This window comes from Corynebacterium sp. HMSC27B11 (genome assembly GCF_001815985.1).
Classification (GTDB): Bacteria; Actinomycetota; Actinomycetes; order Mycobacteriales; family Mycobacteriaceae; genus Corynebacterium.
Window position 1 is genome coordinate 43,253 of the sequence record NZ_KV823574.1, and the last position, 54,564, is coordinate 97,816.

Sequence of the window (54,564 nt, forward strand, 5' to 3'; positions counted from 1 at the left end):
CCCCGTACCTGCCGTTCTCCGCTCAGAAGGTCTTCGAGACTCTCGGTGGCGAGGGCATCTGGGCGGCCCAGCCGGAGATTGTTGAGGTCAAGGACGAATCCCCGCGCACCCCGGTCGGTGTGGGCCTGCCGGAAGAGGGGAGCACCTACCCGGTCATCATGGGTAACTACACCGAGCAGCAGGCCACCTGGCAGCGCATCGAGCTGACCCCGGGCACCCCGCTGAGCAAGCCGAAGCCGCTGTTCCAGAAGCTGGACCCAGAGCTGGCGGAGACCGGCCCGGAGTGGGCGCCGGTCGTCAAGGACTAGCTGACCGGTAGCGTGGGGGATATGTCTAAAAAGAAACGCCCCACGCCTGTCCTGCCGGAGAGCATTGGAGCTCTCTTCGACTCCCACACCCACCTGGCCTCCACCATCGCCAAGGGGGCACGGGAGGGGCAGGATCGCCGTGCTGCTACCGCGGAGCTCGTCGCCCGCGCCGGCCAGGCCGGGGTGGAGCGGATCTGCACCGTCGGTGATGGACTGGCCGAGACCGAGCTGGCGCTGGCGGCGGCCCAAGAGTTCGACAATGTCTGGGCCGCGTGCGCGATCCACCCGACCCGCGCCGACGAGCTGGATGAGGCAGCCAAAACCAGCCTCATCGAGATGGCCGCCAACGAGCGTTGTGTGGCGATCGGGGAGACCGGCCTGGACGCGTATTGGATCAAGCACGACGACACCACGCCCTCGCTCGAGGTACAGGAAGCCGCGCTGCGCTGGCACATCGACCTTGCGGTCAGCGCGCGCAAGCCGCTGATGATCCACAACCGCGAGGCGGACGAGGATCTGATGCGCATCCTCGCGGATGCCCCGCAGCCCACCGACGTGATCCTGCACTGCTTCTCCTCTCCGCTGGACGTGGCCCGCGAGGCCATCGACCGCGGCTACGTTCTCTCCTTCGCGGGCAATGCGACCTTCAAGCGCAATGAGGAGCTCCGGGAGGCTGCGCGCCTGGCTCCGGCCGAGCAGATCCTCGTGGAGACGGACGCTCCCTATATGACTCCCGAGCCCTTCCGTGGGGCGCGCAACGAGCCCGGGTTCGTGGGATACACAGCCCGGGTGCTCGCGGAGGCGCGCGGCCAGTCGCCGGCCGAGTTCGCGGAACTGGCGTGGTCGAATGCCAACCGCGTCTTCGGCCTCCCTGGTTAAGGACGAGCCAAGCCCCGTTATCTTCCTACGCGGCCCAGGGAACCGCAGGCGCGCCCGGCGCCTACGGTCCTGGTGCGCAAGCGTGCTGCCGTTGCGCGTGTGACGGTCTGTTATTGCTGTTACAGTGCGCATTCCCCGACCTGGGGTGATTTTGCCCACGTCTCTGGATTCTTCTGGCTTTAACTTCATCGTTATCGTATTGTGATAAAAGTTCAGCCCCGCTGGGGTGAAGCGATCACAAGAAAATCGAGAGGTTTCGAGTGTCTCCTAAGAAGAAGTCCAGCCTGCACCGCATCAACAACACCAACTCCACGCCACTGCGCCTAGCCACCGGCGGCATGCTGGCGACCCTGGTTGTTGGCGGTGGCGTCGCCGCGGCGGCGCACAAGAACATCACGCTGGACGTCAACGGCGAAATCATCGAGGCCAGCTCCGTCACCGGCAACGTCGGCGACATCCTGGAGAAGAACGGCGTCGAGGTCAACCCCAAGGACCTCGTCAGCCCGGCACCGTCCGAGTCCGTCTCCAACAACGACACCATCAAGGTGCGCTCTGCCAAGCAGGTCGCTCTGATCATCGACGGTAAGCGCGAGAACGTCGACACCACCTCCGTCACCGTCGAGGAGATGCTGCGCCAGGTCGGCAAGTATGACGAGATCGCCACCGGTTCCCTCTCCGCCGGCATGAACACCAAGATCCCGGCTGAGGGCATGGATCTGGACGTCACCACGTCCAAGTACTTCACCCTCAACGACGGCGGCAAGCAGGGCCGCATGAAGCTGCCGGCCCGCACCGTCGCCGACATCTTCGAGCTGCGCGGCACCCCGCTGGGCAAGGACGACATCGTCACCCCGTCCGCAGACACTCCGCTGCGCGAGGGCATGCACATCGACGTCGTCCGCGTCTCCAAGAAGGATCACACCTTCGAGCGCGCCGTGAGCGCACCGGAGCGCGAGATCGAGGATGCCAACCTGCCAGAGGGCGAGCGCAAGGTCGTCAAGGAGGGCAAGGACGGCAAGGAGCGCGTCAAGCTGCTGGTCACCCGCCACAACGGCAAGGTCACCGACCGCAAGGTTCTGGAGCGCGAGGAGCTCGAGGCCCCGGTTGAGGCCGTAGTCAAGGTGGGCACCAAGCCGAAGAAGCCGGCTGGACCGGATGCCCCGGCTGTCGCGAATGGCTCCGTGTGGGACGAGCTCGCACAGTGTGAGGCCGGCGGCGACTGGAGCATCAACACCGGCAACGGCTTCTCCGGTGGCCTGCAGTTCACCCCGTCCACCTGGGCTGGCTTCGGTGGCACCGAGTACGCTCCGGCCGCCCACATGGCATCCCGCGAGCAGCAGATCGCTGTGGCCGAGAAGGTCCAGGCCGCTCAGGGCTGGGGCGCATGGCCTGCCTGCACTGCGAAGATGGGCCTGCGCTAAAGCCCGGCCCTTTCCAGGCCCTTACGGCCACACTGGCTTCACAGCCACCCGGCGTGGGCCACGCGCAGAGGAGACACAGCGCGTGGCCCACGCCTTTCCCGTATGACCGGCAGCGTTGGCGCGGCATTTTCGCCCGCTACGCTGCCGGTCGTTTATATTCGAAGGCGTGAATGATGACGTGCGTGCCCAGGACGCCCCGGCGCTAGACGGGGGAGTATCGCTGCTCGGGCCGGTGGAGATCCGCCAGCTCGCCGAGGAGCTGGGGGTCAGCCCCACCAAGAAGCTCGGCCAGAACTTCGTCCACGACCCCAACACGGTCCGCAAGATCGTGTCCGCCGCCGAGGTGGGCCCCGGCGACCACGTGATCGAGGTTGGCCCCGGGCTGGGGTCCCTGACGTTGGCGCTGCTGGGCGCGGTGGGGGAGGTCACCGCCGTCGAGATTGACCCGCTGCTGGCGGGACGTCTGCCGCGCACCGTCGCCGAGCAGGCCGCTCCGGTCGCCGACAAGCTCCACCTCATCCTCCGCGACGCCCTCCAGGTCACCGCCAGCGACTGGACCGAGCAGGGGCTGGCGGAACCCACCGCGCTGGTGGCGAACCTGCCCTATAACGTCTCCGTCCCGGTGCTGCTGCACCTGCTGGAGCAGTTCCCCACGATCAGCAGGGTGCTCGTGATGGTGCAGCTGGAGGTCGCGGACCGGCTGGCTGCCAAGCCGGGCAGCAAGATTTACGGGGTGCCCAGCGTGAAGGCCCGCTACTACGGCGATACCTTCCGCGCTGCGACGATCGGCAAGAACGTCTTCTGGCCCGCCCCGAAGGTGGACTCCGGGTTGGTGCGCATCGACCGCTGGGGTGTGGGGGACAAGCCGGCCGCCCCGTGGGCCGAGGCTGTCGCGGCCTCGGGATTCGCAGAGGAAGCCGTGCGCCGAGAGACTTTCGCCGTGGCCGACGCGGCCTTCCTGCAGCGGCGCAAGACCCTGCGCGCCGCCCTCTCCGGACACTTCGGCGGCGGCCAGCAGGCCGAGGAAGTTCTGCGTGCAGCGGGCATCGACCCGAAGCAGCGCGGGGAGAAACTCGGCGCCGAGGAATTCGTGGCGCTTGCCCTCGCCAGCCTCGTAAGCAAGGAGGGGCAGTGAGCACTCAGCGAACCGGTGACGAGCAGCAAGGCACGCCCCGCATCAGCGTGGCCGCCACCGCGCACGGCAAGATCAACCTTCACCTGGCAGTCGGCGACGTCCGGCCGGACGGCTACCACGAGCTGGAAACCATCTTCCAGTCCGTGAGCCTTAAGGAGACCGTGACCCTCACCGCGGTTCCGCGCGGAGAGGAACCCGAGCTCACGGTCGCGGGACCGGATGCCCACCTCGTGCCGCGCGACCCCAGCAACCTCGCCTGGCGGGCCGTCGAGCTCATCCGCGACCTGTGGTGCGAGCGCGCAGGCCTGCTGGAAGACCCCGCGGCCGACCCGGCGACCCGCGCGCCGTCGGTGAGCATCCACATCGATAAGAATGTGCCCGTGGCCGGCGGGATGGCCGGTGGCTCCGCGGACGCCGCAGCCGCCCTCGTCGCCGCCGTGGAGTTTTACTTCGGCCGCCAGCCCCTGCCATATCCCACCCCGCGCAAGGCCGTGGCGCCCAGCCAGGCGGAGCTGCTGCAGCTCGCCGGCACCCTGGGCGCCGACGTGCCCTTCTGCGTGCTCGGCGGCACCGCGCTCGGGACCGCCCGCGGGGACGAGCTGATCAGCATCATGTCCCAGGGGCCCTACCACTGGGCGATTGCCACCGATAAGCGCGGGCTGTCCACCCCGGAGGTCTTCGCGCAGCTGGACCGTCAGCGGGAGGCCGCGCGCACCGGCAACCGGCCGGACGTCCGCGCCCAAGGCACCGAGGAGTTGATGCGCGCGCTGGTGACCGGCGACCCGCACCAGCTCGCTCCGCTGCTGGTCAACGACCTGCAGGCGCCCGCGATCAGCCTACTGCCGAGCCTGCGGCAAACGCTGGCGGTGGCCAAGGAGGCCGGCGCGCTCGCTGCCATCGTCTCCGGCTCCGGGCCATCCATCGCCATGCTGTGCGAAGACGAGGCCAGCGCCGTGGAGGTCGCCACCGCCGTATCCGTGGCGGGCAAGGCCAGCGCCACGGTCGTGACTAGTTCGCCCGCGCCGGGGGCGCGCGTGGTCCGCAGCTAGCCTGGAAAACACAAGAAAAACAGCACAACAGAAATTAAAGGAGAGCGAAAACCCACCGTGGTGAACCTCATCAACCTGGAAAACGTCGAGAAGTCCTATGGCCTGAAAACCCTGCTGGACAAGGTCAGCCTCGGAGTCAACGAGGGCGACCGCATCGGCGTCGTGGGCCTCAACGGTGGCGGCAAGTCCACCCTCCTGAAGGTGATTTCCAAGCAAGTGCCTGCCGACGCGGGGCGGGTGTCCCATAACAACGATCTCCGCCTGGCGATGGTCACCCAGGACGTCCTCCGGGAATGCCTCACCGACCCGGAGAAGAAGGAACTCACGGTCGGGCAGGCTGTCCTCGACCCGCTGGGCATGGAGACCTACGAGTGGGCCTCCCAGCCGAAGGTACGCCGCGTGCTGCATGGCCTGGGCATCGTGGAGCTCGGGCTCGACACCCCGGTTTCCCAGCTCTCCGGTGGCGAGCGCCGCCGCACCGGCTTGGCCGCCGCACTCGTCCAGGACCTCGACCTGCTCATCCTCGACGAGCCTACTAACCACCTCGACGTCGAGGGCGTGCAGTGGCTGGCCGAGCATATTCTGTCCCGCAACACCGCGCTGCTCGTCGTTACCCACGACCGTTGGTTCCTCGACACCGTTGCCACCTACACCTGGGAGGTCCACGACGGGAAGGTGGACGTCTACGAGGGCGGCTACAACGACTGGACATTCGCCCGCGCCGAGCGCACCCGCCAGGCCAACGCCGCCGAGCAGCGCCGCCAGAACCTCGCCCGCCGTGAGCTCGCCTGGCTGCGCCGCGGGGCACCCGCCCGCACCTCCAAGCCGCGCTACCGCATCGAGGCCGCCGAGGCCATCATCGCGGACGTCCCGCCGCTGCGCGATAGCGTGGAGCTGATGAGCTTCGCCGTCCGCCGCCAGGGCAAAAAGGTCATCGACCTGGAGGACGCCAGCATCAGCACGCCGGACGGCCGGCGCCTCATCGAACACCTCACCTGGCGTCTGGGACCCGGCGAGCGCATCGGTCTGGTGGGCGTCAACGGCTCCGGCAAGACCACCCTGCTGCGCACCCTGGCAGGCGACTACCCGCTGGACTCAGGCAAGCGCATCGAGGGCAAGACCGTGCGCATCGGTTGGCTCCGCCAGGAGCTCGACGACCTGGACCCGGAGCGCCGACTGCTGGACACCGTCACGGACGTGGCCAGCTACGTGACGATCGGGGACAAGGAGATCTCCGCCTCCCAGCTGGCCGAGCGGCTGGGCTTCAGCCCGAAGCGGCAGCGCACCCCGGTCAAGGACCTCTCGGGTGGCGAGCGCCGCCGCCTGCAGCTGACCCGCGTGCTCATGAGCGAACCCAACGTGCTGCTGCTCGACGAGCCCACCAACGACCTGGACATCGACACCCTCCAGGAACTGGAGACGCTGCTGGACAACTGGGCCGGCACCCTCGTGGTCATCTCCCACGACCGCTACCTCATCGAAAGGCTCTGCGACTCCACCTGGGCGCTCTTCGGCGACGGGGAGCTGACAAACCTCCCCGGCGGGATCGAGCAGTACCTCACGCTGCGCGCCGAGCAGGCCAAGGCTTTAGGCACGGATGAAAACTCCATGAACCTGGGAGTCCAGGGCGGCGACGTCGAGAAGACAGAAAAGAAGGAAACCAGCGGCCTGAGCGCGCAGGAGGACCGCGAGCTGCGCAAGCAGATGAATGCCGCGGAGCGGAAGATGGCGAAGCTGGCCGAGAAGATCGCGGGGCTCGAGGAGGAGATGGCCGCGGCCGCCGAGGCCATGGACCACGAGAAACTCGCCGAGCTCAACGAGACGCTGCAAGCGGCCAAGGATGAGCACGAGGAGCTCGAGATGGAGTGGCTGGAGGCCGCGGAGCGCCGCGAAAACGCCTAGCCGGGTGCGGAAAATAAAAACCTGGCGAGGGTCGCGGCTGCATGGCTAGCATGGGAGCATGATTCTCATTAACGTTCGATTCAAGCCCCTGGACGAGCACGTCGAGAACTTCCGCGAGCACGTCGCGGAGTTCACCGAGGCCACCCGCAAGGAGCCGGGTTGCCTGTGGTTCGACTGGTTCCGCAACACGGACGACCCGAGCGAGTACATCCTCATCGAGGCCTTCGAGGACGACGCTGCGGAGGCACACGTGAACTCCGAGCACTTTAAGAAGGCCACGGAGCTCTTCCCGACGATCCTCAAGGAGACCCCGCAGATCATCAACACGCTGATCCCGGGGAAGACCGAGTGGGACCGCATGGCGGAGTTCCAGGTCGACTAACAATTTCTGTGGCGGCGCGCCGGGCACCCCGGCCCGTCGCCACAGGTATATCTAGCGAAGAAACGATCAATAAAGGGTGGGTATCGTGACGCAGTTTATTTCCACAGTGGTTGAAGGCCGGACGGGAATCATCGAACTCGACCGTCCGAAGGCGCTGAACTCCCTCAATCAGGAGATGATCACGGGGATCCGCGAGGCGGTGGACGGTTGGTTGGACGACGCCGCCGTCGAGCAGATCCTCATCCGTTCCAGCAGCGAGCGGGCGTTCTGTGCCGGGGGCGACGTCCGGTCCGTGGCTGAAGACGACGCCGCCGGTTTCCACCAGTCCGGTGACGAGTTCTTCGAGGAGGAGTACGGGCTGAATCGTCGCCTGGCCACCTACCCGAAGCCTATCGTCGCTGTCTGGCAGGGCGTGGTGATGGGCGGTGGCTTCGGGATCTCTGCTCACGGCTCCCACCGCGTCGCCGGGCCCAAGGTGCTGGCTGCGATGCCGGAGGCGGCCATCGCTTTCGTTCCGGACGTCGGCATGACCCACCGCCTGAACAACCTCACGCCCCCGGAGGGGTACGCGGAGCAGCTCCCGGAGGCCGGGGCGCTGGCCGTGTTCCTCGGAACCACCGGGTGGCGGATGAATAGCGCCGACCTGCTGGCCACTGGGCTGGCAACGCACTTCGCGCCCGATCCGCAGGCCTTTGGCGATGCGGTGGGGGCGAAGGGGCTGGCCCGCGCGCTGCGGGAGGATGCTCAGGAACCGGCCACGGCGCTCGCCGACAGCGTGGCGGGTGAGCCATCTACGCTCATCGCGAATGCGCAGCTGATCAGCGAAATCTTCGGTGGGGAGTCCTGGCTGGAGATCGAACAGGCGCTCGCTGCAGCCAGCGCCCCGGACGAGGCGGGGGAGAAGTTCCTCGCAGATGTTCGCGCGGCGGTGAAGAACGCCAACCCGACCAGCCTGGTGGCGATCACCGAGATCATGCGGCACGCTCGCCACACGGATCTGGCCACCGCGCTGCGCAACGAGTTTGCGGTGGGAGCTGCCCTGCGGCGCGAGCCCAATTTCCCGGAGGGTATCCGGGCAGTGCTGGTGGATAAGGATCAGTCTCCCCACTTCGAGCCCGCGGCTGCCGCCGACGTGGACCCAGCCGTGTGGCGGGAGATGCTGGAGTCTTAACCCGGCTTAGTTGGCGCCGAAACCACGCTCCAGGCGGTCGAAGCCGGTGTCGAGGATGTCCTCGAGCACCTCTTCACCGGCGTAGCCAGGGTTATTGGCGATCTCGGTGGCCGCGTTGACCATCGCCGTCACCGAGTTGATCAGCAGGTGGATCTCCACGAGGCTGAGCGCGCCATCGCAGTAGCGGTGTACCGCGTGGGTGAGGCTGCCGAAGATCTCGAGCAGCACGCCCGTGCCCTCGCGGTCCATCTGCACCGTCATGTGCTCACCGAGGGAGGACGCGAGGTTGATCGCGGGCAGCGGGTTCTCGCCCGAGGTCATGATCTCGTGGGTGATCTGGCGCAGCAGCTGCACCGGGGTCAGCCCCGGTTGGGTCCGGTCGATCCACTCAGCGATCTGGCGGACGTAGGTCTCGATGAAGTACAGGAACGCCGCGTCGCGGTTGGGGAAGTAGTTATGGAAGGTGCGGGAGGAGACCCGGGCGCGCCGGGTGATCGCCCGGATGCTGGCGCCGTCGGACCCCTCCTCAAGCATGAGCTCGGCCGCCGCGCGGGCGAGCGCATCACGGGTATCGGCCTTCTTCCGGTCCCGCAGGGTACGTAGCTTCTTCGCAGCTCCCTCGATGACCAACGGGTGCTGGTCCTCCGAGCCTCCGCCGAGGGGAGTGCGTGAGTTGTTCTGGGTTTTGCTCAACTCGAACCACCTAAATGACTATCTCTTTGCCCTCACGTGCGGGGCAAACTTAATGGGGATTATTCCCAATTTGGCACAAAACTACGTGAAATTCTGTTCATCAATTATAGCTGAATATGTAGCTGTGCTATGGAATAGGCAAATATTCATCGGCTGCCCCTCTGTGATGGGGGGGTCGAGGGGTGGCGGGGCGGTGAGTGCGACGGTCGGCTATCCGGTCGGCAGGCGTCGCAAAAAGGGTGTTCAAAATCACGGCCCGCAGGCTCCTGCGGCTGCGCGTTGTCAGCGTGTTCCCAGTATTCTATTAACTATGAACAACGCCATCGCCTTTCAGGGCCCGCACAATCCCCACCCGAAGAAGCTGAAGAAGAAGGCTTATGAAAAGGAGCTCAAGCGCCTGCAGGCTGAGCTCGTCGAGATGCAGCAGTGGGTCGTCGAGACCGGCGCCCGCGTCGTCATCGTCATGGAAGGCCGTGACGCCGCCGGTAAGGGCTCGGCTATCAAGCGCATTACCCAGTACCTCAACCCGCGCTCCTGCCGCGTCGAGGCGTTGCCGGCGCCGACCGAACGCGAGAAGGGCCAGTGGTACTTCCAGCGCTACGTCGAAAAGCTGCCCACCGCTGGCGAGATCGTGATCTTCGACCGCTCCTGGTACAACCGCGCCGGTGTGGAGCGCGTCATGGGCTTCTGCACCACCGATGAGTACCGCCGTTTCCTGCACCAGGCCCCGATCTTCGAGCGCCTGCTCGTGGAGGACGGCATCATCCTGCGCAAGTACTGGTTCTCCGTCTCCGACGAGGAGCAGTACGCACGCTTCACCTCCCGCCTCGAGGACCCGCTGCGCCGCTGGAAGCTCTCCCCGATGGACCTGCAGTCCATCACCCGCTGGGAGGACTACTCCCGCGCCAAGGACGCCATGTTCGTCCACACGGATATCCCATCGGCCCCGTGGTACACGGTGGAGAGCGAGGACAAGAAGCGCTCCCGTGTGAACGTCATTGCTCACCTGCTGGATTCCATCCCTTACCACCACATTGAGCGCGAGCTGCCGGAGATCCCGGAGCGTCCGGTCTCCGAATCCAACTACCAGCGCCCGCCGCGCGAAGAGTTCCGCTACGTGCCGGATTACGCCGCCAAGCTCGAGGTCGATGAGGAGCCCAAGGGCAAGGACTCCAAGAAGTCCTAAAACCCGCCGATGGGGTAGTGGGGGCGAAGTGCGAGTAGCCTAGGGCGTCATGCTGCATGCCGTTTCCTTCGCGCTGGTTGATTCGCTCAACGCGCTGCTCATCGGAGTCATCGTTGCCCTCGGCGTGATGCTGCCGCCCGCCGCGCCCTACCGGCGTATCGCCACGCTCGTGGTGGGCGGGGACTGGCTCGGCGTGCTTGTTCTTTCCGTGGTGACCATGCTGGCCTTCGACGGGCTCGGCGACGCGGTGACCCGTGCGCTGGACTCCCCGGTCTTCGCGCTGGTCCTCATCGCTATCGGTGTGCTCACCCTCGTGCTCACGCTGCGGAGCAAGCCGGGGGCCGAGCAATCCCAGCTGCTCAACCGGATGGTGGGACCGCTGACAACCCCGTCCGCCGCGACCTTCGGCCTGGGCTTCCTGCTCGGTGTGATCCAATCCGCGACCTCGGCGCCCTTCTTTACCGGCCTGGCCTACCTTTCGGCCGGGGATTATTCCGCGGTCTTGCGCTACGTGGGGCTGATTTTCTACGCCAGCTTGGCGCTCAGCCTGCCCGCTGTGAGCGCCGTGTTCGTGGGCCTCGTGCGTGCTTACCCGAACGGTGCATTCGGCTCGGCGATGGCAGCCATGCGGGAGCGCAAAGCCGCGATGGCCAAGGCCGCCGGCTACCTGGTCGCGGCTGTTCTCATCCTCTTCGGTGCCTCGCTGCTGCTCTAGATTTTTCTTTGAGGACGTCAACGGCCCCGCTGCTTTCCTGCAGCGGGGCCGTTCGTGGTTCCGGCTGGGCAGCAGTCTTGCTGAGGCGCCCATGCCTAACCAGGGGTGGCTAGTCTGCGACCAGCGTCTCCAGGGTCAGGTCCGGGAATTCCTTCTCGATGAAGGCCAGCTTCCACTTATCGCCGAACAGGGCAATGAGCTCGCCGTCGCCGCGGGTGAAGATCTCCACGCCGCGCTGGCGTCCCAGCTGTGGGGCAGAGGCCTCGTCGGTGCGGCGGGCCACCGAATACGGCACCGGCTCGGTGACGGTCTCCACGTTGTACTCCGCGGCCATGCGCCCCTGCATCACTTCGAACTGCATCGGACCGACCGCGGCCATCACCGGGGCGGCGTCGCCGCGCAGGTCGTTGCGCAAGATCTGAACAACGCCCTCGGACTCCAGCTGCTCCAGAGCCTTGCGGAACTGCTTGTACTTGCCCAGGGACTTCGCGCGCAGCGTTTGGAAGTGCTCCGGGGCGAACTGCGGCATCGGCGGGAACTGCACCTTCTTGCCGGTGTAGATCGTATCGCCCGGTGCCAGCGCACCTGCGTTGACCAGGCCGATGATGTCGCCCGGATAGGCGGTCTCCACCGTCTCGCGGGTCCGGCCGAACATCGTCAGCGCGTGCTTGGAAGAGAAGCTGCGGCCCGACTGGGCGTGGGTGACCTGCATACCGCGCTCAAACTCGCCGGAGATGATCCTCATGAACGCCAGGCGGTCGCGGTGGTGGGCGTCCATGCCGGCCTGCACCTTGAACACCACGCCGGAGAAGTCATCCCCGGTATCGCGGAACTCCTGCACCGCGGCGGAGGCGCCGGACTGGGCGGCCAGCGCCTTCTCGTCGGATGCTCGGCCGGCGGGGGAGGGGGCCAGCGCGCACAGGGTGTCCAGGATCTGGTGCACGCCGAAGTTCAGCATCGCGGAGGCGAAGATCACCGGGGAAGTCACGCACTGCAGGAAGAGCTCCTGATCATGCAGTGCTCCGTCGGCGGCCAGCAGCTCGGCCTCCTCGACGGCCGTCTCCCACACATCCCCTTCGCGGTCGGCGGCTTCATCCGGGGTGTAGTGCTCCTCCGGGGCGATCGTGGAACCACCGGCGGTGCGGGTGAAGTGGATGTACTCCTCCGCGTTGCCGTCCTCGTCGATGCGGGCGAGTCCCCGGAAGTCCCCGGCCTCACCGACAGGCCAGAACAGTGGAGTGGGCTGCAGATCGATCTCGCTGACGATCTCCTCCACCAGGTCCAAGGCGTCTCGACCCACCCGGTCCCACTTGTTAATCACCGTGACGATGGGCAGCCCACGGGCCTTACACACCCGGAACAGCTTCAACGTCTGCGGCTCCAGGCCCTTACCGCCGTCGACGAGCATCACCGCGGCGTCCACGGCGGAGAGCACGCGGTAGGTGTCCTCCGAGAAGTCCGCGTGGCCCGGAGTATCCACCAGGTTGATGACGTAGGGCTCGCCCTCGTGCCCCTCCGGTGCGTAGTCGAACTGCAGTGCCGAGGAACCGATCGAGATGCCGCGGTCCTTCTCCATCTCCATCCAGTCGGAGACGGTGGACTTGCGTCCAGCCTTGCCGTGCACCGCGCCGGCCTCCTGGATGACGTGGGCGTGCAGCGCCAGCGCCTCGGTGAGGGTGGACTTACCGGCGTCCGGGTGGGCGATGACGGCGAAGGTACGGCGTCGGGTGGCTTCAGCAGCAGCGTGGGCGTTCATGAGTACCCAGGGTAGCGCCCCACAAGCCCCAGCCCGAATCCCTCCAGCCGCTGGGCAGGGGGCGGGGCCGGTCGGCTAAACTTTCACACCATGTCCAGCACTGACCCCCAATACGTCACGATCGATACGGTCGTGCCCGCTGTGCTTGGGATCGTGCTGATGATCCTGATCTGGGCAACCCTGCGGTCCATGCTGGTGCTCTCCTCGGAGGACAGGATGCTGGGGGTGCGCATCCCCCGAATCAAGCGCCTCAATCCCGTTGTCTTGGCCGCGAAGTCTGACTTCAAGAAGGCCAACACGCGAGTGCTGCTGCTGTTTACCATCGCGGTGCTGGTGGCGCTGGGGCAGGAGACCCACCGCCTGGTGCTGTGGGGCTGCGCGGTGCTGCCCGTGGTTCAGATCTGCGCAGGATTGTGGTTCTGGGCCAAGGGTCGCCGCGCTATCCGGCAGGAGCGCCGGCTGTCTCGGTGGTGGGAGATCGGCGACGAGAACGCGGACTTCACGGACACGGCGTCGGCCTCCGAATCCGCCCGCAAGCAATACGCCCACTATCAGCAGCAACCCGGCACCGTGCCCCGCTCCTTCGACCAGCTGGTGTACCCGAAGTCCGCGGGCTGGTTGTTTATCCTCGCTTACGGCGTGGTCGTCGCCACCGGAGTGGTGCTCTGGTGGAACACCGACGTGCACAGTGGGCGGGAACTCTGGCAGGTCTACCGCACCCCGTTCTGCGCGGCGCTGCTGGCGCTGGTGGCCTTCGTTGCCTCCTACTGGCTGAGCTTCTACAACCCCTCGGCACCAGGTCAGCGACGTGGTCCGGAGCTCATTGCGTGCATGGCGAGGCTGCAGCGGGGGATCGCACTGCTGACGCTCATCGCCCTCATCGTGGTGAACGTGGGCGTGATCACACCGGCGGCCCCTGGGCTCGCGGACTACGCGGGAAAGCTGGGCTCCCTGCGGGCCGCGGGCTGGGTGTGCGCCGCCATTGTTTTCGCCGTAGATATCCTCTGGCCTGCGCTAACGCTGCTGAAGCTGCGCCAGAAGGCGGCGGAAAAGCCACGCTCCTAACGCGCCGAAGGGCGGGGCTGCCCAGTCCGGACTGAGGGCGGTAGCGAGAGAAAAAAGGGGCAACACTAGGGGTGGAATCCCACTTTCAACCCCAAGACAATTAGGGTTTAGGGTGGTTAATCTTTACCCCTTTAATTTTTGGAGGTCTCATGTCCGCTTCTGCGTCCATCGACAAGCAGCAAGCTGATTGGAACGAGCGCGTCGCCCTGGCGGAAAAGATGATCCCGCTGCTCGGGCAGCTCCGCCGCGAAAAGAACGTCGTGACGTCCATCTTCGGTCGCCAGCTCATCAACGTTGCGGAGACCGACATTCTGAAGCAGCACCGCTTCGCACGTCGCATCACCAACAACGACCTGCCGATCGCGCACACCATGCCGATCCTCGAGCGCATCGCAGAGCTCGACCTGAACACCGTCGCGGCAGACCTCGGCGCCCTGGCCACCGCATTCGAGGACAAGGGGGGCGACTTCGAGGACACCGCCGCCATCGACGAGTTCCTCAAGGAGCAGTTCGCCGACGTCATCGGCACCCGCGGCGACACCCCGACCACCGACGTCGTCCTCTACGGCTTCGGCCGCATCGGCCGCCTCCTGGCCCGCATCCTGCTCGCCCAGAGCTCCGAGAAGGCCGGCCCGCGCCTGCGCGCCATCGTCGTCCGCAAGAACTCCGAGGACGACCTGCAGAAGCGTGCCTCCCTGCTGCGCCGCGACTCCGTCCACGGCAGCTTCGACGGCACCATCTGGGTCGACGAGGAGAACAACGTCATCTGGGCCAACGGCACCCCGATCCAGGTCATCTACGCCAACAAGCCGTCCGAGATCGACTACACCCAGTACGGCATCGATAACGCCATCGTCGTCGACAACACTGGCGTGTGGCGCGACCGCGAGGGTCTGGGCCAGCACCTGCAGGCCAAGGGCGTTGCACGCGCGCTGCTCACCGCGCCGGGCAAGGGGGACATCAAGAACCTCGTCTTCGGCATCAACCACACCGACGTCGACCTGGACTCCGAGGACGACCGCATCCTCTCCGCCGCGTCCTGCACCACCAACGGCATCACCCCGGTGCTGAAGGTCGTCAACGACAAGTGGGGTGTGGACCACGGCCACGTCGAGACCGTCCACGCCTTCACCAACGACCAGAACCTCATCGACAACTTCCACAAGGGCGAGCGCCGCGGCCGTGCCGCCACTCTGAACATGGTGCTCACCGAAACCGGCGCCGCCAAGGCCGTCTCCAAGGCCCTGCCGGAGTTCGAGGGCAAGCTGACCGGTAACGCCATCCGCGTCCCGACCCCGGACGTCTCCATGGCAGTGCTGAACCTCAGCATGTCCCGCGAAGTCACCAAGGACGAGGTCAACAACTACCTGCGCGACGTCTCCCTCGTCTCCGAGCTGCGTCCGCAGGTGGACTACATCGACTCCCCGGAGGTCGTCTCCACCGACTTCGTCGGCTCCACCCACGCCGGTGTCGTCGACGGCCGCGCGACGATCGCTGCCGGCAAGAACCTCGTGCTCTATGTCTGGTACGACAACGAGTTCGGCTACTCCTGCCAGGTGGTTCGCATCATCGAGCAGCTGGCCGGCGCGCAGCACGTCGTCGTGCCTGCCCGCACCGCGCTGGACGCCCTGAACTAAGGCAGCTCCTGGGGCCGGGTAGCGCGGCCCCACAAGCGAGCCAAAGGGCCCGCGACCATAAGTGGTCGCGGGCCCTTTTGTGTTGCCTGCTAGCGGCTGCGCCCGTGGATCTCGTTCTGGGCGATGGCCACCCCACGGCTCACGATGAGGCGTACCGCGTCTGCCGCATCCCCCAGGGATAGCGGCAGCCACTCGAGCTCCTGCTTGCTGAAGGGCTTCAGCACGAAGCTCGCCGGGTCCATGCGCCCCGGCGGGCGACCGATGCCCATCCGGATGCGTACGTAGTCCCGGGTGCCCAGCGCCTGGGTGGTGGACTTCAACCCGTTGTGGCCGTTCTCCCCGCCACCGACCTTGATGCGCACCGCTGCCGGGTCGAGATCCAACTCGTCGTGGATCACGATCACGTGATCGGCCGGGATCTTGAAGAACTTCGCCAAAGCCCCGATCGCCCCGCCGGAGAGGTTCATATAGCTGCGGGCCCGGGCGATGATCACCGACTGGCCATCGATCTTCGTCTGGCAGATCAGCGAGTTGGTGCGCTTGTGGGCGCTCAGCGTGCCCGGCATGGGCGTGAGGTCGTCCAGGAGTTCATCGACGGCCAGGTAGCCGATGTTGTGCCTGGTGGTCTCGTACTGGGCGCCCGGGTTACCGAGCCCAACGACGAGCCACGGGGCATCCGCGCTGCCAGCAGCCTTCGGGGACTTCTTGGGGGAGGAGTTCTTCAGCTTTCCACACACAGTTGGAATCCTTCCATAGAAAGACCCGCCGCGCTGGGGCAGAGGTATGGTTCATACCTCGTGCCCGGCGCAGCGGGTGAGCGTTGCGACCCCCGGCCATGAACTCGCGTTCAGCGGCCGGCGTGCAGGGGAGGGGATTAGTCCTCGGACTCTGCCGGTGCCTCGGCCTCTTCGCCCTCAGCGGCCTCTTCGCCCTCGGCAGCAGCCTCGTCGTCCTCAGGCAGCTCTTCCTCCTCCGGCTCGACGATGTTGATGACGAGCTCCTCGGCGTCGGAAACCAGGACAGCGTTGGACGGCATCTTGACGTCCTTCGCCAGGATCTGCTCGCCGATCTCCAGGCCGTTGATGTCCAGGACGATCTCTTCCGGAATGTCGAGGACGTCGACCTCGAGCAGCAGGACGTCGACGTCCTGAACAACCATTGCGCCCGGTGCCGGGAGGCCCTCGTGGATGACCGGAACCTCGACCTCGACGCGCTCGCCGCGCTTGACGTTCAGCAGGTCAGCGTGGTCGATGTCCAGGGTCAGGACGTTCTGGTCGATGGCCTTGACCATCACCAGGTTGTCCTCGCCGTCGATGTTCAGCTCGAACACGGCGTTGACACCCTCGTTACGGACCAGTGCGTGCAGGTCCAGGGTGTCGACGTGGACGTGGACCGGGTCCAGCTCGTTGCCGTAGACAACCAGTGGGATCCGGCCGTCGCGACGCAGGCGACGGGATGCGCCCTTACCGAACTCGGTGCGCAGAACGCCTTCGATACGAGTCAATTCAGCCATGAGTGCTCCTTAGAGTTAAGAAGTTGAAGTGTAAATATTGCGGTTGCCGCTGCTTTTCTCTTCGCCCGGGATCGTTAACCGGAAAAGAAAAAAAGCCGCGGTTTCTCGCGGCGGGTGTCCACCCCGCCCACGTGAAGCCCCTCGAATACAAGGAAGCCGCATGGCCGGGTAGTTCATCGCGCCGATAACGGCCAGCTTGTTTAAGAGCCAGCCCTCGCCGAGATCAACCGACATCTTACAAGGTGGCAGCCCACGTGGGCAAACCCCTTTTTCGGGCGCAGCGCTGCAGTGTGGCGCCTGATGCGGGTGGGGCGGTGGCGTGACGTGGGGACGGGCGGGGTGGGAAGATTGGCGACGGGGACGTCGCAGGCGTGAATTAGACGAACTCGATGGTGAAGGACGAATACTGCCCGCGGTTCTTCTCAGTGCAGGAGCCGTCTCCCTTCTGGCCTTCCGCGGTGGCTCCGAGCATGCAGCGATAACCGGTGCTCACCTCGCCGGGGCCGTGGTTGCTATACCCGCCATCCGCATATTCCTGCAGGGTGGCGCGCATCGTCTTGCAGTCGTTGTCGCCACGAGTCAACCGAGCAACCAGCTTCTTGCCATCCTTGGCCTTCACCGGTGCGCACGTCCCGCCGAGTGGTACCTCGCTGTCATCGACGTAGATCTCTTTATCCGTCACACGTATGCGGTGGGGCTTGGTGCTCCTGAAATCCGGACCAGTCTTGGACTCGCACTCCAGGTCCTTTCGGCCTGCCGTGCAGGTGACCTCGCCAAGGGTAACCCGCTGTCCGGGCTTCAACTCCTTCGGAGGCTGCATGCTTCCACCGCCCGGGCTGGTGAGCGAAGCGCGAGACGTCCACGCAGGACCCGTGGGGCCAGTGGCGAGCCCAAACTCGTTTTGCGGTTGTGGTCCCAAGCCGCTGGCGGGTTCCGAGTACAGCCCCGGCAGGCGCTCCTGCATGTTCGAACACAGCAGCTGGTAGCCCTCCGCGCCGCGCTCCTTGCGGCTGTTATCTACGCAGACGGTGCCCAGGCTCTTGACTAAGAACATGCGCACGCCTTTGTCCCCGTTGTCGAATGTGGAGGCCGGAACGTCCGTCACTCCGCGTCCGCCCGGCTCCGCGTTGCTGTCTTCGTCGCCTTCGCTGCTGCCTTTCGAGCTCTTCCCCTCTGAGCCCTTGCCTCCCGTCGGCTTCGGGGCCTTGCCCGGCTTGGTCGTGGTGACCGTGACCGTCGGCGGGCCGGAGGCGTCGTCATCGGACTGGAGGCTGGAGCAACTGCTCAGGGCGAGCAGACCGGCGACCAGGACGGCGGGGATGGCGGAGCGGCGCATAGAAACCTCCACTGCATGCCGGGAGGGGCAGGGGCCGCCCGGCATAAGGAACGTGATCGAAGCTAAAGATTAGCTGAGAGGTCGCTCGGGGTCCTGCTAAACCCGCCCTGCAACAGCAAAACACCCCCGGTTCCGCCCACAGGCGGGCGGCAACGGGGGTGTAGGGCGCAGGCAGGCGCGGGGGACTACTCGAAGAGAGTGGTCACGGAGCCGTTCTCGAAGATCTCGTGGATCGTCTTCGCCACCAGCGGGGCCACGGAGAGAACCGTGAGGTTATCCCAGCCCTCGGTGCTCTGCGGCAGGGTGTCGGTGGTGATGATCTCACGGGCGCCGCACTCGCTGAGGCGCTCGCGGGCCGGGCCGGAGAACACGCCGTGGGTGGTCGCGATGATGACGTCGCCCGCGCCGGCGTTCTTCAGTACCTGGACAGCGCCGGCGATGGTGCCGCCGGTGTCGATCATGTCGTCCAGCAGCACACAGGTGCGGCCCTCGACGTCACCGACCACGCGGTTGGAGGTGACCTTATTGGCTACGTCGATGTCGCGGGTCTTGTGGATGAAGGCCAGCGGGGCGCCGCCCAGCTGGTTGGCCCACTTCTCGGACTCCTTCACGCGGCCAGCATCCGGGGAGACGACCACGATGTTGTCCAGGTTGTAGTTCTCCTGGATGTGCTTGGTCAGGATCGGCAGCGCGTGCATGTGGTCGACCGGACCATCGAAGAAGCCCTGGATCTGGTCGGTGTGCAGATCCACAGAGACCAGGCGGTCCGCGCCAGCGGCCTTGAACAGGTCAGCGACCAGGCGAGCAGAGATTGGCTCGCGGCCGCGGTGCTTCTTGTCCTGGCGGGCGTAAGGGTAGAACGGGAGGATCGCCGTGATCCGCTTCGCCGAGCCACGCTTCAGGGCGTCGATCATCAGCAGCTGCTCCATCAGCCAGTCATTCAGCGGCTGCGGGTGGGACTGCAGGACGAAAGCGTCGGAGCCACGGACGGACTCCTCGAAGCGCACGAAGATCTCGCCGTTGGCGAAGTTGCGCGCCGTGGTCGGAGTCAGCTCGACACCAAGCTCGCGGGCTACTGCCTCACCCAGCTCCGGGTGCGCACGACCCGAAAACAGCATGAGGTTCTTTTGGTTGTCGATCCAGTGAGTGGTGGACACAGATCAGCCTTCCCGAGGATTTGTTTTCTTGTGTTCGCTGGTACGTTGCCGCCCGTCGACCCTTGCGCAGGATCTTTGAGGACGCCACCCGCTCGCCGCAGTGACCAGCTTTACATGAACTGATGATAATTGCCCTGGGTTTAAAGAACCAACGAGGGCTAGGTCTACTGCCCCTGCTCCGGGGTCTCACCTTCGGGCTGCGGGGTAGCAGCGTCGCTAGCGGCGCGTTGCGCGGCCTCCGCCGCCGGGGTGCCGGGGCGGCGCTTGACCACCCAGCCCTCAATGTTTCGCTGCTGACCACCGGAGACGGCCAGAGCGCCGGCGGGGACGTCCTCCTTGATGACCGTGCCAGCCCCGGAATAGGCGCCATCGCCGACGGTGACCGGCGCGATGAACATCGTGTCCGAGCCGGTGCGCACGTGCGAGCCGATCGTGGTGTGGTGCTTATTCACCCCGTCGTAGTTGACGAAGACGCTGGATGCCCCGATGTTGCTGTACTCGCCGATGGTGGCATCACCCACATAGGTCAGGTGCGGCACCTTCGAGCCACGCCCGATGGTCGCGTTCTTGGTTTCGACGAAGCCACCCAGCTTGCCCTCCTCACCGAGTTCCGTGCCCGGGCGCAGGTAGGTGAACGGGCCAACGGTGGCGCGGGCGCCGATGGAGGAGCTCAGGGCGTGAGTGCGCACCACGGATGCGCCCTCGCCAACGGTGGTGTCCTGCAGGGTCGTATCCGGGCCCAGGGTGGCGTTATCCGCAATCCGGGTGTGACCCAGCAGCTGGGTACCCGGCAGGATCGTGACGTCCTGGCCAACCTGGACGTCCACGTCGATGCGGGTGCTGTGCGGGTCCACGATCGTCGCCCCGCCGCGCATCGTGCGCTCCAGCACGCGGCGGTTGAGCTCCTCGCCGGCGCGGGCCAGCTGGACTCGGTCGTTCACGCCCGCGAGCTCCGCGGGATCGTTGGCGGTGTGCGCGCGCACCGGGTGGCCGTCGGCCCGTGCGATGGAGAGAACATCGGTGAGGTAGAGCTCGCCCTGCGCGTTATTCGTGTTCAGGCGGCTCAGCGCATCGCGCAGGATCTCGGCGTCGAAGGCGAAGACACCGGAGTTGACCTCGGTGATCGCGCGCTGTTCCTCGGTGGCGTCCTTTTCCTCGACGATCTGCATGACGTCGCCGTAGTCGGAACGCACGATGCGGCCGTAACCGGTGGGGTTAGCCTGCTCGACGGAGAGCACCGTCACGGCGGTCGGCACCTCGGTGTGGGAACGGTAGAGCGCGGTGAGCGTCTCTCCCGTCAGCAGCGGGACGTCGGCGTTAGTGACGATGACGGTGCCGTGGAAGTCCGCCAGTTCGTTCATCGCGCACTGCACGGCGTGCCCGGTGCCGTTCTGCTCCTCCTGGACGGCCAGGTGGATCTGACGGCCCAGGTCTTTGGCCACCTGCTCGCAGGCCGGGCCGACCTGTTCCCGGCCGTGCCCGATCACGGCCACCATGTTGCTTGGCTGCGCTCCCGCCGCGGCGTGAAGGCTGTGGGCCAGCAGCGTACGTCCGCCGATGGCGTGCAGGGTCTTCGGCGTAGCCGACTTCATGCGCGTGCCGGCGCCCGCAGCGAGGATGACGACGGCCAGATCCGAGCCCGCAGAAGTCCCACCAGCTCCCGTGGTCTGGGTCTCCGTTGGCTGGTCGGTGGCTTGGTTCCTGTTCGGAGTGCGCGACACGGCGGCAGCCCCTCCTTGAAAATCGGGTGTGGACGGTCTTGGTCGTACACCAGCATAACTGCCGTGCCGGACAAAGCTTTGCGGGCCACGGGCTGTGTCGCGTCCCGAGTAGGCGGGGTCTAACCCTGGCGGGCGGAAACCTCAGGCAGCTTCGCCGCGAGCAGGGAGCCCAGCGCGCCGACCGCGGCCAAAGCGCCGAGTGCCCAGAGGGTTCCCATGAGGCTCAACAGCGCGGTCAGCGCACCGATGAGCAGCAGGATGATGCCCATCAGCGTGTTGGAGACCGAGACATAGCGGGTGCGCTGATCGCCCTCAGCCATGTCCACCACATAGGTCGACCGGGAGACCCGGATCGCCGCGTGCGCCACCGAGATACCGAAGAAGGCCACGGGCAGCCACCAATACAGGGCGTCCTCCCAGACCAGGGCCAGGCCGATGGTGATCAGCAGCAGAACGACGGCGAAAAGCGCGCCGCCCGACAGGGTGTTCTTCGAAGATTTATCCGACAAGGCGCCGGACACCCGGCCGGCGGCCAGCGAGGCCAGGCCTGCGGCCACGACGAACAGGCCCAGGCCGGTCACGCTCGAGCCCGCCCGTCCTTGCAGAGTGACAAGAAAGGTGGGGGAGAGGGCGGAGGCCAGCATGAGGGAGCGGACCAACACAAAGTTTCGGAAGGGCTTGTCGTCGCGCACCAGGCCCCATACGTCGTCCCAGATGGCGCGATTCATCTCGGTAACGGAGTGCGGCGGCTCAGCGAGATCCCCCTCGTCCACTGGCGGCTCCTGGATCTTTCTGAAGAGCAGGAAACTCACCACCCACGCGCCCGCTCCGGCCGCAAAAAGCACGCCGAAAGTGCCGGGGCTCAGATTGTCGCGCAGGGCGGCGATGATCAGGCCCACCACGATGGTCACCGCACCTGCGAGCGTCGTCGCGAAACCAGTGACCCGGCCGCGGTAACCCTTCGGCATCGTGCGGCCCTGGATGTCCTTACTCGTCAGCGAGACCAGCGAACGGGCGGCGGCGAGCAGCGCGAGGCCGAAGAGGATCAGCAGGCCAGCTGCCGTGCCGGAGGTGAACAGGGCAGCGCACATCGCGATGATGCAGCCCAGCGCCTGGCCCAGCGTGCCCAGCAGCAGGATCGGCAGTCGGCGGGAGCGGGCCTGGATCCACGGGCGAAGCCCCGCCTGCGGCAACATCGACCCGGACTCGCGGATCGGCACCAGCAGCGGCGCGATCCAGGCGGGCGCGGCCAGCATCTGCAGCAACCACGGCAGCGTCGTCTTCGCGCTCATGATCTGGTCGCCGATGTTTTGGAAACCAAAGGCCGTGGAGAAGCGCAGCCCGTTCTGTTCCACATTCGGAAGATCGGACTTCGGTGGCTTGCCGATGAGTTTGTGGGACAGGCGCGTCGAAAAAAGCCCCTGCTCGGAGTGAGTAGGGGCTTGAGCTTGTTGGTCTTCGCTCGTCATGCTCCCCCACCAGGACTCGAACCTAGAATGACGGTACCAAAAACCGCAGTGTTGCCAATTACACCATGGGGGAATGCGCTAGCCGTCGATGATCCCGCAGGACGACGCTAACGGCTTAACACCCTACCCCATGCCGCGCGACGGGTGGCAAACCGCCGAAGCGCCAGGGCACAGGGGCTCCGCAGGCCACGGGGTAGGGGTGTCTGCCCCCACGGCTACACTGGGGCGCTATGAGTACCACGGTCCGCCCATCGGCAAGCCAAAATACGTCCGCACCAGGGAATAGGGGGAATGCAGCCCCCGCGCTGTCGGGTGTGCTTCGGGCCGCCGCGCGCGACTCGAAGCTCAAGGGCCTGGTCACCCACATCGGTGCTGCGCAGTTGGCGATCCAAGGCCCGGACGCGGTGTGGCCCTTCGCCGTCGGTACGATCGCCCAGCACGCCCCAGTGCTGGTGATCACCGCGACCGCCCGGCAGGCCGAGGACCTCACCGAGCAGCTCAAGGCCATGCTGGGCGACGAGGTGGAGCTCATGCCCGCCTGGGAGACCCTGCCGCACGAGCGCATCTCCCCGAACGTGGAGACCGTCTCCCAGCGCATGAAGGTGCTCCGCCGCCTGCACCGGCAGACCGCAGGCTCGCTGGGGGAGTCCGAGACCCGGATCCGGGTGGTTGTCGCGCCAGTGCGCACGCTGGTGCAGCCCATCCAGGACAGCCTCGGCGCCGTGACCCCCGTCCACCTCGCCGTCGACCAGGAGGTGGACTTCGAACAGATCCAGCACGAGCTGGTGGAGCGCGGCTACTCCGCGGTGGACGTGGTCGCCAAGCGCGGTCACTTCGCGGTGCGCGGCGGCATTCTCGACGTCTTCCCGGCCACGGGGGAGCTGCCCGTACGCGTGGAATTCTGGGGCGATGAGGTCTCCGACATCCGGCCCTTCAGTGTCGGCGATCAGCGCACCATCCCAGGTGTTGAGCTCGACGAGGTGACCGTCTATCCAGCCCGTGAGCTGCTCATCACCGACTCCGTGGCTACCCGCGCCGGGGAGCTGGCCAAGGAGCACGCCAGCCACGCGGAGCTAGCGGATGTGTACCACAAGATCAGCGAGAAAATTGCCGTGCCCGGCATGGAGGCGCTCATCCCGAGCCTCCACGATGGCGAGCTGAAGCTCCTGCCGGAATTCCTGCCCGATGGCACGCACACCATTGTGCTGGCTCCGGCCGCGGTCGAGCGCCGCGCCGCAGACCTGAAGGAGACCGGCGAGCAGTTCCTCGAGGCCGGCTGGGAGGCCGCGGCCATGGGGGCGGACGCTCCCGCCGATGGCGTGGCCTACGTGTCCGTCGCCGCGGCCCGTCACGCTCAGGCTGCCCTGGAGCGGCCGTGGTGGACGCTGTCCCCGCTCGGCATGCTGGACTCCGATGAGGGCTTCGACGGCGACGCCCTCCTGTTGGACTACGACGCCGCGCCCCAGCCCCGCGGCGAGATGGAAGCCATCGAGAAGATGATGGCCGATATCCGCACCCGCGTGGAATCCGGTGGCAGGGTCGCCTTCGCTGCCCCAACACCCACCGTCGCTGCCCGCATGCTGCGCCGCTTCCACGAGGCGGGCATCGCAGCCGAGGCCGTGGGGGTGGACCTGCGCGGCCAGCGCGGCATCGGCCGTCAGGCCGCGTCCAAGGCAACCCCGGACCAAGAGCCGGCGCCGAAGAAGGTCAGCATCTACCACGCGGTCGCCCACGATGGCCTCGTCTTCCCAATGGCCGGGGGAGAGCAGCCCAGCCTGCTATTCCTCACCGAAACGGACGTCACCGGCAACCGCGTGGAGGCGGCGGCGACCGGCAAACGCAAGCCAGCCAAGCGCCGCAACCGCGTCGATCCGCTGGCCCTGGAGCCCGGCGACCTGGTGGTCCACGATTCCCACGGCATCGGCAAGTTCGTGAAGATGACCGAGCGCACCGTCGGCAAGGGGGCGGACGCCTCCCGCCGCGAGTACCTCGTCCTCGAATACGCACCCAGCAAGCGGGGTGGTCCGGGCGACCAGCTCTACGTCCCCATGGACCAGCTCGACCTGCTGTCCCGCTACGTCGGCGGGGAGAAGCCCGCCCTGTCCAAGATGGGTGGGGCGGACTGGAAGAACACCAAACGCAAGGCCCGCAAGGCCGTCCGGGAAATCGCCGGGGAGCTCGTGCAGCTCTACGCCCAGCGCCAAGCCGCGCCGGGCTACGCCTTCGCCCCGGACAGCCCGTGGCAGCGGGAGATGGAGGAGGCCTTCCCCTTCACGGAGACCGAGGACCAGTTCAACGCCATCGAGGCCGTGAAGTCCGACATGGAAAAGCCGGTGCCGATGGATCGCGTCATCGTGGGCGACGTGGGCTACGGCAAGACGGAGGTCGCGGTGCGCGCCGCCTTCAAGGCCGTTCAGTCGGGCAAACAGGTCGCCGTCCTCGTCCCGACGACGCTGCTCGCGCAGCAGCATATGAAGACCTTCCGGGAGCGGATGCAGGACTTCCCGACCCGCATCGCGGAGCTGAGCCGATTCACCACTCCGTCGGAATCCAAGGAGATCCTTAAGGGCCTGGCGGACGGCACCATCGACATCGTCGTGGGCACCCACCGCCTGCTGCAGACCGGAGTGACCTGGAAGAACCTGGGCCTCATCATCGTCGACGAGGAGCAGCGCTTCGGCGTGGAGCACAAGGAGCACATCAAGTCCCTGCGCACCCACGTGGACGTCCTGACCATGTCTGCTACCCCGATCCCGCGCACGCTGGAGATGTCCATGGCAGGCATTCGCGAGATGTCGACCATCCTTACCCCGCCGCAGGACCGCCACCCCGTGCTTACCTACGTCGGTGCGCAGGAGGATAAGCACGTCGCTGCCGCGATCCGCCGCGAGCTGCTGCGCGACGGTCAGGTGTTCTACATCCACAACCGGGTGAAGTCCATCGAGAAGGCGGCGGAGCACATCCGCACCCTCGTGCCCGAGGCCCGCGTGGTGGTCGCCCACGGCCAGATGAGCGAGGAGCAGCTGGAAACCACCGTGGAGGGCTTCTGGAACCGGGAGTTCGACATCCTGGTGTGCACCACCATCGTGGAGACCGGCCTGGACATCTCGAATGCCAACACCCTGATCGTGGAGAACGCCCACCACATGGGCCTCTCCCAGCTGCACCAGCTGCGCGGGCGCGTGGGCCGATCCCGGGAGCGGGCCTATGCCTACTTCCTCTACCCGAAGGGTGAGGTGCTCACCGAGACCTCCTACGACCGGCTGTCCACCATCGCACAGAACAACGAGCTCGGCGCAGGCATGGCCGTCGCGATGAAGGACCTGGAGATGCGCGGCGCCGGCAACGTCCTTGGGGCCGAGCAGTCCGGGCACATCGCAGGAGTGGGCTTCGACCTCTATGTCCGCCTCGTCGGTGAGGCGGTGGAGGCCTTCCGCGCGATGGCCGACGGCAAGCCGGTAGACGGGCGCGAGGAGGAGAAGAAGGAGATCCGCATTGACCTGCCGGTGGATGCGCACATCCCGGTGACCTACGTGGCCTCCGAGCGACTCCGCCTGGAGGCATACCGCAAGCTCGCCGAGGCGCAGGATGAGGAGCAGATTGAGGAGGTGCTCACCGAGTTCCGGGACCGCTACGGCGAGCCGCCGGCCCAGGTGACCAACCTCGCCGTGTTGTCCCGGCTGCGCTTGATCTGCCGCGACCTGGGGGTCTCGGAGGTCGTGGCGACGGGATCTCGCATCAGCTTCAGCCCCATCGATCTGCAGGACTCCGGCCAGGTGCGGTTGAAGCGCCTGTTCCCGGGGGCGACGTACCGGGCGACCACCAAGGTTGTGGTTATTCCGGCGCCCAAGGAGGGCGCGGGGATGCGGGCGGTCGCGTTGCGGGATGTGCCGCTGGCGCAGTGGTGCGCGAATGCGCTCACCCAGCTGGCTGGGATCCCGGAACGGGACATCAGGGGAGGTAGCGCCCCGACGCGTTAGGCCCTCGGTGCGAAAAGTTTCGAGTCACTAGAGTAAACTTTAGCCCCATGACAGTCGTACTCCTCGATCCTCGATTCCCCTCGATGATTCCCGTCGACGCCGTGACCCTGCTCAGTGGCAAGGTTTCCTATACGGAGGAAGTGCCGATCCGCATCCGCTGGGTCATCGGCGACCTCGGCGGCCACACGGTCTACGAGTCCGACGTTCTCGTCACCACCGATCTGCGAAACGACCTGGTCGTCGAGCGGATCGATGAGGGCGACGAGCTGCTGGCCGCCCCGAGCCTCCTGGTGCACCTCGCTCCGGATCGGGAGATCGGGCCACGGGATTCCGGCGAGCTCGCCGCGGCGCACACGCCCGCGCTACCCTCTGCGGAGGCCATCGGTCAGGCGATGTCTGGAATGGGGGAGCAGGACCCGGCGGAAGCACTGGAGTCTTATCAGCAGTACGCCGATGCCGTGGATGATGCTTATCAGCAGTCCGCGCACCTGTATCACCAGCCGAGTTCCCAGCAGGGGGATGCGGACTACGCCGCCGACGCCGCGGCCTCGGCTGCCTATAGCGGCGAGGGCTTCGTCGAGGGCGAGGTTCTTTCCGCCGACGAGCACACGGCCGCCGTGGCGGGGAGTCGCCGCACCGCGCGCACCGAGGTGCCCGAGTCCGTCATGGACGAGATCGAGGATGCTGTTGCGCTGATGGCTCGCGCACTGCGCCAGGGCAAGTGGGAGCAGTCCATGACCCACGCAGACCTGGTGCCTTTCCTGCGGGAGGAGACCGAGGAGCTGGCGAGCACCATCGAGCTGCGGGATGTTCTCGCCGCCGTGGGCTCCGAAGACCAGGCCGATGGTGATGGCGAGGTCCCGGAGTGGGCCGAGCAGGACCTCTGCGAGGAGCTTTCGGACGTGCTGCTGCAGGTCCTCTTCCACGCGGAGATCGCGAACCGCCGGGGCGCTTTCGACATCGGGCACGTGGCCGGCGCGTTCGTTTCGAAGCTGCGCGACCGCGCACCGTACCTCTTCGAGGAGGTCGAGCGCGCGGTGGGTATTCAGGAGCAAAACGAGCTGTGGCGTGCCGGTAAGCAGGCCCAGGAGCAGCGCAAGCGTGAGGCGCACGGCCCAGCCTTCCGCGATTACTTGGACCGGAAGGCCGAGCTGAAGCAGCAGGCCGCTGAGCAGCAGGCTGATCAATCGCAGCGTGGCCCGCTGGGCGCGCAGGCCACCGCGTCGGCCGGCAACGCTGGCCAGGGGGCTTCGGCGAAGCAGGCCAGCCCGGCGGCTCAGCCAGTACAGGGTGCGCAGGCCACCCAACCGAAGCAGCAGCAGGCAGGGCAGCCTTCTGCAGCCGCGCAGCCAGTTCAGGCAGCCCAGCCGCGCCACACTTCCGCGCTGTCTGCGGCCGATGAGATTATCCGCGAGGCTCGCGAGCGTGGCCTGCGGGACGCGGACATTCCGACCGATATCCGCTACCCGATGGTTGGCCTCGAGCTCGACGAGCCAGGTGGGGCGGAGGATCGCCTGCTCAAGGCGGTTCAGAACTTCCGCCAGCAGCTCGACCGGATGGGACGCTAGAGCTTTCGCCGTGCGCCTTTCCGATCTTCCTTTCCGCTCGCAGGACTACCTCAAAGCGATCTTCGACGTCCAGGAGTGGAGCGGCACCGGAGTGGGGCTGACCCAGCTCGCTGCCAAGGTCGGCCAGCAGAACTCCACCGCCTCCGAGGCCGTGAAGCGGCTGGCGGCCCAGGGGCTGGTCAATCACCGCCCCTACGCACCCATCACCCTGACGGACTTGGGTCATGAGCTCGCGATTCAGATGGTGCGCCGCCACCGGCTGATCGAAACCTATCTCTGCCGCGAGCTGGGCTATTCCCTCGACGAGGTTCATGATGAGGCCGAGGAGCTCGAGCACGCCGTCAGCGAGAAGTTCCTCGCCCGCATCGACGAGCTGATGGGTTACCCGGACCGGGACCCGCACGGCGACCCGATCCCGAACGCGGCGGGTCAGCTCCCCGAAACCGAGTCCTTTCCCCTTACCGAGGCGGCCGTCGGCGACGTGCTGTGCGTGGAGCGGGTCTCCGACTCCGACCCTGACCTGCTCCGTCACCTGGAAAGCAGCGGCGTGACCCCCGGGGTTCACATTCGCGTCGACCCCCGGCCTTTCGAAGCGCTCGCCGAATTCAGTATCGTGTCCGGTACGCGATCCGGTTCGGTGGTGTCCCTGCCCGCCGCGCAGTTATCCGCGGTTCGGTGCATCCGTCCCGCGTAGCCCACCGCCACCGGTATCATTCTTTGCCTATGCCCAAACCACGCCGCAAGGGCGCTACTCAGCGCGCCAGCGGGAAGGAAGTCCTGTGAATCACAACCGCTACGAGCCCGCGGCCTCGATCCCACGCCGTCGCCGCTCCGGGTGCGCTGTGATGGGCTGCGGCGTCGTCGTGGTCGCCCTGCTGAGCATCATCGCCCTGGTGGGTTTTCTGGTGGCCGCCTTCACCGGAAACTCGCCGATCAAGGCCAATCGCCTTCCCATTCCGGACGACGTACCGCCCGCCGCGGCAGCTCCTGCGCCGAATATTGATATCCATCAGCCGGGACGCACAGCCAACCAGCTGGCCCGTTGGGCTCGTGGTCAGGTGTCGGAGACGAACATTCCCTACCAGGCCCTGATCGCCTACGGGAATGCGGAGAACATCGCCCGCCAGACCCGCCCGGAGTGCGGGCTGCGCTGGAATACCCTTGCTGGCCTGGGCTTCGTGGAAACCAAGCACGGCTCCTACGCCGGCTGGACCCTGCGCGGCACGAAGCTCAATGATCAGGGAACCGCGGATCCGAAGATCTTCGGTCCCCAGCTCAATGGGGAGAAGTTCGCCCGCATCGAGGACACGGACGGCGGCAAGCTCGACGGAGATAAGGAATTCGACCGAGCCATGGGGCCGATGCAGTTCATCCCCGAGACCTGGAAGCACTACGGCGTGGACGCCAACGGCGACGGGGTGGCGGATCCGCAGAACATCGACGACGCGGCCGCCGCGGCTGCCCGCCTGCTCTGTGACTTCGGCCGCGACTTGAGCACCCCGGAGGGGTGGACGCAGGCGATCCGCTCCTATAACCAGTCGGATCAGTACGTCCGCGATGTGCGCGACGCCGCGGCGAATTACGCACTGGGCCAGTCCGCCAGCATCATGTAGCGCGCTGTAACGGACTGGCCCCAAGGGTGCGGTTTAGCGCACCGATTCGCGCATAGCCCACTCGACGGCGTCGAGGGGCAGCTCCGGGTCGACGCTGTCGCGAGCCTCGTGCACCGTGGCGAGGTAGGTGCCGTAGTCCGCGGCGGACCAGTCGGAATCCTTCTCCAGGCCCGCGATCTTCGCGCGGTTGGAGCAGATCACCAGCGGCTTATCCTCACCTGCAGCCTGCGGACCGGCAAGGAAGTAGGCGATATAGGAGGCGAACTTCTCCGGCAGGCCGATCTTCGTCAGCGCCTCGTACTGTGCTGCTGGCTCCTTGGACTCCAGGGTCGGGATCGTCTTGAGCAGGCTGGCGGCCTTGGCCTTGTTGCGCAGGAACTGCTGCAACGGCAGCACCGCCTGGGACTGGCCCGCCCCGTAAGCGAAGGCAGCACCGATGAAGTCGATGACCCGATCCCGGTCGTAGCCGGAACCAACGGCGTCCGCCGCGAAGCTAAACACTTCCGCGCGCGTAATGGAGGCGGTGGCGTCGTCCCGGAAGGGTGGGACATGGCGCAGGTGGAACGGCCAGCCGGACTTCCAGCGGCGAGGGGAGAAGGTGACCGAGTCGTTCATGACCTTCTCGGTGGTGGGGGACACTTTATTTACAGCATCAACGATCTGATTCATGGCCCCATTGTGGCAGAACTTGGCTCGGGGGCGAGGCGTGTGGGTCGATCGGAGGTCGAATGGTGGGCGCATGGCAAAATAGAGGTGGCTAGAATAGTTCCTGGCTTTCGGGCTCGGGGCCGGTGCGATGGCGCCCGGCCCAGCCCGTCCACGCCAGTGGTCAAAGCAACGTCGAATGTGCCTAGGAGGCAGACACAGATGGCCGGAATCCTTAACGTCAGCGCGCTGGAGATCATGGACTCCCGCGGTAACCCCACCGTCGAGGTCGAGGTCATCCTCGACGACGGTTCGATGGGCCGTGCCGCCGTGCCTTCGGGCGCGTCCACCGGTGTCCACGAGGCGCACGAGCTGCGCGACGGCGGCGATCGCTACCTGGGCAAGGGTGTTGCCAAGGCTGTCGAGTTCGTCAACACCGAGATCGACGACGCCCTGGCTGGCCTGGAGGCTGACGACCAGCGCCTTATCGACCAGACCCTGCTGGAGCTCGACGGCACCGAGAACAAGTCCCGTCTGGGCGCCAACGCCCTGCTCGGCGTGTCCATGGCCGTCGCCCACGCCGCCGCTGACTCCGCTGGCCTGGAGCTCTTCCGCTACGTCGGTGGCCCGAACGGCCACGTCCTGCCGGTGCCGATGATGAACATCCTCAACGGTGGCGCGCACGCGGACTCCGGCGTGGACGTCCAGGAGTTCATGATCGCCCCGATCGGCGCGGAGACCTTCGCCGAGGCACTGCAGGTCGGCGCCGAGGTCTACCACAGCCTCAAGGCCGTCATTAAGGCCAAGGGCCTGTCCACCGGCCTGGGTGACGAGGGCGGCTTCGCCCCATCCGTCGAGTCCACCAAGGCAGCCCTGGACCTCATCGTCGAGGCCATCGAGAAGGCCGGCTACACCCTGGGCGCGGACGTCGCCCTGGCCCTGGACGTCGCCTCCTCCGAGTTCTACGAAGACGGCGTGTACAACTTCGAGGGCGGCAAGCACAGCTCCGCCGAGATGGTTGAGGTCTACGCCGACTTGGTCGAGCAGTACCCGATCGTCTCCATCGAGGACCCGCTGGACGAGGACGACTGGGAGGGCTACGTCACCCTCACCGAGAAGCTCGGCGACAAGATCCAGATCGTGGGCGACGACCTGTTCGTCACCAACCCGTCCCGACTGCAGGAGGGCATCGACCGCGGCGCGGCCAACGCTCTGCTGGTCAAGGTGAACCAGATCGGTACCCTCTCCGAGACCTTCGACGCCGTGGAGCTGGCACACCGCAACGGTTACCGCACCATGATGTCCCACCGCTCCGGCGAGACCGAGGACACCACCATCGCCGACCTGGCCGTCGCCCTGAACTGCGGCCAGATCAAGACCGGTGCCCCGGCCCGCTCCGAGCGCGTTGCGAAGTACAACCAGCTGCTCCGCATCGAGCGCTACCTGGAGAGCGCAGCAGTCTACGCGGGTCGCTCCGCTTTTCCCCGCTTCAAGAACTAGGGCGAGCGGACTAGAATAGCCCGTTATGACCCACCCCTCCCGCGATAACTCGCCCCGCCCCGCTGGCAGTGACCAGCGCGGTGGGGCGAGCGCGGATTCAGCGGGCCAGCGCCTGCCACAGGCGCGCTCCATGGAGCGCAATCAGGCCCGTCGCCGTCGGATGCGGCAGGCACCCAAGCGCGTGGCACGCCGCTTCGTCGCCCTGCCGTCCCGAATGAGCCCCGTTGCCGCGATCGTCGTGATCCTGGTGGTCGGTCTGATGGCCCTGTCCCTAGCCACCCCGCTGCGCAACTACTACGAGCAGCGCACGGAGCTGGCCCAGCTGCAGAGCACCATCGAGGAGCAGGAACGCCACAAGGCGGAGCTCCAGGCGGAGCTCAACCGCTTCGAGAATGAGGACTACCTCAAGGAGCAGGCGCGCATCCGCCTCGGCGTGATCGAGCCCGGCGAGTCCGCCTACCGCATCATCTCGCCGAAGATCACCGGCGCGGCGGGGGAGGACGCCCCTGGGGCGGGGAAGAGCCCGTCGGAGCAGGAGTACGAGAACAGCCCGTGGTTTAAGAAGCTGTGGGACTCCGTGGCCGTCGAACCTGGGGAGGAAGCTCCGGGCGATGCCGGTAGCGCTCCCGCCGGGCAGGGCGAGGACCAGGACACCGGCGGCAACCCCGAGGGTGGCGAACAGCCAAGCGGCGATATGAAACTTCCGATTCTGCCCGAAGATCAGCCATAATCGCCGGAGTCGGCACGCCCCGCGGAAGAGCTTGGAAGAACCCAAGCCCGCGGGCTTTTTCAAGAGGAGAATGAATGACGGTCAGTCGTGAAGACCTGGACATCATGGCCGCCCAGCTCGGCCGAGAGCCACGCGGTGCGGTGGAGGTCAGCTACCGAACCCCGGACGGCCAGCCAGCCGTCGTGAAGACCCACCCCAGGCTGCCGGACGGCACCCCGTTCCCGACGCTGTACTACCTCACCGACCCCCGACTGACCGCAGAGGCCAGCCGCCTGGAGGTCGCCGGCGTCATGAAGACAATGCAGGAACGCCTCGGTGAGGACGAGGAGCTGCAGCGGGACTACCAGGCTGCCCACGAGCACTACCTGGCCACGCGCAACGCGATGGAGGACCTCGGCACTGAGTTCTCGGGCGGGGGCATGCCCGATCGGGTGAAGTGCCTGCACGTCCTCATGGCCTACGCGCTGGCCGAGGGGCCGGAGCGCCTCCGGCTGGGGACCGAGACCGTGGCGCTGGCCGTGGAGCACGACCCGAGCCTGTCCGGCACCGCGATCCCGGCCGATTGGCCGACCTCCGAGGAGCTGGGGATCTCCCTGGTCCAAGCCACCACCGTGGAGGGCGCGGAGAACACCGGCATGTTCCTGCCCGAGCGCGAACGAGACCAGAGGAGCTAGACACATGGCCCAGGCCGACGCCCCACGTCGCTTCGCCGCGATCGACTGCGGCACGAACTCCATCCGCCTGCTCATCTCCGAGCGGGCGGCCGACGGGACGCTGACGGAGCTCAACCGCGATAACATCATCGTCCGGCTCGGCCAGGGTGTGGACGCCACGGGCGGTTTCGCACCAGAGGCCCTCCAGCGTGTCGACGACGCCCTGGCCACCTACGCCCAGCGCATGGTGGATCACAACGTCGAGGACGTGATGATGGGGGCGACGAGCGCGACCCGCGATGCGAAGAACCGCGATGAGTTCTTCGCCATCACCGCCCGCCACCTGGGGCGTATCGTCGACGGCCGCCAGGCTGAGGTCATCAGCGGCGAGCAGGAGGCGGAGCTGAGCTTCGCCGGAGCCGTCGCTGACCTGCCGTCCGGAACCCCGGAGCGCATCTGCGTCGTCGACTTGGGTGGCGGCTCCACCGAGTTCGTCGTCCATGACGTCGACGCCGACGGCGCCGTCGCGGACACCGGTACTGTCGAGGCCTACTCCGCGAATATGGGCTGCGTGCGGCTCACCGAGCGCTACCTGCACAGCAATCCGCCGACCGCGGAGGAAATCGCAGCGGCCGAGGACTTCGTCGCCGCGCAGCTCCGCGAGGTGGAGGAGAACGTCGACCTCACCGGCGTGACACGCCTGGTGGGTGTGGCCGGGACCATGACCACCCTCAGCGCGATCACCCAGCGGCTGGATAGCTACCAGCCGGAGAAGATCCACTTGAGTCGCCTGCCGCTGCGCACGTTCCGGGATACCGCCATCGACTTGCGGGATAAGACCGTCGACCAGCGACTCGAGTGCGGTCCCATGCACCCCGGCCGCGCGGACGTCGTCGGAGGTGGCGCGGTGGTCATCGACGCGGTCGCCAGCCGCTTCCTGGCCCTGGGAGTCGAGGAGATCACGATCAGTGAGAAAGACATCCTCGATGGTATGTTGGCAAAAGTTATGCGCCGAAACGGCGCTTAGAATCCGCGCGCGCTAGCGCGCGCGGACCTTATGCCCCCATAGCCCAATTGGCAGAGGCAGCGGACTTAAAATCCGCCCAGTGTCGGTTCGAACCCGACTGGGGGTACGAAAAAGCCAGGCCGGAGAGCGTTTCTCCCGCCTGGCTTCGCTAGTAGCGTTCGCTATTGCAGCCGGTGGCTGAGCACCGCCGCCTAGCTGTTCTTCCGCCTAGCTGTTCTTCGCTGCCTTCTCGTCTTCCTTGGCAGCCTTCTCCTCGGCCTTGACGGCGGCCTTCTCGACCTTCTTCAGCTGCTTCTCGAGGTTGAAGTCGACCTCTGGCCACTCCAGCTTCATGTTTCGCAGCTCGTTGAGCAGCAGGTAGCGCACGACCAGGCGGGCGTAGTCCTGCTTATCACTAGGCACGATGTACCACGGGGCGACATCGTTCGTCTTCTCAATGGCACGGGCATAAGCCTCTTGGTATTCATCCCACTTCTTCTGCACGCCGAGGTCGCTGGGGGAGTAGCGCCAGCGCTGCGCCGGGTTGCGGAGGCGGGAGAGGAAGCTCTTGGTCTGGAACTGCGGGGAAATGTGTAGGAGAACCTTGATGACACGGGTGCCGTCGGCCTCGAGCTTCTTCTCGAAGCGACGGATGGCGTCGTAGCGGCGGTCGATTTCCTCGACGTCGCTGAGCCCCTCCACGCGGGAGACCAGGACGTCTTCGTAGTAGGAGCGGTCGAAGATCGCGATCTCGCCGTTGCCCGGCAGCTCGTGGCGGATGCGGGACAGGAAGTCGCGGTTGTCGGTATCGTCGATCGACTCGACCGGTTCTGCGAAGGTGGCGACGTTCACGCCCTGCGGGGACACGGCCTGCAGGATCGCGTTGGTGGCACCGCTCTTACCGGAGGCGTCCACGCCCTGCAGGATGATGAGGATGCTGCCGACCTGCTCGTCGCTGGCACCGTTTGCGTAGAGCTTGGCCTGCTCGGCGCGCAGTTCCTCGGCGATCTTCTTATAGGCCTTGTTGACCCGCTTCTCGAACTTCTCGCCTTTGCCCCTCACCCCCGGGGTTTCGCGAGGGTTGAATGACTTGAGGTCGATGTTGCCCTTGGGCGCGCGCAGCCCGAGAGCGTTGTTCATTCCAAAGCTCATAACCCCAAGTTTAGCGGCTTCGGAGGCTTTGCTCAGCTCGACGGGGATGGTGCTGCTCGCAGGGTGCTCACTAGCATGGTGAGCATGGATAACGCAGCTTTGAATCAGGACCATTCCACCTCCGGCAACAGCGGCAATCGGCCGCTTGCGCTGATCACGGGTGCGTCCCGCGGCATTGGCCGGGCGATCGCGAATGACCTTGCCCGCGATCACCGGCTCATCCTGTGCTGCTCCTCGGAGGCATCCGCGCACAGCCTGCGGGAGGATTTTCCGGACGCCCAGGTGGTCGCTGTGGACCTGTCCGATCCGGCGGCGTTGGCGGAGGTTTTTTCTTCCGACGTCGCCCCGCAGCGTCTCGACCTGCTGGTGCACTCCGCGGGCGTGACGGGGCATGCTCCCATCGCCGAGGCACCGCTTCAGATGTGGCGGGAGGTGCTCGACGTCAACGTCATCGCCGTGGCCGAGCTGACGCGGTTGCTGCTCCCGGCGCTGCGTGAGGCGCGAGGCATGGTGATCGCCATCAACTCCGGGGCGGGGCACAACTCCGGCCCTGGCTATGGGCCCTATGCGGCCTCGAAGTTCGCTCTCAAGGCGATCATGGATGCCCTGCGCGAGGAGGAGCGGGGGAGGGTTCGGGTCAGCTCCGTGCACCCCGGGAAGGTCGATTCGGATATGCAGCGCGAGCTGCAAGCCCAGGCGGGCAACGATAGCTACGACCCGGGTGTCTACGTCCGCGCCGAAGACATCGCCGCCGCGGTGCGGCTGGCCGCCGAGATGGGGCCTGAGGCCTGCCTGGAGACCGTGAGCGTGCGACCGGTCGTGAAATAAGGGCGCGGCACCGCCGCTGAGTACGCCGCGAGCGCCTCTTCGCGGAGCCAGCGTTCCAGCAAGAAGCCCTCCCCGGCGAAGAATCCGTCGGGGAGGGCTGGCGCGCGTGTGCGGCGTACTTAGGGCAGCATGCGCAGCTTCTTGCCTGCCAGCAGTGCGGTGCTCATGATGCGCGCGTAGGCCTTGGCCCCCAGGCTCTCAGGACCGCGCATGGACATCCACCGCTGCTCGGTGATGTTCTGGCTATCGGTGTACTTCAGCAGCCCGGCCGCGCCGTGGCGGCCACCCATGCCAGAGTCCTTCATGCCGCCACTGGTGTTGTCGATGGCCGACCATGCGGCGGTGTAGCCGTCGTTGATGGAGACGGAACCGGCCCGGATCTGTGGGGCGATGCGGTGCCCCGTCTCGGGGCTGGCGAAGACGGAGGCGTTGAGTCCGTAGACGGTGTCGTTGGCGGCGTTGACCGCAGCCACCAAGTCGTCGACAACCTCGACGAAGACGACCGGACCGAAGACCTCCTCGGTGCGCAGCTTCGCGTCGGCGGGGACATCCGCGAGAACCGTGGGCTCGTAGAAGTAGGGGCCCAGGTCCGGGCGAGCCTTGCCGCCGGCGAGAACGCGGGCACCCTTGGCCACCGCGTCGTCCACGTAGCTGGTGACCGTATCCAGCTGCTGTTGGGAGGCCAGCGAACCCATCGCCACCTCCCAGTCGAAGCCGGGGCCGAGGGTCATGGCGCGCACGGCGTCGGCGAACTTGGCGCTGAACTCCTCGTACACCGGTCGCTCGACGTACACCCGCTCGATGGAGACGCACAGCTGGCCAGAGTTGGAGTAGCAGGCATCCACGACGCCGCGGACCGTGTAATCCATCTTCGCGTCCGCCGCGACGATCAGCGGGTTCTTGCCACCCAGCTCCGCGGAGAAACCGATCAGGCGGGAGCCCGCGGTGGCCCCGAGGATCTTGCCGGTGGCGGTAGACCCGGTGAACATCAGGAAGTCACACGTATTGGCGATCTCGCTGCCCACGACCCGGCCGGAGCCGGTGACCAGCTGGACGAGGTCGCGTGGCAGGCCGGCCTCGAAGAGCAGGCCGAATACCAGCAGGGAGGTAAACGGGGTCGCGGAGTCCGGCTTCGCGACCACCGCATTGCCCGCGATGAGTGCAGGCAGGGCGTCGGAGATGCCCAGGGTCAGCGGGTAGTTCCATGGGGAAATCTGGCCGACCACGCCCACGGGCTGGAAGTGCTGGCGGGACTTGGCGAGCACCGGAACCGCGGAGCGGCGGCGCTTCGGGCTCAGGATCTTCTCCGCATTATTGGCGTAGTAGCGGGAGTTATTCGCCACGTCCATGACCTCGTCGAATGCGGAGGCGCGGTTCTTACCGGTCTCCAGCTGCACCATGTCCATCAGCAGCTCGCGGTTCTTCAGGACGGCGTCGTGGAAACGCAGGAGGATGGCCTTGCGCTCCGAGAAGGGAACGTGAGCCCAGGAGCGCTGCGCTTGACGGGCGGCGTCGACGGCCCGGTGGACGTCCTCCTCATCGCCGGAACCGACCCAACCGAGGTGCTCCGCGGTGAAGGAGACCTCGACGTCGATCGTCTTCTCGGGCTTGGAACCATCGGCGGGCAGTTTGTTCGCGGACAGCCCGCGCAGCGCCTCCTGGAAGTCTGCGGGGAGTGCGTCGAGGGACAGTCGCTTGGGGAATCGCAAAGCAGTCATGGGTGGAAATATACCTTTGCCGAGGAATCTATGAGGTGGGTTGAGAAAGAAAATCCGCAGCGTTGGGAACTAAAAGTCCGTCACATGCGTTGGTACATTGTGAAGTAGGAACTTTTAACCGCCTACCAGCTTCGTGGCGCGCCCCGGCAGTGCTGGGAAATCGCGCGTGGCATGTGTCCCGGTCTCCGATCGGGTCGTGTAGACGCACCAGTTGGGTGTGCACATGGCGGCAAGAACAAGTTTTGACGAAGAAATCGAAAGTTGAGGCTTTCAGGTGCAGAAATCTAATCCATTCATGGCCGAACTGACCGGCCAGAACCGCCAGGGCCAGCAGCCGCAGGGCTATGGGCAGCCGGGCTACGGCCAGCAGGGCGACGGCTACGGCCAGTTCGCCACCAGCGCCCGTGGTGCCGCTGCCACGGCGACCTACCAGGACGGGCTGCAGGATGCCGCGAATTACGGCCAGGCCGGCTCTGCCGACCGCCCGATTACCGTGGACGACGTGGTGGCGAAGACCGGCATCACGCTGGCCGTCATCGTCGTGCTGGCTGCGGCGAACTACTTCATCTTCGGCGCGAACCCGGCAACGGGCTCGATCCTCACCGTGGTCGGCGCCATCGGTGGCCTCATCACCGTGCTGGTCTCCGCCTTTGCGAAGAAGTACGGCTCCCCAGTGGTCACCCTGCTCTACGCAGGCTTCGAGGGCCTGTTCGTCGGTGGCTTTAGCTACATGCTCACCGGCATGGCGGTGGGTGACACCAACGCTGGCGCCATGATCAGCCAGGCGATCCTGGGAACCATCGGTGTGTTCGCCGGCATGCTCTTCGTCTACAAGACGGGTGCGATCCGCGTGACCCCGAAGTTCACGAAGTTCATGGTCGCCGCGCTGATCGGTGTGCTGGTTCTGGCGCTGGGCAGCATGATCATTGGCCTGTTCACCGGCGGTGCTGGTCCGCTGCGCGACGGCTCCCCGCTGTCCTGGATCTTCTCCCTGCTGTGCATCGGCCTCGCTGCGCTGAGCTTCCTGCAGGACTTCGACGCCGCCGACCGCCTCGTCCGCGCCGGTGCGCCGTCCAAGATGGCCTGGGGCGTGGCCCTCGGCCTGGCCGTGACCCTGGTCTGGCTGTACACCGAGATCCTGCGCCTGCTGTCCTACATCAATAGGGACTAGCGGCAGCCGCGCTCGGCCGGGGCGCGCGATACGAACCGGCCCGAGAACACTCGCCCTTGGGGGAAACCCAAGGGCTTTTCTCATGGGCATGGACGGTGCCGGTTTCGTGGAGCCGCGCTCGCGTGTCTTCAGACCTTGATAGCGTGATCAGGTCAACGAAAGTAAAACAGCTGGGCGCCTAAGCACTGACCCAGCTAGCAAGGAGCGCCGATGAGTCTCGGCGGAAAACCCCGTCCCAGCAAGCCCCAGCCCGCGGCCGAACTACTCAAGGCCGGTAAAAGTTCCCAAGTCGGCTTGTATCCGCACGACCTGCACCCCGGGCTAGTCCCGGGCTTAAGCGTCGAGGATCAGAACAAGAACTTCGCGCTGGACCGCGTCGTCTTCTTTGTTACAGCTGCCTTCATCGTGGCCTTCATCGCCTGGGGTATCGCCTCCCCAGAATCGGTGTCCACGGCCTCGGCGGCCGCCTACGACTGGGCGATGAATAACGCCGCGTGGCTGCTCAACCTCGTGATGAGCTTGGGCATCATCGTCATGCTCTACTTGGCATTCTCCCGGTACGGCCAGATCCCGTTGGGCCGGGACGACGAGGAGCCAGAGTTCTCCCGATACTCGTGGATCGCGATGATGTTCGGCGCGGGCATCGGCGTGGGCGTGTTCTTCTTCGGCCCCTCCGAGCCCCTGGCGTACTACCTCTCGCCGCCGCCGGAAACCGTGGCCGCGGAAACCCCCGCCGCCCTGCACCAGGCGCTGGCCCAGTCCCACTTCCACTGGGGGCTATCCATCTGGGGGCTCTATGCATTGGTGGGCGGGGCACTGGCCTATTCCACCTACCGCCGTGGGCGCCCTTCTCTGCTGAGCTCCGTCTTCCGGCCCCTGCTGGGAACCCAGCCGAATGAGGGGATCGCGGGTCGAGTAATCGACATGATGGCGATCGTCGCCACCCTCTTCGGCACCGCCGCCACCCTCGGTCTATCCGCCCTGCAGATCGCCCAAGGTGTGGAGATCATCTCCGGGGCAGGCCCGCTGGCCAACAACGCGGTTATCGCCATCATTGGCGTGCTCGGCGTTGCCTTCGTCGTCAGCGCCGTGTCTGGCGTGGCCCGTGGCATCCGCTACCTGTCGAATATCAACATCACGCTGACGCTGCTGCTCGTCGCCTTCGTATTCATCTTCGGCCCGAGCCTCTTCCTGCTGAACTTGGTGCCATCCGGGGTTGCGACCTATATCGATCAGCTGCTGCCGATGATGGGCAAGTCCCTGTCCTGGGGTCAGGAGACCCTCGAGTTCCAGGGCGCGTGGACGGCCTTCTACTGGGCCTGGTGGATCGCCTGGACCCCATTCGTCGGCATGTTCATCGCCCGCATCTCCCGGGGCCGCACCATCCGGGAGTTCGCGCTGGCAACGATCGCCGGACCGACCGCCATCCTGGTCCTAGCCTTCACCATCTTTGGTGGCGCCTCCATCACGTTCAGCCGGGAAGGCCGAGAGATGTTCGACGGCTCCGCGAATTCCGAGCAGGTTCTCTTCGCTCTCTTCGACCAGCTGCCCCTGAACACGATCACCCCGTTCCTGCTGATCGCGGTTCTTACGATCTTCTTCGTGACGTCCGCGGACTCGGCGTCCGTGGTGATGGGAACCATGTCCTCCCAGGGCAACCCCGCGCCGAACAAGTTGGTCGTGGTGTTCTGGGGTGCGTGCATGATGGGTATCGCCACGGTGATGCTGCTGGCCGGCGGGGAAACCGCGCTGACGGCGCTGCAGAACCTCACGATCCTCATCGCACTGCCGTTCTCGATCGTTCTGTTGGTGATGACCGTGGCCTTCCTCAAGGACCTGCGCACCGACCCGGCGGCGATCCGTAAGGACTACGCCAGCACCGCGGTGGAAAATGCGGTGGTCCGGGGTCTGGAGGAGCACGGCGATGACTTCGAGTTCACCGTCGCCTCCGCGCCGGAGGGCAGGGGAGCGGGCGCCCACTTCGACTCCTCGTCCGAAAACGTCACCGACTGGTACCAGCGCGTGGATGAGGAGGGCGAAGAGATCGCCTACGACCACGAGACCAAGCGGTGGGCGGACCAGGAGGACAGCACCTCGGATGAGCCGACTGATTCCGTAAGTTCCGCGTCACCTGCCGTCGATGAGAACTCGGCGGAACAGCCGGAGCGTTAAGGCCTCAGCTGCCGGCGGTAGGTCCGGCAAAACATAAAGAAACCCTCGGCCCTGGAAATCCCAGGGCCGAGGGTTTCTCGCTGCCACAGTGGGGGCAGCGCCGCGTCAGCACTACTTCTGCATCGCGCGCGGAATATCCAGATCTGGGTTATACGGCTCGGCCTCCACGAGGGTGACGCGCACCGTGTCGCCGGTCGGGGTCTCGTACTCGCGGGTCTCGCCGACCTTCGCACCAACCAGGGCGGCGCCCAGCGGGGCGTCGGTGGAGTAGGTCTCCAGCTCCGGGTTGGAGGATTCCAGGCCGCGGGTACCGATCAGGAAGGTCTCCTTGTCCTCCTCATCGTCGTCGTAGTAGACGTGCACGACGGTGCCGACCAGCGCGACGCCGGACTCCTGCGGAGCCTCACCGATGGTGGCGTTGTCCAGCAGCTCCTCGAGGTAGGCGATGCGGGCCTCCTCCTGGCCCTGCTGCTCGCGGGCTGCGTGGTAGCCACCGTTCTCCTTGAGGTCACCCTCCTCGCGGCGCTCATTGATCTCGGCGGCCAGGGCCGGGCGGTTCTCCTTCAGGGCGAACAGTTCCGCGTTGAGTCGGTCGTAGGATTCTTGGGTGAGCCAGGTGGTCTGATTGTCTGCCATCTGTGCCATCCTCCTTGGAAATTATGTCAGTAATTTTCAGCTAATCCGGGCAATCACGGTCCATGCACTGTCCCCGGCGGTAGCGCCTTGGGTGGCGATAGCTTTGCAGGAAATGTCCCACGGTTTCGCCAACGCCTGCCGGTTCTCGCTTGTCCGGGCGTATTCTAGCACCGAATAGGCGCGAAAACTTCAGCCGACGCGTCGTCGGTTGCCCGTTCCTCGGTGGGCTACTGCTTCAGGTGGGAGGGGATGACCGAGGAGCAGCCGTAGATCTTCCCGGCGTAGCCCGGAACACGGGTGTTGATATCCACCGAGTGGCGGGAAGTCTTCGGCCCACCGGCAGGGACGTAGAACTCGCGGCGACCGACTTCATTCTTGTCGTAGTCCATCGCGGTGACGACGCAGTAAGCCGGCTGCGACGGATCCTCGCGGGTGACGTCGACGCGCATGTTCAGGCGGTTGTCGGACACCACGGAACCGCCGGACTCGACCGCGGTGACGTCCGCCGAGGACGCGTTCATGAACTGGTTGACCGCGTAAGCCATCGCGCCGGCGATGAGGACGACCAGTGCGATGACCAGCACCTTGCCGGCGAAGGGGCGGTTGCGTTCAGTGCCGTAGCGGGCCTTCAGGGCATCGTCCGCGGGCATCTGCGCATCACCCGGGCGGGAGTTGGGAACCGAAGGGGAAGCATCAGAGGTCATGGTGTTTTACATTCTAGGCAATGCGCCCATAAAAGCAGATTTCCGCGTCCAGGATCGGCCGGATCCTGCGGTTGGGGCGCGGTGGGGAGATGCCGTGTGACTTCCCTTCATCGCGCGTGGAACAATATGGAAGTATGACTGATTCGACGACGAGTGGCGCCCAGGGCGGTTATCGCGTGCTGGCGATTCACGCCCACCCGGATGATGAATCCAGCAAGGGCGCGGCGACGATGGCTCGCTATATCGACGAAGGCCACCGAGTCCGCGTGCTGACCTGTACGGGCGGCGAGGAAGGCAGCATCCTCAATCCGAGGATGGACCGCCCCGAGGTGCACGAAAACCTGGTGGACGTGCGCCGGGAGGAAATGGCCCGCGCCGCAGAGATCCTGGGGGTGGAGCACCGCTGGCTGGGCTACCTGGACTCCGGGCTGCCGGAATCCGGCAAGCGGGAGGACCTCCCGGACGGCTGCTTTGCGCTGCAGGATGTCGACGAAGTCGCCGCCGAGGTGGTTGCACAGATCCGCGAGTTCCAGCCGCACGTGATCATCACCTATGACGAAAACGGTGGCTACCCGCACCCGGATCACCTGATGGTGCACGCGGTATCCATGCGCGCCTGGGAACTGGCAGGAGATCCCGAGTATCGCCCCGACTTGGGTGAAGCCTGGGCTCCGCTGAAGCTGTACTACACGCACGGTTTCGTGGTGACCCGCTTCAACATGCTCGCCGAGGCGGTGGCACAGCGACAGGCCAATGGCGCGATGACCCTGCGCGAGTACCAGCACACCATGACGCAGCTGGCTTTCTGGCGTGCAAAGCAGGACGTCTACCCCCGCGTGACGACCCGCGTGAACGCTGCCGATTGGTTCGATCGCCGCGACGCCGCGCTGACCGCACATGCCACCCAGATCGACCCGGACGGGCCGTTCTTCGGTGTGGACGTGGACGTGCAGCGCGAGACGTGGCCCACGGAAGAGTTCGAATTAGCGAAGACCCGGGTGGCCACTACACTGCCAGAGAGAGAACTCACCGCGGGCCTGCCTCCGGTGGGCAGCGCCGATGAACTCAGCCAGAGTCAGCCGCCAGAGGTGCCGGTGCGCCCCGAGCAGTAGGATTTCCGCTAGAGAATTTTTAGCCAAGTACTCACACACGGCTTGACCGCCGCCGAAGGGAATGGATGACATGTTCGCAGCTCTTTCGACCCCTGCTCTGCCAGCAGCGGATCTGGTGACCGCAGGGGCGGCGTACACGACCACTGTTATCGCCCAGGGCCCAACCCCCAATACGGGCCCGCGCGGCGAGGAATTCGGCAAGGCCTCGCCGGTCGGGCTGTTCGTCATCCTGGGGCTGCTCTTCGTGGTCATCGTCATCGGATTCGGAATGAACCGCAGGCTGCGCCGCCTGGAACGCCGCCGCGCCTTCGCCGAGCAGCACGGCATCGACGTGTTCGATGAGGAGCGACTCAACAAGGCCATGGAGGAGAGCGGCTACGAGGAGTACGCGAAGGGCGGAGCGATGTTCGCCCGCACCGAGGTGCCGCAGACTGATGCTCGTTTCGAGCCGGCCTCCGGGATTGGCACGCAGCTCACCGGGCCCGACGCGATCGACGCGGAGCGCGCGAAGGCCGAGGAAGAAGACGAAGACGAGAATCCTGCACGCTAAGCGAGAGGATTTACAATCGTGCGTCTACCAAAGCTTGCGGCAGCGATCGGGCGAACCGAGCCGCTGAAGAGGCTCGCCAGCCTGCTCTATCCCGCCTACGAGGCGCGGCTGGCTCGCTCTCTACGGGATTTGCCGCGCCCGGCTCACATCGCAATCATGGCCGACGGTAACCGTCGCTGGGCTAGGGAGAACGGCTTCACCGACGTCTCCCATGGGCATCGCGTGGGCGCCCGGAAGATCGCCGAGATGTGCAATTGGTGCGACGAGATGGGCATCGCCTCGGTGACCGTCTACCTGCTCAGCACAGAGAACCTCAAGCGTAAGCCGGAGGAACTCGAGCTACTGGTCAAAATCATTGGGGACGTCGCCGACGAGCTTGGGCGGGCGAAGGCCGGATTCCGCGTGCGCTCCGTGGGGCACCTCGAGCTGCTGCCGCAGCAGCTTCGGGAACGCCTGGAATACAACGAGCAGCTCACCGCCAATAACACGGGCGTGTGCGTCAACGTCGCCGTCGGCTACGGCGGGCGTCAGGAAATCGTCGACGCGGTACGAGACACCGTCGCGGAACTCGCTGCGGATGGCACGCCGGCGGACGAGATCGCCGAGAAGATCACCGTCGACTCCCTGGGTAATCACATGTACACCAAGGGGCAGCCGGACCCGGATCTGGTGATTCGGACCTCGGGGGAGCAGCGGCTCTCGGGCTTTCTGCTGTGGCAGTCCGCCTACTCCGAGATTTGGTTCACGGACACCTACTGGCCGGCCTTCCGGCGGGTGGACTTCCTCCGCGCGCTGCGGGAGTACTCCCAGCGTCACCGCCGTTTCGGGCTCTAGACCGGCGTTGTGCTGGTAGCCCGGACCCGTCACAGACGGGCCGGGGGTAGTGCCAGCTGGGGAGCGAGGCTAGATCTTGCGCATCCGCACCCGGTCGACGAGGTGATCTGCGCCCTTGCGCATCACCAGGCTGGCCCGGATCCGGGTCGGCAGGATGTTCTCCATGAGGTTCGGCAGGTTCACCGTCTGCCAGATCTCCCGGGCCACCTGAGAGGCCTGTGCATCGCTCAGCCCAGCGAGGTGGTGGAAGTGCGCGTCCGGATCCTTGAAGGCGGTGTTCTTCAGCCGCAGGAAGCGGGAAATGTACCAGTCTTCGATGTCCTCGACCCGGGCGTCGACATAGACGGAGAAGTCGAAGAGGTCGCTGACCATGAGGGTCGGGCCTGTCTGCAGCACGTTGAGCCCCTCGACGATGAGGATATCGGGCTGGTCGACGACTTCGAACTCGCCCGCGATCCGGTCGTAGGCCTCGTGCGAGTAAACCGGTGCCTTGACGTTGCGGGCGCCTGATTTCACCTTGGTCACGAAGTTCAGAAGCGCCTGTTGGTCATAGGACTCGGGGAAGCCCTTGCGGTGCAGCAGGCGGCGGCGTTCCAGCTCGGCGGTGGGGAAGAGGAAGCCATCTGTGGTGATCAGGTCCACCCGGGGGCTGGACTCCCAGCGCTGCAGCAGCACCTGGAGCACACGCGCGGTGGTGGACTTTCCGACGGCCACAGAGCCGGACACACCGATGATGTACGGGGTGGGAGGCATCGGCTCGCCGATGAAGGTCTCGGTGGCCTGATTCAGGCTGCGCTGTGCCTCGACCCGCAGGTTGATGAGGCGGGAGAGCGGCAGGTAGACCTCGCTGACCTCGTCCAGGTCAATCTCGTCGCCGATGCCGCGCAGCTGGTCGAGCTCGGATTCGCTCAAGACCTGTGGCATGGACTTGCGGAGTTCGCGCCACTGGCTCCTCTTGAGCTCGATGAAGGGCGATACAGCCGCGTCCGCGGAGGCGCGCTGGGGCGTACGATTCATGGCCTCATTGTGCCTGTGTGGGGGGAGATAACCCAAATGTGCTAGGTGCGCTGTGACCTGCGTCCGGGGCAGACGCTAAGATGTGGGGCGCAACGCAACAACACCTTCTACCCCCAAGGATCGGTCTGCATTCTTGGAGGTATACACCTTTTTTGAAGGAAGGCCGACGGAAACTTATGTCCGATTCTCCACAGACCATCCAGCACAACGTGCCGCTGGCTGAACTCGACCCGGATGTCGCCCGCGCCATCGACGGCGAGCTGGCCCGCCAGCGCAACACTCTCGAGATGATCGCGAGTGAGAACTTTGTGCCGCGCGCAGTGCTGCAGGCGCAGGGCTCCGTCCTGACCAATAAGTACGCCGAGGGCTACCCGGGACGCCGCTACTACGGCGGCTGCGAGCACGTCGACGTCATCGAGGATCTGGCCCGCGACCGCGCGAAGCAGGTCTTCGGCGCAGAGTTCGCCAACGTGCAGCCGCACGCTGGTGCGCAGGCCAACGCCGCGGTCCTCATGGCACTGGCTAGCCCGCGGGATAAGATCCTGGGCCTGTCCCTAGCCCACGGTGGTCACCTGACCCACGGCATGCACCTGAACTTCTCCGGCAAGCTCTACGAGGCCATCGCCTACGAGGTGGACCCGGAGACCATGCGCATCGACATGGATAAGGTCCGCGAGCAAGCGCTCAAGGAGAAGCCGACCGTCATCATCGCCGGCTGGTCCGCTTACCCGCGCCACCAGGACTTCGCTGCCTTCCGCTCCATCGCGGACGAGGTCGGCGCGAAGCTGTGGGTCGACATGGCCCACTTCGCAGGTCTGGTTGCTGCCGGCCTGCACCCGTCCCCGGTCCCGCACGCTGACGTCGTGTCCACCACCGTGCACAAGACCCTGGGTGGTCCGCGTTCCGGCCTGATCCTGGCGAAGCAGGAGTGGGCGAAGAAGCTGAACTCCGCAGTCTTCCCGGGTCAGCAGGGTGGTCCGCTGATGCACGCCGTTGCCGCGAAGGCCGTGGCCATGAAGGTTGCCCAGACCGACGAGTTCCGCGACCGCCAGGCCCGCACCCTCGAGGGCGCGAAGATCCTGGCTGAGCGCCTGTCTGCCGCTGACACCAAGGGTGCTGGCGTCGAGGTGCTCACCGGCGGCACCGATGTTCACCTGGTGCTGGCTGACCTGCGCCACTCCGAGCTGGACGGCCAGCAGGCGGAGGATCTGCTGCACGAGGTTGGCATCACCGTTAACCGCAATGCCGTTCCTTTCGACCCGCGCCCGCCGATGGTCACCTCCGGCCTGCGCATCGGTACCCCGGCCCTGGCTTCCCGCGGCCTGGACACCGCCGCCTTCACCGAGGTCGCGGACGTCATCGGTACCGCGCTGGCGCAGGGTAAGAACGCCGACGTCGACGCGCTGCGCGCTCGCGTTTCCAAGGTCGCCGAGGACTTCCCGCTGTACGAGGGCCTCGAAGACTGGAAGCTGGTCTAACAATGGCGGAGTCCGCTGTGAACCCGCAGGACGGCCAGGCTCGCTCCGCGTCCCAGTCCGCTGGGGCGGGGCACGCGCTGATCATCGTCGACGTGCAGAATGACTTCGTTGACGGCAGCCTGGCCACCGAACGTGGTGCGCAGGCCGCCGAGGCGATCAGCAAGCACATTGCTGGCCTGCACCGCTACGACGTCATCGTGGGCACCAAGGATTGGCACATCGACCCGGCCGGGCACTTCGCCCCGGAGGGCGCGGAACCGGACTACCAGGACACCTGGCCGGTGCACTGCGTTGCCGGGACCACCGGCGCGCAGTCGCACCCGGCGCTGGCGACTGATCAGGTCGAGGCGTGGTTCCACAAGGGTGAGTACGAGCCCGCCTACTCGGGCTTTGAAGGCCACCTCGCGGACTCTCTTGCCACCACGGAAGCGAACAGCGCTGCTGCCGAAGCGGAGCGTCCGAAGGTGCTGCTCGCAGAATGGTTGCGCTCCCGCCGGATTGGTCAGGTGACCGTGGTCGGCATCGCGACCGACTTCTGCGTGCGCGCCACCGCGCTGGATGCGAAGGCCGAGGGCTTCGGCGTCACTGTCATCCCGCGCCTGTGCGCGCCGGTGTCAGCGGCGGGGGAGGAAGCGACCCTCGCCGAACTGCGTGAGGCCGGCGTCGAGGTGAAGTAGCCGCAGTCGCGACGTAAAGCTAAAAGAACCCGATGGTGGAAACCATCGGGTTCTTTCATGTCTAACTCACCCAGGCGGGCGGCTCAGGCTGCGCCCGCCCGGCGAGGGGCAAGGGGAGTGGCTTACTCGCCCTTAGCCAGCTTGCGGGAGATGATCTCCAGCATGATCTCGTTCGGGCCACCGTAGATCGGCTGGACGCGGGAGTCCAGGTAGTGGGTAGCGATCGGGTACTCCATCATGAAGCCGTAGCCACCGTGCAACTGCAGTGCCTGGTTCACGACCTCGATCTGCAGCTCGGTGGTGTGGTACTTCGCCATCGCAGCGGTGGTCTCGTCCAGCTCGCCCTTGACCTTGGCCTCGATGCAGGCATCGACGAAGGACTGTGCAGCCTGCAGGCCCTGGACCATCTTGGCCAGCTCCCAGCGGTAGGCCTGGTGGTCGACCAGACGGTTGCCGAAGGTCTTGCGGTCCTGGGAGTGCTGGTACACCAGGTCGAAGGCGCGACGGGAGGTCGCGACGGAGCCCACGGCGATGGACAGGCGCTCCTGAGCCAGGTTGTGACGCAGGTAGCCGAAGCCAGCACCGCGCTCGCCCAGCAGGTTCTCAGCTGGGACCTGGACGTTCTCGAAGGAGAGCTCGGCGGTGTCCTGGGACTTCAGGCCGACCTTCTTCAGCGGGCCGGTCTTGGTGTAGCCCTCCATGCCGTCCTCAACGATGAGCAGGGAGATGCCGGCGCGGCCCTTCTCCGGGTCGGTGATGGCGACGATGATGGTGAAGTCCGCCTGGACACCGTTGGAGATGAAGGTCTTGGCACCGTTGACGGTGAAGGAGCCGTCGCCGTTGTCGCGGGCCAGGGTGCGGATGCCAGCCAGGTCGGCGCCGGCCTCCGGCTCGGTCATGGCGATTGCGGCGATCTTCTCACCGGAGCACAGTGGCTTGAGGAAGCGCTCCTTCTGCTCGTCGTTGGCGAAGCGCTGCAGGTATGGGATGACCAGGTCGTTGATGGTCTGGATGCCCACGATGATGGAGCCGGAGTCTGCCTTGGCGAGCTCCTCGGTCAGCACGGCGTTGAAGCGGTAGTCGTTCATTCCGCCGCCGCCCCACTGCTCGTCGACCTCCATGCCCAGCAGGCCCATGTCCCCGGCTTTCTTGAACATCTCGCGGTCGACGTAGCCCTGGTCGTGCCAGCGCTCGACGTTCGGGCGGATTTCGGTCTCCACGAAGCCGCGGACGGCCTCGCGGAACATCTCGTGCTCTTCGTTGAACAGGGTGCGCGGAAGGTAGTTCTTCATGTTGTCCTCTCCGGAAGTCGGGGGATGTTCGGTGAAAGAGCCGGAACAGTTCGCACTGTGATCCAGAACTCTTAATGCTTATGTTCATAGTAACGCTTTGTGGCCTCAGTCACCTATTTATGAAGAAATATTTTTTAAACCCTTGTGTGTGAACTTAGGTAATGCTAACCTCAAATCAGCGCCCACGGGGGATTATCTCACGAGGTGCGCCAGTAGTGGATAGTCGTTTTCTGCCGCGCCGCTCGGGAAGGCTCCTCTTCTCGCCTCGCCCGAGCAACTTGTCACGGCGCGAATGGAAGCGATGGGTTGAAAAGCTGCCGTGGCCTAGTCACCCACGGCGGTAACAAAAGGGGTACACCCGGTGTCGTCGCACGGGTGCCAAAAACTCAGGCGGGGCTTTAAGCATCACAGTGCTTAAAGCCCCGCCTGAGCTTTCCGTGAAATCGTCAACCCCCCAGCGCGGATGACCTAGTTCTTGCCGCCTGGGCGATTTTCCGCCAGCGACTTCCGAGCCTCGCGCAGCCACTCCGGCTGGTTCTCCAGCAGCTCCTTGATCTCAGCGGTGGTCAGCGGCTTATCCAGATCATTCTTGCGCAGCGCAGTGATCGTAATGCCCAGCTTCCGCGCCACCTCCGGGCGTGGGTGGGGACCCTCGAGGCGTAGCTGCTGCAGCCACTCTGGTGGGTTCTGCTGCAGCTCCACGAATTCCTCGTGGGCCAGCGGGGTGTTCTGGAAATCCTCCGGGGCGGCCGGGAGGTAGATTCCCAACTTCTTCGCCGCCGTCATTGGCTTCATCTTTGGCCCCTTGGAGACCTTCTTATCTGTCATTGCCACTCCTGAAGGCTCAGCCATTGTGTGCCGAGCTGATAATTCTCTCGTCCGCGCGCCGCCAGTAGCGGCGCTGCGCATACTCAACTTTTCCGTCACCCATTCTAGAGCCAAGTGCCCGTTAACCCCGCCTCCCGGCAACCTGGCCTGACATTCCTTAAGTACCCCAGGGACCTCGCGATAGGATGGCCCCATGGCTCAGCTCGCCCCGCGCTACCTCCGCGTCGTCTTCAGCCCCGGCATCAACCCGGACAAGTGGTTCGCTCGCTTCGACGATCGCGTCCCCGGATGGCGAAGCGCTGGCGCTGCCGCGGACGACCCGCTGACATACATCAACAACGGAGAAGCGGACGTTGCGATCGTCCGTCTCGGTCAAGGTGGCGTACAGAAGGAAAAATTCCACACTGTGACCCTCTATGAGGAACAAATGGGTGTGGCCGCCCCCAAAGAGCACCCGATCGAGGTGATGGACCGGGTCAAGTGGGCCGAACTCTCCGACGAGATGTTCATGTACACCACACCCGCCGACGGCATCGACGACCTGCTCAAACTCCGCGAAATGCTGGGCGTTGTCGCAGCCAACGTCGGAATCGCCGTCGCACCCCGCCCCCTCCTGCGGGCCCTAAGAACCAGGGGAGTGGTCAACCGCGAGCTCCTGCTCCCCGCACCGCGAGACGAAGATCCGGACGCAGGCGCAGTCGATAGCGCGGCGGTAAGCGGTGAGGAGAAGGGCACCGCGCCCGGTCCAGAGCTGCCCGGCACGACCGTCGTCGCCGTCGTTTGGCTGAAAGAGCGGGATGCCGAGGAAATACAGGAATTCGTCGGCATCTGCCGCGGCCGAAAGGCCGGAAGCAGCCGCGGGGAACTCAGCGGCGCGGAACAGAAACGAGCCGCTCGCACACCAAAAAACGCGACGTCGTCGACAACCACCCCACGCCGAGCCCGCGGGCGCGCAGGGGCGCGCAAGAAAAGCGGCAAGAAAAATTGGAAAGGCCGCCGGCACTAAGGCAGAATCTGTGCCATGACGACCGTGGGTAAGAACACTCCAGAGACGACGGGCGGATCCGAGCCGAAGATCCAGGACGTCGAAAGCCCGAAGCGCGCAGAAGACAGCATCATCATCCGCAACCTCCGCGAAGAGGACTACCCGGAGGTGCGCGCCATCCTGCAAGAAGGCATGAACACCGGCGAAGCCACCTTCGAGGCCGAAGCCCCCGAATGGGAGGACTTCCGGGCAGCGCGCCTGCTGGAACTGACCTTCGTCGCTGAAGACGAAGCCACCGGCAAGATCCTCGGCTGGATCGCTGCCTCCCCAGCCAGCCAGCGCGAAGTCTTCCACGGCGTGATCGAGGACTCGATCTACATGTCCAGCGACGCCAAGGGGCGTGGCGTAGGCGGCAAGCTGCTCGACACCCTCATCGCCGAGGCCACCAAGGCCGGCCGCTGGTCCATCCACTCCCACATCTTCCCGGAGAATGAAGGCTCCGTGCGCCTGCACGTCTCCCGCGGATTCGAACTCGTTGGGACCTTCCACTCCATGGCGAAGATGAGCTACGGGCCCAAGAAGGACGTCTGGCGTGATAACCAGGTCTACGAGCTCGTCCTCGAGGAAGGCCCCGCCCGCAACGGCGAATAATCCCCCTGCCCAGCTGAGACGCCTCGCTAGGATAGCGTCTCGCTGAGGCGCTGTGTCTGATGTCGCGCCCAGCTGAGACGCCGTATTAGTCTAGCGTCTCGCTGAGCCGCTGGGGCCGAATAAAGACCAGCACCAACCCCGCCACCAGCATCGCCGGCGCCAACCACCCCAACACCGGCACCAGCGCATCGTTATACGCGCCCACCACAGCATCCCGCACCGGATCCGGCAGCTCGTGCACCGCATGCGGCGTCAAACTGTGTTGACCGCCATGGGCGAACTTCTCCGCGTACGGCGCCGCCGCAGGTCCCATCGCAGCCAGCGCCTCCGGCAGCCGCTGCGACATAAACTCGCCGGCACGGTGGCTGAACAAGCTGCCCACCACCGCGGCACCCACCGAACCGCCGATCTGGCGGAAGAAATTATTCGCCGCCGTCGCGGTACCCACAATCTTGATGGGGAAGGTGTTCTGCACCACCAGCGTCAGGATCGGCACCGTCAAGCCCAACCCCACGCCAAATACCGCGAGGCACAGCCCGAGATACTTCATCGAGGAATCCGGGGTCAGCCGCCCCACCATCACCAACGCGACCGTCGCGATCCCCAGGCCCACAACGGGAAAGTACTTGTACTTGCCTGTGCTCGAGATATAACGCCCCGACGCCGTCGAGGAGATCAGCATCCCGGCCATCATCGGGATCATCATGAGCCCCGCAGCCGTGGGGGACAGGCCGTGAATCATCTGGATATACGTCGGCAGATAAGCCATCGCACCGAACATCGCCACGCCAACGATGATGCTGGAGATCGTGGTCAGCGCGAAGTTGCGTACCCCGAAGAGCTTCGTCGGCAGCACCGGGTTCGCCACCCGCGGCTCAACCACCAGGAACAATGCGGTGGCCACGATGGTGGTGCCCAGCAGCCCCAGGATGACCGGATCGGTCCAGCCGTAATCGCGGCCACCCCACGTCAGCGCCAGGATCAGCGTGCTCGTTGCGGCGGCCAACAGCACCGAGCCGAACCAGTCGAAAGGTGCGCGCTGCCCGCGCCGCGGCAACTTCAGCGCGAACGCCGAGAGAGTGAAGGCGATGACCGCCAGGGGCACGTTGAACCACAGTGCCCACCGCCAGCCTGGGCCGTCGGTAAAGAATCCACCCAGCAGGGGCCCAAGCACGCTCGATAGGCCAAAGACCGCGCCCATGAGCCCCATGTACTTGCCGCGCTCGCGGGCCGGGACCACGTCGGCGATGATCGCCTGGGAGAGCACCATCAGGCCACCACCGCCCACGCCCTGCACCGCGCGGGCGAGGATCATCATCCCCATGGACTGCGCATTCGCACCGATCACCGAGCCGAGCAGGAAGACCGCAATCGCGAACAGATACAGCGGCTTACGTCCCAGCTGATCGCCGAGCTTGCCGTAGATCGGCATGCCAATGGTCATCGTCACCAAAAACGCGGTGATGACCCAGCTCATCTTGTCCGCCCCGCCCAGCTCGCCAACCAGCGTCGGCAGTGCCGTGGCGAAGATCATCTGCCCCAGCGAGGACATGAGCATGCCGATCATCAGCGAGGCGAAAACCAGCGGGACGTTATTTTGTTTGCGGTAGTCCTTTCCGGGGGCGGTGGACGCGGTATCTGTCATCTTTTCTTCCTGCTGTTGGGTTCGTTGTTGTGATGTTTATGTCGGTTGGGGAGGGGACGACGTCCCCGCCTGCAAGCTCGGTCACTCAAAGCTCAGCCGGTCGAAACCAGCATGGAGCGTGCCGAGGGCGCGGGTAGCGGCGGTGAAGGCCCCGGCGTCGGCGATGCCGCTATCGGAACTGTGCGCCAGGGCGAATGCGGACCACACCGTGGAGGTCACCATGTTGACCAGCAGATGCGCTTCTTGTTCGAGCGGTAGATCCCGCAAGCTTCGATTGGCGGGGTGCTCGGTCAGGTTGGCGATAATGGCCTTCTTGAGGCGCTCCTTAGCCTCATGGAGCGAACGATGGCGGTCGTAGAGCAGCTCGGGGGATGTGCGAAGAAGCACGGCACGGCGCCGGGCGATCTCTCGGGAGAGCGCTGGGTCGATCGAACTGGCATGCCGCCGCTTCTGGACCTCAATATGCGCCCTGCCGACGAGCTCCACCACCTGCGCCGGGAAGGGGAAGTCCTTCTCGGCGGACAATTCAGTGATCTCCGCGAGTAGGGCCGGGGTGACGACGCTGGCTGACGGGCCGCTCAGCAGCTGGGCCTTGGATTCGAAGTAGTTGAAGAAGCTGCGGCGGCTAATATCCGCGCCTTCGCAAATCTGCTCCACGGTCACTTGATCCACGCCGTGCTCGAGGAAGAGGCGGGTGGCCACGTCCTCGATGGTGAGCGTGGTGTGGAGCCGGTTTCGCTCACGCCTTCCGGTCGGCGGGCCGGTGTGCTCGGGCCTAGGCTCGGGATCTGGGTGCTGTGTCACCCAAAAAAGATTACGCTCAGTGCACTATTGCACGCAATGCAAAAATTTGTGAGATGGCCGATACTTCGGGCCGTAGGGCGGGTACAAAAAACCGGCCGGGCCACGGGGATCCGTGGCCCG

General features: G+C 65.7%; 47 protein-coding genes, 2 tRNA genes and 1 pseudogene. 31 read left to right on the forward strand and 19 right to left on the reverse strand.

All coding sequences use genetic code 11. From position 1 onward, the window contains the following. From HMPREF3097_RS09990 to HMPREF3097_RS08010, 8 genes and pseudogenes are all read left to right on the forward strand, one after another. Positions 1–308 (forward strand): annotated as a pseudogene (locus tag HMPREF3097_RS09990) (methionine--tRNA ligase); the annotation flags it as partial. Between the two features lie 21 nt (positions 309–329). Next, on the forward strand, positions 330–1,187 hold the full coding sequence (locus tag HMPREF3097_RS07980; protein WP_070761815.1) for a TatD family hydrolase: 858 nt from the start codon (positions 330–332) through the stop codon (positions 1,185–1,187). A 260-nt stretch (positions 1,188–1,447) separates the two neighbouring features. Further along, entirely contained in the window at positions 1,448–2,608 is a 1,161-nt protein-coding gene (locus HMPREF3097_RS07985) for a resuscitation-promoting factor (protein WP_070761816.1), read from the forward strand. A gap of 166 nt (positions 2,609–2,774) precedes the next feature. Then, a complete protein-coding gene (rsmA, locus tag HMPREF3097_RS07990; RefSeq protein WP_246821338.1) occupies positions 2,775–3,743 on the forward strand; it encodes a 16S rRNA (adenine(1518)-N(6)/adenine(1519)-N(6))-dimethyltransferase RsmA in 969 nt (322 codons plus the stop codon). Continuing rightward, on the forward strand, positions 3,740–4,792 hold the full coding sequence (locus tag HMPREF3097_RS07995) for a 4-(cytidine 5'-diphospho)-2-C-methyl-D-erythritol kinase (RefSeq protein ID WP_083317984.1): 1,053 nt from the start codon (positions 3,740–3,742) through the stop codon (positions 4,790–4,792). The genes rsmA and HMPREF3097_RS07995 overlap by 4 nt, the downstream gene beginning before the upstream one ends. 57 nt (positions 4,793–4,849) lie before the next feature. Continuing rightward, the gene (locus tag HMPREF3097_RS08000; protein WP_070761818.1) at positions 4,850–6,694 is read left to right on the forward strand and encodes an ABC-F family ATP-binding cassette domain-containing protein; all 1,845 of its coding nucleotides are present in this window, start codon (positions 4,850–4,852) and stop codon (positions 6,692–6,694) included. A 58-nt stretch (positions 6,695–6,752) separates the two neighbouring features. Beyond that, the gene (locus HMPREF3097_RS08005) at positions 6,753–7,076 is read left to right on the forward strand and encodes a putative quinol monooxygenase (RefSeq protein WP_070761819.1); all 324 of its coding nucleotides are present in this window, start codon (positions 6,753–6,755) and stop codon (positions 7,074–7,076) included. Between the two features lie 85 nt (positions 7,077–7,161). Beyond that, positions 7,162–8,247, forward strand: a complete 1,086-nt coding sequence (locus HMPREF3097_RS08010) for a 3-hydroxyisobutyryl-CoA hydrolase (protein ID WP_070761850.1) — start codon at positions 7,162–7,164, stop codon at positions 8,245–8,247. Between the two features lie 6 nt (positions 8,248–8,253). Here the strand turns inward: HMPREF3097_RS08010 and HMPREF3097_RS08015 are convergent, their stop codons facing one another. Continuing rightward, positions 8,254–8,940: a TetR/AcrR family transcriptional regulator gene (locus tag HMPREF3097_RS08015; RefSeq protein ID WP_070761820.1), complete on the reverse strand. Its 687-nt coding sequence runs from the start codon at positions 8,938–8,940 to the stop codon at positions 8,254–8,256. Between the two features lie 310 nt (positions 8,941–9,250). Between HMPREF3097_RS08015 and ppk2 the strand changes: the two genes are divergently transcribed. Both ppk2 and HMPREF3097_RS08025 read left to right on the forward strand, forming a co-directional pair. Next, positions 9,251–10,126 (forward strand): polyphosphate kinase 2, encoded by an 876-nt coding sequence (gene ppk2, locus HMPREF3097_RS08020; protein ID WP_070758634.1) that lies wholly within the window; start codon positions 9,251–9,253, stop codon positions 10,124–10,126. A gap of 49 nt (positions 10,127–10,175) precedes the next feature. Continuing rightward, a complete protein-coding gene (locus tag HMPREF3097_RS08025; protein ID WP_070761821.1) occupies positions 10,176–10,841 on the forward strand; it encodes a hypothetical protein in 666 nt (221 codons plus the stop codon). Positions 10,842–10,950: 109 nt separating this feature from the next. Here HMPREF3097_RS08025 and HMPREF3097_RS08030 read toward each other — a convergent pair whose 3' ends face one another. Continuing rightward, entirely contained in the window at positions 10,951–12,597 is a 1,647-nt protein-coding gene (locus HMPREF3097_RS08030; RefSeq protein ID WP_070761822.1) for a peptide chain release factor 3, read from the reverse strand. A gap of 90 nt (positions 12,598–12,687) precedes the next feature. On the opposite strand from HMPREF3097_RS08030, the gene HMPREF3097_RS08035 reads away from it, so the two are divergent. Together HMPREF3097_RS08035 and HMPREF3097_RS08040 are read left to right on the forward strand one after the other, a co-directional pair. Then, positions 12,688–13,662 (forward strand): hypothetical protein, encoded by a 975-nt coding sequence (locus tag HMPREF3097_RS08035; RefSeq protein WP_070761823.1) that lies wholly within the window; start codon positions 12,688–12,690, stop codon positions 13,660–13,662. A gap of 149 nt (positions 13,663–13,811) precedes the next feature. Continuing rightward, a complete protein-coding gene (locus HMPREF3097_RS08040) occupies positions 13,812–15,299 on the forward strand; it encodes a glyceraldehyde-3-phosphate dehydrogenase (protein WP_070761824.1) in 1,488 nt (495 codons plus the stop codon). Positions 15,300–15,388: 89 nt separating this feature from the next. Here the strand turns inward: HMPREF3097_RS08040 and pth are convergent, their stop codons facing one another. The 7 genes from pth to HMPREF3097_RS08075 all read right to left on the reverse strand — a co-directional run bounded on the left by pth (position 15,389) and on the right by HMPREF3097_RS08075 (position 22,568). Next, positions 15,389–16,036: an aminoacyl-tRNA hydrolase gene (pth, locus tag HMPREF3097_RS08045; RefSeq protein ID WP_070761825.1), complete on the reverse strand. Its 648-nt coding sequence runs from the start codon at positions 16,034–16,036 to the stop codon at positions 15,389–15,391. Between the two features lie 137 nt (positions 16,037–16,173). Then, positions 16,174–16,812 carry a 50S ribosomal protein L25/general stress protein Ctc gene (locus tag HMPREF3097_RS08050; protein WP_070761826.1) on the reverse strand — a complete coding sequence of 213 codons (639 nt, stop codon included), beginning with the start codon at positions 16,810–16,812 and terminating at the stop codon, positions 16,174–16,176. Between the two features lie 376 nt (positions 16,813–17,188). Continuing rightward, on the reverse strand, positions 17,189–18,148 hold the full coding sequence (locus HMPREF3097_RS08055; RefSeq protein ID WP_070761827.1) for a hypothetical protein: 960 nt from the start codon (positions 18,146–18,148) through the stop codon (positions 17,189–17,191). 185 nt (positions 18,149–18,333) lie between these two features. Beyond that, positions 18,334–19,305 (reverse strand): ribose-phosphate diphosphokinase, encoded by a 972-nt coding sequence (locus HMPREF3097_RS08060; protein WP_012359833.1) that lies wholly within the window; start codon positions 19,303–19,305, stop codon positions 18,334–18,336. A 164-nt stretch (positions 19,306–19,469) separates the two neighbouring features. Beyond that, positions 19,470–21,026 carry a bifunctional UDP-N-acetylglucosamine diphosphorylase/glucosamine-1-phosphate N-acetyltransferase GlmU gene (glmU, locus tag HMPREF3097_RS08065; protein WP_070761828.1) on the reverse strand — a complete coding sequence of 519 codons (1,557 nt, stop codon included), beginning with the start codon at positions 21,024–21,026 and terminating at the stop codon, positions 19,470–19,472. A 119-nt stretch (positions 21,027–21,145) separates the two neighbouring features. Then, entirely contained in the window at positions 21,146–22,495 is a 1,350-nt protein-coding gene (locus HMPREF3097_RS08070; protein ID WP_246821339.1) for an MFS transporter, read from the reverse strand. 1 nt (position 22,496) lies between these two features. Next, positions 22,497–22,568 (reverse strand) — tRNA-Gln (locus tag HMPREF3097_RS08075). 157 nt (positions 22,569–22,725) lie between these two features. Here HMPREF3097_RS08075 and mfd point away from each other — a divergent pair. The 4 genes from mfd (at position 22,726) to HMPREF3097_RS08095 (ending at position 29,656) form a co-directional block, all read left to right on the forward strand. Further along, positions 22,726–26,475, forward strand: coding sequence for a transcription-repair coupling factor (mfd, locus tag HMPREF3097_RS08080; RefSeq protein ID WP_070761829.1), 3,750 nt, complete (start codon positions 22,726–22,728; stop codon positions 26,473–26,475). A gap of 47 nt (positions 26,476–26,522) precedes the next feature. Next, the gene (locus HMPREF3097_RS08085) at positions 26,523–28,043 is read left to right on the forward strand and encodes a MazG nucleotide pyrophosphohydrolase domain-containing protein (RefSeq protein ID WP_070761830.1); all 1,521 of its coding nucleotides are present in this window, start codon (positions 26,523–26,525) and stop codon (positions 28,041–28,043) included. A gap of 10 nt (positions 28,044–28,053) precedes the next feature. Then, positions 28,054–28,737 (forward strand): metal-dependent transcriptional regulator, encoded by a 684-nt coding sequence (locus HMPREF3097_RS08090; protein WP_070761831.1) that lies wholly within the window; start codon positions 28,054–28,056, stop codon positions 28,735–28,737. A 151-nt stretch (positions 28,738–28,888) separates the two neighbouring features. Next, the gene (locus tag HMPREF3097_RS08095; RefSeq protein WP_070761852.1) at positions 28,889–29,656 is read left to right on the forward strand and encodes a lytic transglycosylase domain-containing protein; all 768 of its coding nucleotides are present in this window, start codon (positions 28,889–28,891) and stop codon (positions 29,654–29,656) included. Between the two features lie 33 nt (positions 29,657–29,689). Here the strand turns inward: HMPREF3097_RS08095 and HMPREF3097_RS08100 are convergent, their stop codons facing one another. Further along, positions 29,690–30,325, reverse strand: coding sequence for an 8-oxoguanine DNA glycosylase OGG fold protein (locus tag HMPREF3097_RS08100; RefSeq protein ID WP_070761832.1), 636 nt, complete (start codon positions 30,323–30,325; stop codon positions 29,690–29,692). 198 nt (positions 30,326–30,523) lie between these two features. On the opposite strand from HMPREF3097_RS08100, the gene eno reads away from it, so the two are divergent. The 5 genes from eno (at position 30,524) to HMPREF3097_RS08125 (ending at position 34,317) form a co-directional block, all read left to right on the forward strand. Then, on the forward strand, positions 30,524–31,801 hold the full coding sequence (gene eno / locus HMPREF3097_RS08105) for a phosphopyruvate hydratase (RefSeq protein ID WP_070761833.1): 1,278 nt from the start codon (positions 30,524–30,526) through the stop codon (positions 31,799–31,801). Between the two features lie 25 nt (positions 31,802–31,826). Beyond that, on the forward strand, positions 31,827–32,531 hold the full coding sequence (locus HMPREF3097_RS08110) for an FtsB family cell division protein (RefSeq protein WP_070761834.1): 705 nt from the start codon (positions 31,827–31,829) through the stop codon (positions 32,529–32,531). 74 nt (positions 32,532–32,605) lie between these two features. Then, complete coding sequence (locus tag HMPREF3097_RS08115; RefSeq protein WP_070758619.1) at positions 32,606–33,205, forward strand: DUF501 domain-containing protein; 600 nt, start codon at positions 32,606–32,608, stop codon at positions 33,203–33,205. A 4-nt stretch (positions 33,206–33,209) separates the two neighbouring features. Further along, complete coding sequence (locus HMPREF3097_RS08120; protein ID WP_070761835.1) at positions 33,210–34,211, forward strand: Ppx/GppA phosphatase family protein; 1,002 nt, start codon at positions 33,210–33,212, stop codon at positions 34,209–34,211. 32 nt (positions 34,212–34,243) lie between these two features. Beyond that, a tRNA-Leu gene (locus tag HMPREF3097_RS08125) sits at positions 34,244–34,317 on the forward strand. A gap of 101 nt (positions 34,318–34,418) precedes the next feature. Here HMPREF3097_RS08125 and HMPREF3097_RS08130 read toward each other — a convergent pair. Beyond that, positions 34,419–35,342 carry a PPK2 family polyphosphate kinase gene (locus HMPREF3097_RS08130; RefSeq protein WP_246821340.1) on the reverse strand — a complete coding sequence of 308 codons (924 nt, stop codon included), beginning with the start codon at positions 35,340–35,342 and terminating at the stop codon, positions 34,419–34,421. A 75-nt stretch (positions 35,343–35,417) separates the two neighbouring features. Between HMPREF3097_RS08130 and HMPREF3097_RS08135 the strand changes: the two genes are divergently transcribed. Continuing rightward, a complete protein-coding gene (locus HMPREF3097_RS08135) occupies positions 35,418–36,170 on the forward strand; it encodes an SDR family oxidoreductase (RefSeq protein WP_070761854.1) in 753 nt (250 codons plus the stop codon). A gap of 119 nt (positions 36,171–36,289) precedes the next feature. Here the strand turns inward: HMPREF3097_RS08135 and HMPREF3097_RS08140 are convergent, their stop codons facing one another. Then, positions 36,290–37,888, reverse strand: a complete 1,599-nt coding sequence (locus tag HMPREF3097_RS08140) for a succinic semialdehyde dehydrogenase (protein WP_070761836.1) — start codon at positions 37,886–37,888, stop codon at positions 36,290–36,292. A gap of 274 nt (positions 37,889–38,162) precedes the next feature. On the opposite strand from HMPREF3097_RS08140, the gene HMPREF3097_RS08145 reads away from it, so the two are divergent. Next, positions 38,163–39,059, forward strand: coding sequence for a Bax inhibitor-1/YccA family protein (locus HMPREF3097_RS08145; protein WP_070761837.1), 897 nt, complete (start codon positions 38,163–38,165; stop codon positions 39,057–39,059). 210 nt (positions 39,060–39,269) lie between these two features. Next, positions 39,270–41,231 (forward strand): BCCT family transporter, encoded by a 1,962-nt coding sequence (locus HMPREF3097_RS08150; RefSeq protein WP_070761838.1) that lies wholly within the window; start codon positions 39,270–39,272, stop codon positions 41,229–41,231. 111 nt (positions 41,232–41,342) lie between these two features. On the opposite strand, the gene greA is transcribed toward HMPREF3097_RS08150, so the two are convergent. Beyond that, positions 41,343–41,867: a transcription elongation factor GreA gene (greA, locus tag HMPREF3097_RS08155; RefSeq protein ID WP_070761839.1), complete on the reverse strand. Its 525-nt coding sequence runs from the start codon at positions 41,865–41,867 to the stop codon at positions 41,343–41,345. Positions 41,868–42,094: 227 nt separating this feature from the next. Then, positions 42,095–42,571: a DUF4307 domain-containing protein gene (locus tag HMPREF3097_RS08160; RefSeq protein WP_246821341.1), complete on the reverse strand. Its 477-nt coding sequence runs from the start codon at positions 42,569–42,571 to the stop codon at positions 42,095–42,097. Between the two features lie 134 nt (positions 42,572–42,705). On the opposite strand from HMPREF3097_RS08160, the gene mca reads away from it, so the two are divergent. The 3 genes from mca (at position 42,706) to HMPREF3097_RS08175 (ending at position 45,067) form a co-directional block, all read left to right on the forward strand. Beyond that, on the forward strand, positions 42,706–43,683 hold the full coding sequence (mca, locus tag HMPREF3097_RS08165) for a mycothiol conjugate amidase Mca (protein WP_070761840.1): 978 nt from the start codon (positions 42,706–42,708) through the stop codon (positions 43,681–43,683). 70 nt (positions 43,684–43,753) lie between these two features. Further along, positions 43,754–44,233 carry a hypothetical protein gene (locus HMPREF3097_RS08170; RefSeq protein ID WP_070761841.1) on the forward strand — a complete coding sequence of 160 codons (480 nt, stop codon included), beginning with the start codon at positions 43,754–43,756 and terminating at the stop codon, positions 44,231–44,233. A gap of 63 nt (positions 44,234–44,296) precedes the next feature. Further along, the gene (locus HMPREF3097_RS08175) at positions 44,297–45,067 is read left to right on the forward strand and encodes an isoprenyl transferase (RefSeq protein WP_371260104.1); all 771 of its coding nucleotides are present in this window, start codon (positions 44,297–44,299) and stop codon (positions 45,065–45,067) included. Between the two features lie 69 nt (positions 45,068–45,136). Here the strand turns inward: HMPREF3097_RS08175 and coaA are convergent, their stop codons facing one another. Next, the gene (coaA, locus tag HMPREF3097_RS08180; protein WP_070758610.1) at positions 45,137–46,084 is read right to left on the reverse strand and encodes a type I pantothenate kinase; all 948 of its coding nucleotides are present in this window, start codon (positions 46,082–46,084) and stop codon (positions 45,137–45,139) included. Between the two features lie 176 nt (positions 46,085–46,260). On the opposite strand from coaA, the gene glyA reads away from it, so the two are divergent. Further along, complete coding sequence (gene glyA / locus HMPREF3097_RS08185) at positions 46,261–47,562, forward strand: serine hydroxymethyltransferase (RefSeq protein WP_070758609.1); 1,302 nt, start codon at positions 46,261–46,263, stop codon at positions 47,560–47,562. Positions 47,563–47,564: 2 nt separating this feature from the next. Then, entirely contained in the window at positions 47,565–48,239 is a 675-nt protein-coding gene (locus HMPREF3097_RS08190) for an isochorismatase family protein (RefSeq protein ID WP_070761843.1), read from the forward strand. A gap of 122 nt (positions 48,240–48,361) precedes the next feature. Here HMPREF3097_RS08190 and HMPREF3097_RS08195 read toward each other — a convergent pair whose 3' ends face one another. After that, positions 48,362–49,531 (reverse strand): acyl-CoA dehydrogenase family protein, encoded by a 1,170-nt coding sequence (locus HMPREF3097_RS08195; RefSeq protein ID WP_070758607.1) that lies wholly within the window; start codon positions 49,529–49,531, stop codon positions 48,362–48,364. A 468-nt stretch (positions 49,532–49,999) separates the two neighbouring features. Beyond that, positions 50,000–50,359, reverse strand: coding sequence for a DUF5997 family protein (locus tag HMPREF3097_RS08200; protein ID WP_070758606.1), 360 nt, complete (start codon positions 50,357–50,359; stop codon positions 50,000–50,002). A 193-nt stretch (positions 50,360–50,552) separates the two neighbouring features. Between HMPREF3097_RS08200 and HMPREF3097_RS08205 the strand changes: the two genes are divergently transcribed. Next, positions 50,553–51,365, forward strand: a complete 813-nt coding sequence (locus HMPREF3097_RS08205; protein ID WP_070758605.1) for a LysR family transcriptional regulator substrate-binding protein — start codon at positions 50,553–50,555, stop codon at positions 51,363–51,365. A 15-nt stretch (positions 51,366–51,380) separates the two neighbouring features. Beyond that, positions 51,381–51,995 (forward strand): GNAT family N-acetyltransferase, encoded by a 615-nt coding sequence (locus HMPREF3097_RS08210; RefSeq protein WP_070761844.1) that lies wholly within the window; start codon positions 51,381–51,383, stop codon positions 51,993–51,995. Between the two features lie 85 nt (positions 51,996–52,080). Here HMPREF3097_RS08210 and HMPREF3097_RS08215 read toward each other — a convergent pair whose 3' ends face one another. Beyond that, on the reverse strand, positions 52,081–53,640 hold the full coding sequence (locus HMPREF3097_RS08215) for an MDR family MFS transporter (RefSeq protein WP_070761845.1): 1,560 nt from the start codon (positions 53,638–53,640) through the stop codon (positions 52,081–52,083). An 81-nt stretch (positions 53,641–53,721) separates the two neighbouring features. Next, complete coding sequence (locus tag HMPREF3097_RS08220; RefSeq protein ID WP_070761846.1) at positions 53,722–54,444, reverse strand: TetR/AcrR family transcriptional regulator; 723 nt, start codon at positions 54,442–54,444, stop codon at positions 53,722–53,724. Between the last annotated feature and the right edge of the window lie 120 nt (positions 54,445–54,564).

Coding starts and splice junctions, on each gene's coding strand:
- HMPREF3097_RS08120 (WP_070761835.1), top strand. CDS start 33,210: ATGGCCCAGGCCGACGCCCCACGTCGCTTCGCCGCGATCGACTGCGGC.
- HMPREF3097_RS08170 (WP_070761841.1), top strand. CDS start 43,754: ATGTTCGCAGCTCTTTCGACCCCTGCTCTGCCAGCAGCGGATCTGGTG.
- HMPREF3097_RS08100 (WP_070761832.1), bottom strand. CDS start 30,325: ATGAATCAGATCGTTGATGCTGTAAATAAAGTGTCCCCCACCACCGAG.
- HMPREF3097_RS08140 (WP_070761836.1), bottom strand. CDS start 37,888: ATGACTGCTTTGCGATTCCCCAAGCGACTGTCCCTCGACGCACTCCCC.
- HMPREF3097_RS08215 (WP_070761845.1), bottom strand. CDS start 53,640: ATGACAGATACCGCGTCCACCGCCCCCGGAAAGGACTACCGCAAACAA.
- HMPREF3097_RS08050 (WP_070761826.1), bottom strand. CDS start 16,812: ATGGCTGAATTGACTCGTATCGAAGGCGTTCTGCGCACCGAGTTCGGT.
- HMPREF3097_RS08195 (WP_070758607.1), bottom strand. CDS start 49,531: ATGAAGAACTACCTTCCGCGCACCCTGTTCAACGAAGAGCACGAGATG.
- HMPREF3097_RS08160 (WP_246821341.1), bottom strand. CDS start 42,571: ATGACCTCTGATGCTTCCCCTTCGGTTCCCAACTCCCGCCCGGGTGAT.
- mca (WP_070761840.1), top strand. CDS start 42,706: ATGACTGATTCGACGACGAGTGGCGCCCAGGGCGGTTATCGCGTGCTG.
- HMPREF3097_RS08135 (WP_070761854.1), top strand. CDS start 35,418: ATGGTGAGCATGGATAACGCAGCTTTGAATCAGGACCATTCCACCTCC.
- coaA (WP_070758610.1), bottom strand. CDS start 46,084: ATGAATCGTACGCCCCAGCGCGCCTCCGCGGACGCGGCTGTATCGCCC.
- HMPREF3097_RS08025 (WP_070761821.1), top strand. CDS start 10,176: ATGCTGCATGCCGTTTCCTTCGCGCTGGTTGATTCGCTCAACGCGCTG.
- HMPREF3097_RS08085 (WP_070761830.1), top strand. CDS start 26,523: ATGACAGTCGTACTCCTCGATCCTCGATTCCCCTCGATGATTCCCGTC.
- HMPREF3097_RS08030 (WP_070761822.1), bottom strand. CDS start 12,597: ATGAACGCCCACGCTGCTGCTGAAGCCACCCGACGCCGTACCTTCGCC.
- HMPREF3097_RS08055 (WP_070761827.1), bottom strand. CDS start 18,148: ATGCGCCGCTCCGCCATCCCCGCCGTCCTGGTCGCCGGTCTGCTCGCC.
- HMPREF3097_RS07980 (WP_070761815.1), top strand. CDS start 330: ATGTCTAAAAAGAAACGCCCCACGCCTGTCCTGCCGGAGAGCATTGGA.
- HMPREF3097_RS08110 (WP_070761834.1), top strand. CDS start 31,827: ATGACCCACCCCTCCCGCGATAACTCGCCCCGCCCCGCTGGCAGTGAC.
- HMPREF3097_RS08070 (WP_246821339.1), bottom strand. CDS start 22,495: ATGACGAGCGAAGACCAACAAGCTCAAGCCCCTACTCACTCCGAGCAG.
- HMPREF3097_RS08130 (WP_246821340.1), bottom strand. CDS start 35,342: ATGAGCTTTGGAATGAACAACGCTCTCGGGCTGCGCGCGCCCAAGGGC.
- HMPREF3097_RS08150 (WP_070761838.1), top strand. CDS start 39,270: ATGAGTCTCGGCGGAAAACCCCGTCCCAGCAAGCCCCAGCCCGCGGCC.
- HMPREF3097_RS08190 (WP_070761843.1), top strand. CDS start 47,565: ATGGCGGAGTCCGCTGTGAACCCGCAGGACGGCCAGGCTCGCTCCGCG.
- HMPREF3097_RS08115 (WP_070758619.1), top strand. CDS start 32,606: ATGACGGTCAGTCGTGAAGACCTGGACATCATGGCCGCCCAGCTCGGC.
- mfd (WP_070761829.1), top strand. CDS start 22,726: ATGAGTACCACGGTCCGCCCATCGGCAAGCCAAAATACGTCCGCACCA.
- glyA (WP_070758609.1), top strand. CDS start 46,261: ATGTCCGATTCTCCACAGACCATCCAGCACAACGTGCCGCTGGCTGAA.
- HMPREF3097_RS08200 (WP_070758606.1), bottom strand. CDS start 50,359: ATGACAGATAAGAAGGTCTCCAAGGGGCCAAAGATGAAGCCAATGACG.
- HMPREF3097_RS08210 (WP_070761844.1), top strand. CDS start 51,381: ATGACGACCGTGGGTAAGAACACTCCAGAGACGACGGGCGGATCCGAG.
- HMPREF3097_RS08035 (WP_070761823.1), top strand. CDS start 12,688: ATGTCCAGCACTGACCCCCAATACGTCACGATCGATACGGTCGTGCCC.
- HMPREF3097_RS08005 (WP_070761819.1), top strand. CDS start 6,753: ATGATTCTCATTAACGTTCGATTCAAGCCCCTGGACGAGCACGTCGAG.
- eno (WP_070761833.1), top strand. CDS start 30,524: ATGGCCGGAATCCTTAACGTCAGCGCGCTGGAGATCATGGACTCCCGC.
- HMPREF3097_RS08040 (WP_070761824.1), top strand. CDS start 13,812: ATGTCCGCTTCTGCGTCCATCGACAAGCAGCAAGCTGATTGGAACGAG.
- ppk2 (WP_070758634.1), top strand. CDS start 9,251: ATGAACAACGCCATCGCCTTTCAGGGCCCGCACAATCCCCACCCGAAG.
- HMPREF3097_RS08205 (WP_070758605.1), top strand. CDS start 50,553: ATGGCTCAGCTCGCCCCGCGCTACCTCCGCGTCGTCTTCAGCCCCGGC.
- greA (WP_070761839.1), bottom strand. CDS start 41,867: ATGGCAGACAATCAGACCACCTGGCTCACCCAAGAATCCTACGACCGA.
- HMPREF3097_RS08095 (WP_070761852.1), top strand. CDS start 28,889: ATGGGCTGCGGCGTCGTCGTGGTCGCCCTGCTGAGCATCATCGCCCTG.